Annotated in this window: 24 protein-coding genes (1 of these 24 running past the window's edge); 7 read left to right on the top strand and 17 right to left on the bottom strand. The window is 72.8% G+C overall.

The features are described 5' to 3' along the window. Both ACFXGA_RS11570 and ACFXGA_RS11565 read left to right on the top strand, forming a co-directional pair. Nucleotides 1-867, top strand: partial view of a hypothetical protein gene (locus ACFXGA_RS11570; RefSeq protein WP_378086764.1) — the 3' portion only. Its footprint begins 159 nt before the window's first position; 867 of the gene's 1,026 nt are visible here — the last part of the coding sequence; its start codon lies off the left edge, out of view; its stop codon occupies nucleotides 865-867. A 59-nt stretch (nucleotides 868-926) separates the two neighbouring features. Further along, a complete protein-coding gene (locus ACFXGA_RS11565) occupies nucleotides 927-1,940 on the top strand; it encodes a HEAT repeat domain-containing protein (RefSeq protein WP_378086762.1) in 1,014 nt (337 codons plus the stop codon). Nucleotides 1,941-1,964: 24 nt separating this feature from the next. Here ACFXGA_RS11565 and ACFXGA_RS11560 read toward each other — a convergent pair whose 3' ends face one another. The 14 genes from ACFXGA_RS11560 to ACFXGA_RS11495 all read right to left on the bottom strand — a co-directional run bounded on the left by ACFXGA_RS11560 (nucleotide 1,965) and on the right by ACFXGA_RS11495 (nucleotide 44,394). Beyond that, a complete protein-coding gene (locus tag ACFXGA_RS11560) occupies nucleotides 1,965-2,690 on the bottom strand; it encodes a thioesterase II family protein (RefSeq protein ID WP_378086760.1) in 726 nt (241 codons plus the stop codon). 124 nt (nucleotides 2,691-2,814) lie between these two features. Further along, nucleotides 2,815-3,546, bottom strand: coding sequence for an ABC transporter permease (locus tag ACFXGA_RS11555; protein WP_378086758.1), 732 nt, complete (start codon nucleotides 3,544-3,546; stop codon nucleotides 2,815-2,817). After that, nucleotides 3,533-4,486: an ABC transporter ATP-binding protein gene (locus ACFXGA_RS11550; RefSeq protein ID WP_378086756.1), complete on the bottom strand. Its 954-nt coding sequence runs from the start codon at nucleotides 4,484-4,486 to the stop codon at nucleotides 3,533-3,535. Before ACFXGA_RS11550 ends, ACFXGA_RS11555 begins: the two co-directional genes overlap by 14 nt. 19 nt (nucleotides 4,487-4,505) lie before the next feature. Further along, entirely contained in the window at nucleotides 4,506-10,421 is a 5,916-nt protein-coding gene (locus ACFXGA_RS11545; RefSeq protein ID WP_378086754.1) for a beta-ketoacyl synthase N-terminal-like domain-containing protein, read from the bottom strand. 2 nt (nucleotides 10,422-10,423) lie between these two features. Next, complete coding sequence (locus tag ACFXGA_RS11540; protein WP_378086752.1) at nucleotides 10,424-13,687, bottom strand: amino acid adenylation domain-containing protein; 3,264 nt, start codon at nucleotides 13,685-13,687, stop codon at nucleotides 10,424-10,426. An 85-nt stretch (nucleotides 13,688-13,772) separates the two neighbouring features. Continuing rightward, nucleotides 13,773-20,549, bottom strand: coding sequence for an amino acid adenylation domain-containing protein (locus tag ACFXGA_RS11535; RefSeq protein ID WP_378086750.1), 6,777 nt, complete (start codon nucleotides 20,547-20,549; stop codon nucleotides 13,773-13,775). Then, a complete protein-coding gene (locus tag ACFXGA_RS11530; protein WP_378086748.1) occupies nucleotides 20,546-25,213 on the bottom strand; it encodes an SDR family NAD(P)-dependent oxidoreductase in 4,668 nt (1,555 codons plus the stop codon). Before ACFXGA_RS11530 ends, ACFXGA_RS11535 begins: the two co-directional genes overlap by 4 nt. Beyond that, a complete protein-coding gene (locus ACFXGA_RS11525) occupies nucleotides 25,210-29,760 on the bottom strand; it encodes an SDR family NAD(P)-dependent oxidoreductase (protein ID WP_378086746.1) in 4,551 nt (1,516 codons plus the stop codon). The genes ACFXGA_RS11530 and ACFXGA_RS11525 overlap by 4 nt, the downstream gene beginning before the upstream one ends. Next, entirely contained in the window at nucleotides 29,757-31,004 is a 1,248-nt protein-coding gene (gene fabD, locus ACFXGA_RS11520) for an ACP S-malonyltransferase (protein ID WP_378086743.1), read from the bottom strand. Before fabD ends, ACFXGA_RS11525 begins: the two co-directional genes overlap by 4 nt. Continuing rightward, nucleotides 31,001-40,957 (bottom strand): amino acid adenylation domain-containing protein, encoded by a 9,957-nt coding sequence (locus ACFXGA_RS11515; protein ID WP_378086741.1) that lies wholly within the window; start codon nucleotides 40,955-40,957, stop codon nucleotides 31,001-31,003. The genes fabD and ACFXGA_RS11515 overlap by 4 nt, the downstream gene beginning before the upstream one ends. A gap of 89 nt (nucleotides 40,958-41,046) precedes the next feature. Beyond that, complete coding sequence (locus tag ACFXGA_RS11510) at nucleotides 41,047-42,186, bottom strand: acyl-CoA dehydrogenase family protein (RefSeq protein WP_378086739.1); 1,140 nt, start codon at nucleotides 42,184-42,186, stop codon at nucleotides 41,047-41,049. After that, the gene (locus ACFXGA_RS11505) at nucleotides 42,179-42,475 is read right to left on the bottom strand and encodes a phosphopantetheine-binding protein (RefSeq protein WP_378086737.1); all 297 of its coding nucleotides are present in this window, start codon (nucleotides 42,473-42,475) and stop codon (nucleotides 42,179-42,181) included. Before ACFXGA_RS11505 ends, ACFXGA_RS11510 begins: the two co-directional genes overlap by 8 nt. Then, on the bottom strand, nucleotides 42,468-43,493 hold the full coding sequence (locus tag ACFXGA_RS11500) for an HAD-IIIC family phosphatase (RefSeq protein WP_378086735.1): 1,026 nt from the start codon (nucleotides 43,491-43,493) through the stop codon (nucleotides 42,468-42,470). Before ACFXGA_RS11500 ends, ACFXGA_RS11505 begins: the two co-directional genes overlap by 8 nt. Nucleotides 43,494-43,539: 46 nt before the next feature. Further along, nucleotides 43,540-44,394: a 3-hydroxyacyl-CoA dehydrogenase family protein gene (locus tag ACFXGA_RS11495; RefSeq protein WP_378086733.1), complete on the bottom strand. Its 855-nt coding sequence runs from the start codon at nucleotides 44,392-44,394 to the stop codon at nucleotides 43,540-43,542. Nucleotides 44,395-45,566: 1,172 nt separating this feature from the next. On the opposite strand from ACFXGA_RS11495, the gene ACFXGA_RS11490 reads away from it, so the two are divergent. Continuing rightward, nucleotides 45,567-46,307: a methyltransferase gene (locus ACFXGA_RS11490; protein WP_378086732.1), complete on the top strand. Its 741-nt coding sequence runs from the start codon at nucleotides 45,567-45,569 to the stop codon at nucleotides 46,305-46,307. Nucleotides 46,308-46,664: 357 nt separating this feature from the next. Here the strand turns inward: ACFXGA_RS11490 and ACFXGA_RS11485 are convergent, their stop codons facing one another. From ACFXGA_RS11485 to ACFXGA_RS11475, 3 genes are all read right to left on the bottom strand, one after another. Continuing rightward, the gene (locus tag ACFXGA_RS11485; RefSeq protein ID WP_378086730.1) at nucleotides 46,665-47,198 is read right to left on the bottom strand and encodes an EF-hand domain-containing protein; all 534 of its coding nucleotides are present in this window, start codon (nucleotides 47,196-47,198) and stop codon (nucleotides 46,665-46,667) included. 165 nt (nucleotides 47,199-47,363) lie between these two features. Continuing rightward, the gene (locus tag ACFXGA_RS11480) at nucleotides 47,364-48,335 is read right to left on the bottom strand and encodes a TIGR03618 family F420-dependent PPOX class oxidoreductase (protein ID WP_378086728.1); all 972 of its coding nucleotides are present in this window, start codon (nucleotides 48,333-48,335) and stop codon (nucleotides 47,364-47,366) included. Next, complete coding sequence (locus tag ACFXGA_RS11475) at nucleotides 48,332-49,171, bottom strand: SAM-dependent methyltransferase (RefSeq protein ID WP_378086726.1); 840 nt, start codon at nucleotides 49,169-49,171, stop codon at nucleotides 48,332-48,334. The genes ACFXGA_RS11480 and ACFXGA_RS11475 overlap by 4 nt, the downstream gene beginning before the upstream one ends. 314 nt (nucleotides 49,172-49,485) lie before the next feature. Between ACFXGA_RS11475 and ACFXGA_RS11470 the strand changes: the two genes are divergently transcribed. The 4 genes from ACFXGA_RS11470 to ACFXGA_RS11455 form a co-directional block, all read left to right on the top strand. Next, nucleotides 49,486-50,310 (top strand): methyltransferase domain-containing protein, encoded by an 825-nt coding sequence (locus ACFXGA_RS11470; RefSeq protein ID WP_378086724.1) that lies wholly within the window; start codon nucleotides 49,486-49,488, stop codon nucleotides 50,308-50,310. 37 nt (nucleotides 50,311-50,347) lie between these two features. Then, nucleotides 50,348-51,178, top strand: a complete 831-nt coding sequence (locus ACFXGA_RS11465) for an SAM-dependent methyltransferase (RefSeq protein WP_378086722.1) — start codon at nucleotides 50,348-50,350, stop codon at nucleotides 51,176-51,178. 222 nt (nucleotides 51,179-51,400) lie between these two features. Beyond that, nucleotides 51,401-53,020, top strand: a complete 1,620-nt coding sequence (locus tag ACFXGA_RS11460) for a cation:proton antiporter (RefSeq protein ID WP_378086720.1) — start codon at nucleotides 51,401-51,403, stop codon at nucleotides 53,018-53,020. Between the two features lie 67 nt (nucleotides 53,021-53,087). Further along, a partial coding sequence (locus ACFXGA_RS11455; protein WP_378086718.1) for a hypothetical protein occupies nucleotides 53,088-57,671 on the top strand: 4,584 nt, incomplete at its 3' end.

Below are 57,671 nucleotides of genomic sequence, written 5' to 3'. Positions count from 1 at the left end.
GTCCGGGACATGCTGTCCTGGGCGCTGACCCGCCTGCCGCCGGAGCTGGTGCTGCCCCGGCTGCGGCGTGAGCTGGACGCCGAGGGGGCGCGGGCACGCGGCCAGGCGCTGCACACGTTGTCCAAGATCGGTGATCGGCGGGCGTGGGCGTGGATCACGCGCGGGATGCTGCGGGACGCGGACGACGACGTGGCGCGGACCGCGTGGCGCGTCGCGGTGGCGCTCGTGCCGGAGGAGGGACGGTCGGCCCTGGCCGACGAGCTGGTCACGCAACTCGGCCGCGGTGGGCACGACGTGCGGCTGAGCCTGAGCCGGGCGCTGGTCGACCTGGGGGACGTGGTCGAGCCGGTGCTGGCGCGGGCGGCGGCGAGCCGTGACGCGGAGGTGGCGGCGCACGCGCGGGCCACCGAGTTGCTGCGGCGGGATCCGGAGACCGGCTTCGACGCGGCTATCGCCGAGGCGCAGCGGATCGTCGCCCTCGGCCCGTCCGCCGCCGGCGGGTCGGGCGATGACGCCGGCGCGGCCGAGGGCAGCCCGGCCGAGGGCAGCCCGGCCGAGGCCAGCCCCGCGGAGGCCAACCCCGCGGAGGGCGGCGCAGCAGAAGGCAGCGCGGCGACCGAGTTCGGTCAGGCGGCGGAGGGCGGCCGGCCGGCGGAGGCCGGTCGGGCGGCCGAGAGCGCCGGGACGGCACACAACACCGGGTCGGCGCAGAACACCGGATCGGGCGAGGACGAATCGGCGGCCGGGAGCGGCCGGCCCGAGGTCGGTCGGGCGGCCGAGGGCGGTGTGGCGGAGGCCGGTCGGGCGGCCGGGAGCGGCCCGGTCGGAGAGGATGGCCGGGCGGCGGAGGGTGGCCGGGGCGCGTAGGCGGCCGGGGCGCGACGGCGTGGGCGTGGTGGCGGGGCTGTGGAGGGCGGTGACCGAGGGTGCTGATCGGCGAGGTGGCCCGTCGCTCGGGCGTGAGCACGCGGATGCTGCGGCACTACGACGCGCTCGGGCTGGTGCGGCCGACCGGGCGGACCGTCGGCGGTTACCGCGAGTACTCCCCCGAGGACATCCGCCGGATCTTCCACGTGGAGAGCCTGCGGTCGCTCGGCCTCTCGCTCAAGCAGGTCGGCCGCGCCCTCGAAGATCCGGGGTTCACGCCGTCCGCCCTGGTCGGCGACCTCATCCGGTGGGTGGAGGAGCGCTTGGCGCGGGACCGGGAGCTGCTCGAACGGCTCCGCGCGATCGACGCGTCCGCGCCCACCGGGTGGCCGGACGTGCTGCGCACCGTCGAACTGCTCCAGGGCTTGACCTCGACCAGCGCCGCGCGGCGCCAGCAGGCGGCCCTCGCCCGACCGGAGGGCGGCGCGGTGCCCGCGGAGGTGCTGGCCGAGGCGGTCCTGGCCGAGGAGGACCCCAACGTCGCGGGCGCGCTGCGCTGGGCGCTCGCCCGGTCGGGCGGTGACGGCGGGCCGGCGTTGGCCGCCGGGCTGCGCTCGGCGGACGTGGACGTCCGGCGGCGGGCGGTGGTGGCGATCGCCGGGATGGCCGAGGGGCCGGCGGGGACCGCGGTGCTCGTGGAGGCGCTGGCCGACCCGGACCCGGCGGTGCGCGGGCACGCGGCCCTGGCGCTGGGCGGACGTGGGGTGACCGCGGCCGTGCCGGCCCTCGTCGACATGGTCGTGCGCGGGAGGAACGACGTCGACGCGGCGGAGGCCCTGGCCGCGCTGTGCCGGGACCGCGGGTGCGCGGACCGGGTCACGGCCGCGCTGGTGGACGCGCTCGCCGCGCACGCCGAGCCCGCGGTGCGGATCCGCCTCATCCAGGCGTTGGTCGAGCTGCCGGGGACCGCCGCGCGCGAGGCCGTGCGCCGGCTGGCCGACGACGCCGACCCGGCGGTGGCCCTGGTCGCCTCGGCCCTCGCGGACCGGCGCGCAGGGGACGACGACGCCTGACGCGCACCGCCGCCCCGGACCGCGTCACCTGGCCGAGGCCGCCTTCCGCTGCCAGAGCAGCTGGATCTTCGACTCCATCAGCGCGGCCATCTCCGGCCTGCGCTCCTCCACGAAGAAGTGCCCCCCGTCGAACTCGGTGGTCGTGACGGGGTGCTCGGTGTAGCGCTGCCACTGGTCCGTGACGACCCGGTCGTCCCGGCCCTCCATCAGCACGATCGGGCACCGCAGCGGCTCGAAGGCCGTGTCCCGGTAGCCGCCCAGCAGCCGCAGGTCCGCCGCGATGATCGGGGCGAAGTAGCTCATGAAGTCCGCGTCGGCCAAGTTCTCCTCGCTCAACCCGCCGTAGTCGCGCAGCACCTGCTTCAACCCCTCCGGCGTGTCGAGGTCGGCCACCGCCTTGAACGTGCTGTCGCACGGCGCGGCCGACCCGGAACTGAAGAACACCAGCGGCGGGTTGTCCAGGCGCTCCTGGCAGAGCTTGGCGACCTCGTAGCCGATCACGCTGCCCATGCTGTGGCCCCAGATGGCGAACGTGCCCCGGAACGAGTCGACCATCTCGGTGAAGATGTCGCGGGCGAGCAGGGGCAGCGACGCCGGCATGGGCGTGGTGGTCCGCTGCTCCCGCAACGGGTACCGGGCGATCCGCACGTCGATGCCGTCGCCGAACGCGAACTTCCACTTGCTGTAGTACAGCATCCCCGCGCCCGCGTGCGGGAAGCACACGAGCGGGAGCTTTTCCACGACGCTCACGAACAACCTCTCCTGTCCAGTCTCCGGCGGTGGACCGGATCACCCGGGTCGCCCTGACGACGACACGGCCACGTCCGCCGTCCGCGTGGCCGTGCCGCCGACCAACACCCGGTCCGGGCGCGGGTCACGCCCGTTCGAGGAACCGCACGGCCCCGAAGAACCCGACGACCGTCCACGCGCCGAGGATGATGTAGCTGATGGGCTGCGCCTCGAACGTCGTGTGCGCCAACGACGCCCGCATCACCTCGGCCATGTGGTAGATCGGCAGCACCTCGTGCACCGCCTGCACCCAGCCGGGCAGCCGGTCGATCGGGAAGTTGATCGGCGAGAACATCAGCGACACGAACGCGATGAGCTGCGACAGCGCCATCGCGGGCTCGGCCGGGATGACGAACGAGTAGCCGTACCCGATGGCGAAGCAGGACAGCACCATGAGCACGAACGCGGGGATGATCGTCCACGAGATCGCGTAGCCGGGCTCGAAGATCAGGTGCGCGACGAAGACCGAGATCGCGATGGCCGGGACGGTCACCATGGCCCAGATGCCGACGTCGGCGATCAGGAACAGCTTGCGGCTCACCGGCAGCGACTTCACGAAGTCGAGGTAGCCGGTCATCTTCGCGCCCGCGTTCTGCATCGGCACGGTCACCAGCGCGGTCATGATCAGCACGATCGTCGGCGCGCCGGTGGCGAGGTACAGCATGCCGCCGCCCTCCGGCGACGACATCAGGTACGAGAAGCCGATCGCCACGCCGAGCGCGATGACGACCATGATGATCGAGAAGACGACCAGGTAGCTGCCCTGCTTGCGGGCCTGGAGTTCGATCACGTACTTGAGCTTGCTACCGCTGGACACCTTCGACCGCTCCCCTGTTGCCGACGAGTTCGATGTACATGTCTTCGAGGGTGATTTCGGTGAGGGAGTACTCCGCGAGCAGGCCGCGGTCGCGCTGCTCGGCGGCCCACTTCAAAGCCTCGGAGGCGAGTTCGCGCTCGAACGTGAGGGTCAGCTCCGCGTTGGCGACCTTGAGGTCCTCGCCCCACGCCGGCTTGTCGAACCGGTCCTCGGTCGCCTTGGCGACGGCCTCCAGCTTCATCCGGTTGCCGGCCGCCTCCGCCCTGATCTGGCGCGCGTTGCCCTGCTTGACGACCTTGCCCTCGTTGAGCACGGCCATGGTGTCGACCGTGTTCTCCGCCTCGCGGATGCTGTGAGTGACCACGACGACGGCGGTGCCGTCGTGCGTGAGGTCGCGGATCGCGCTCCACAGGTAGCGCCGCCGGACCGGGTCCACGTCGTTGGTCGGCTCGTCCAGGATCACCGCGCGGCCGGGGGCGACCGCGGCCATGCAGAACCCGGTGAGGCGCAGGACGCCGCCGGAGAGCTTGGTGCCCTGCACGTCCGCCCACTGCATGATGTCGAGCTTCTCGAACAGCTCGGTGGTGCGCCGGTCCACCTCCTCGGGGCCGACCCCGCGGAGCTGGCCCATGACGCGGGTGACCGACCGCGGCGTCAGCTCGCCGAGCGGCGTCTTGGACTGGGGCTGCACCGAGCACAGGTAGCGCCCCAGGTTCCGGTTCTTCACGACGTCCTGGCCGTCGATGACGATCGAACCCGAGTCGGGCTTCAGCAGCCCCAGCAACTGGTTCACGATCGTCGTCTTGCCCGCGCCGTTGTGGCCGAACAGGCCGAACACCTCGCCCTCCGCGACGTGCAGGCTCACGTCGTCGTTGGCGAGCGTCCGACGACCCCTCGATTTATACGATTTCGTGACGTGGTCCAGCTCGATCACAGCCATGGTCAACCTCCTCCGATAATCAGTGCCCGGCGTCCACGCGCCCGGTCAGATACGCGACTTCGTCATCCAGAATTCGGACGAGGTCGTCCGGGTCCTCGACCCACTTGCTCAGGATGAGCAGGTCCAGCCGCCCGTTGCCGACTTTCGACACACCGTAGCAGTCCGCGTAGTCCAACTTGCTCTGGTCGTCGGTCAGTTGAGCGAGCGTCATGTCCCAGATCGCGTCGTATTCGTCCTCGACATTTCCGACGAAGTTCAACAGGCACGTCGGCCGGAGCGTCTTGCCCATCACCGAGAGGACTTTCCGGTGCTTGACGATCGACCGGACGTTCTGGACCAGGTTCAGGAAGCTGACGTTGTTCTTGTTCATCATGCGGACCTTGTCCGGGATGATCCCGTCCAACTCCCGCACCGTGTCCCGCTCCCCCGGCACGAGCACCGGGAGGCTGCCGAGGACCATCCCCATCACCTCGGAGTAGTCCTTGTCCTCGAACACCCGCGACTGGAACAGCATGATCAGCGCGACCTTGTCGATGCCGAGCAGGCGCGCGACGACCCGGGCGTAGAGGTGCACGACCAGGTAGAACAAGTCGACCTCCTGGCCGTCGGCGCCCCGGAGCCGGTCCAGGTCGACGGAGTAGCGGACGTCCCGGATCCGGCTGTTCGCGAACCGGGCGGATTTCTCCTGGATGATCTTCGCATACCGGACGTACTCGACGAGGTCGAACTTCTCGATCAACTCGTCCGAGGTGATGCCGACCGGGCCCTTGGCGATCTGGTCCTGCAGGTGCCGGTAGCTCTTGGCGATCGGCATCGCCCGGCTGGTGCCGGCCGCCAGCTCCTCGTAGCGCTTGAGCAGGTCGCCCCGGAACAGCTGGCCGGACGCCGCGTCGAAGATCGAGTGGTCGAACTGGAAGAGCAGGTCGTGCGAGCGGTCGTTGTACTTGATCAGGACGACCTGGTACATCGGCTTGTCGACGACCTTGAAGTCCATGTTCCACTCGCGCTTGACCAGCTCCGCCCGCAGCTCCTCCTGCTCGTGCGGTTCCAGGCCCGACATGTCGAGCCGCGGCAGGGCGATGGTCTCGGGCGCCTCGAACTCCTTCCACCGCAGGCGGCCGAGCGACCGGGTCAGGAAGCTGCGCATGAGCCCGTGCCGCCCGATCACGTCGCACAGCGCCTGCCGGAGCAGGTCGACGTCGACCAGCTCGCGGAACTGGATCAGGTAGAGCTGCAGGCGCGACTCGGTCTCGAAGTGCTGCTTCTGCATCGCGCTGATCGGGTACGTCCACTTCACCGGCCGCGCCCCGATGGACCGGCGCAGCTCCTCCTGCCGGCGGTCGATCTCCTCGAAGACCGCCGAATAGCCGCCGGCGTAGGAGGGCAGGCCCGCGGCGGTCTTCAGCGCCGCGAAGTCCAACGCCATCCCGAGTTCCTCCCCACCGCCCGGGACAACGTAGTGCGGCAGGAATTCGGCGGGCACCCGGAGTTCGTTGAACTCCCGGACAACTCTTTTCCTCAGCGCGTCGTCCAGACCCTCCACGAAAAGCACGACGAGGGTGTCCTCGTCCCGCCCCGACTTCACCTCGCGGAACGCGCACGGCGTGCCGAGGCGTTGTTCCAGCAGGGCCGCGAGGCTGTCGAAGGACAGGTCGTCCGACACCCCCCGTCGCACGGTCCGCTCGATGTGCGCGGCGAGCCCGGCGACCGTCGGGTGGTTGTAGACCTCGTTCGCGAGGACCTTGTAGCCGTTCTTCTCCAGGGCGTTGGTGAACTGCACCAGCTTCACCGAGTCCAGGCCGATGTCGAAGATGTCGGCCCGGTCGCTGATCTCGCTGAAGCCGAGCAGGGTGCGGATCTCGCGCTCGATCACGGCGGCGATCGCCTGCCGCTCGTCGCCCCGCTCGGCGTCGGCCTCGGCGTCGACCACCTTGGCGGCCGCCTGCGCCCGCAGCGGGTCGAGCCCGTGGTAGGCCGTGGCGATGCCGGCCTCGCGCAGCCGGGGCAGCAGGTCCAGCACCGACCGGTCGCCCTCGTGCACGGCCCCGAACGCGTAGAGCCGGGTGAGGCCCGCGTGCCCGCGCTCGTTGTCGGCGAACCAGGCCGTGACGGCGCTGTCCCACCCGCCCCGGTCCAGCCCCGGCCGGGACAGCACGTGGCACGGGATGCGCCGCTCGCGGCCCAGGTCGGCGAGCAGGCGCAGGAGCCCGCGCCGGTCGAGCCCGCCGTCCTCGCCGTCCCGGGCGGGCGTGTCCCACAGCACGACCTCGTCCGCGCCGCGCGGGACGTGCAGCCCGGTCGACAGCTTGGCCGCCAACCCCTCCCACGTCGACCCGGTGACCGCGGGCAGCACGGTGACGCGCTCGTCCACCGCGCCGACCCGCGGTGCGGGGCCGTCCGCGCCCACGTCGAACGGCAGCACGTCGAACGACCGGGCGGGGTGCGCGCCCGCCAGGTCGCGCACCACGTCCTCGACGTCGCGCCGGCGGCTCAGCACCACCGTCCGCACGGCCCGGCCCGCGGCCGGGTCGCCGCCGTCCAGCGGCACCATCCTCGGCACGAGCCGCGCGCCCTGCTCGTAGCGGACCGCCACGTCGTCGGGCCGGTGCGCCTCCAGCTCGGTGCGCAGGCACTCGCGCCACACCGCGCCGCCGCGCCGGTCGCCGAGCGCCGAGTCGCACCGGACGGCCCGCACCCGGAACGCCGGGTGCTCGTGGTTGAGACCCACGAGCAGCGGCAGGAAGTCGCCGCGCTTGCCCAGGAAGCCCCCGTTGTCCAGCACCACGACGTCGGTCACGCACCGCTCCCGCATGGCGGGGACGGCCGCGCAGAGGCCGCGCAGGGTCGCCACCGCCGACGCGTAGTCCGCGCGGTCCACCACCAGCGTGTCGCCCGCGAGCGCGTGCCGCTCCAGGTCGTCCAGCAGCCGCCGGAGGTCGCCCGCGTGGTCCGGGCGGACGACCGCGCCGGACTGCCGGTCGAACCGGTACTCCGGGCCGGACGTGACGTAGAGCGTCCGCCAGTGCGGCACCTCGTCCAGCACGCGCTTGAGCGCGTGGCGGTCGTCGGTGAGCGCGATCAGGACCTTCGGCTGCTCCTTGCCGGTCGAGGACGGGCGCATGGACGGCGACCAGGTCAGCCGGGAGGCGCCCGCCGGCGTCGCGGCGACGGGGGCCGCGACGACCTGCCGGGCGGGCCGGGCGGCGACGACGCGCGTGCCGCCGTCGGCCGGGCCGTCCAGCAGCCGCTGGAACTCCTCGATGTCGACCGGGTACTCGACCTTCTCGAACGGGTACAGCGGCAGCTTGACCTTGCGCGGCTCGCGGCCCCGGTGGAACGCCTTCCAGTCCAGCGCGACGCCGTTCTCCCACAGCTTGCGGATCGCGCGCGCCAGGTGCTCGTCGTCGCCGATCTCCTCCATCCGGTGCCGCAGCACGTTCACCGTGGTCACGTCGGCGTCGCGGCCGATGGCGCGCACGAACGACGACAGCGACTTGCCCGGCCCGACCTCCACGAACAGGGTGCCGCCGCGCTCCAGGATCGCCTCGACGCCGTCCTTGAACCGGACCGTCTCGCGCGCGTGCGAGCAGTAGTAGTCCCGGTCGGTGGCCTGCGCGGCGGTGATCCACGTGCCGGTCACGTTCGACAGGTACGGGATCTTCGGCTGGTGCAGCTCCACCCGGTCCAGCACCTCGCGGAACCGGCCGAGCATGGAGTCCATGTACTGCGAGTGGTAGGCGTGGTCGGCCTCGATGTGCGCGAACTTCAGCTCCCGCTCGGCGCACTGCCGCTCCAGCTCGGCGATGGCCGCCGGGGTGCCGGAGACCGTGCAGTCCTCCGGGCCGTTCACGGCGGCGATGGCCAGCTCGTCGTTCAGCAGGGAGCGCACCACGTCCTCCGGCGCGCGCACGGAGGTCAACGCGCCCTCGACGGTGGTGTCCATCAGGCTGCCGCGCGCCTGGACGAGGCGGATGCCGTCCTCCAGCGAGAACACGCCCGCCACGCACGCCGCGGCCAGCTCGCCGGTGCTGTGCCCGACCATGCCCTTCGGCTTGAGGCCCCACCCGATCAGCGTGCGCGCCATCGAGGTCTCCAGCATGAACAGCAGGACCTGCGTGGTCTCGATGTTGTTCAGCTGCTTCTCGGCCTCCGCGGAGTCGCCGAAGAAGACCTCGCGGGGCACCTCGCTGCCCAGCGCGGTGGCGATGGTGAAGCACTCGTCCAGGTGCGCCCGGAACGCCGGTTCCTTCTCGTAGAGGTCGCGGGCCATGCGCAGGTGCTGCGCGCCCAGGCCGCTGAACAGGAAGTAGACGTCGCCGCGCGTGTTCTTCGGCACGCGGGCGACCGGCTCGTCGGCGTCCAGGGACTCCTGGAGCCGCTCGCGGAGCTGCGCGGCGTCGGCGAACTCGACCGCGTAGCGGTAGGCCAGGCGGCGTTGCCGGTTCTGCAGCGTCCAGGCCAGGTCCGAGCCGTCCACGTCCGGGTACGCGGCCAGGTGGTCCACGAAGTTCCGCTTGATGCGGCGGATCGCGTCCTCGGACGTGGCCGACACGACGAACGTGTTGTACGCCCGGCCCTTGGTCGAGGCGGGCCGGGCCGGGGGCGCTTCCTCCAGCACCACGTGGGCGTTGCTGCCGCCGATGCCGAACGAGCTGACGCCCGCGCGCAGCGGCAGCACCTCGTCGGCCTCCGACCGCTTGGGCCGCAGCTCCTGCTTCTCGGCCACGACGTAGAACGGGCTGCCGTCGAGGTCGATGTTCGGGTTCAGCTCCGCGAAGTGCAGGCTCTGCGGCACGGTCCGCTGTTCCAGGATCTTGCACGTCTTGATCAGCGAGGCGACGCCCGCGCCGGTGTCGAGGTGGCCGATGCTCGCCTTGAGCGAGCCGAGGCCGGTCGAGCCGGGCCGCCCCGCGCCGAACGCCTTGCGCAGCGCCTCGATCTCGATCGGGTCGCCGAGCGCGGTGCCGGTGCCGTGGGTCTCCACGTAGGACACCTCGGCGGTGGGCACGTTGGCGACGCGGTACGCCTTGCGGATGACCTCGGCCTGGCCCTCGATGCTCGGCGCGGTGTAGCCGACCTTGCGGTTGCCGTCGTTGTTGACCGCCGAGCCCTTGATCACCGCGTAGACGTGGTCGCCGTCGCGCAGCGCGGTCTCCAGCCGCTTGAGCACCACCACGCCGACGCCGTTGCCCTCGACCGTGCCGCCCGCGTCCCGGTCGAACGGGCGGCAGGTGCCGTCCGGCGAGTGGATCATGTTCTCCTGGTAGCGGTACCCGTTCTTGTGCGGCAGCGTGAGCCCGCTGCCGCCCGCCAGCGCGATCTGGCACGCGCCGGTCCACAGGTTGCGGCACGCCATGTCGATGGCGACCAGCGACGTCGAGCACGCGGTGTGCAGGGTGAGCGCCGGGCCCTTGAGGTCGAGGGCGTAGGCGATCCGGGTGGCGGCGAAGTCCTTGTCGTTGAGCTGCATGCCGGTGAACGTCAGCCCGGACTCCAGGATGTGCCTGGTCAGGGTGTGCGTCTCCCAGGCCAGGTTGTTCGTCGCGCCGAGGAAGAGGCCGATGGCCTCGGGCCGGCCCTCCGCCGAGTAGCCCGCGTCCTCCAGCGCGTGGAAGACCTCCTCGTGCAGGGCGCGGACCTGGGGGTCGAGCAGCGTCGCGTCGGCCGGGGCGTAGTTGAAGAACTCCGCGTCGAAGTACTCGAGGTTCGGGAACACGCCCTTGGCCCGGACGTACTTCTCGTCCTCCAGCGTCGCCTTGGCCACCCCCATGTCGAGCAGCTCGTCGTCGGTGAAGCGGGAGATGGCGTCCACGCCCTCGACCAGGTTGGCCCAGAACCGGTCGATGTCCTCGGCCTGCGGGAACCGGCCGGCCATGCCGATGACGGCGATCTCCAGCCCGGTCTCCCGGCGCTTGACGGCCTTGTTGTCCGGCATGGTCAGAGCTCCTCTTCCAGCTCGGCGGCGAGTTCCTCGGCGATCTCGTCCGCGATCTCCCGCAGCAGCGCGGTCGCGCTGAAGGCGCGCTCCTCCTCCTGCTCGTCGAACGAGTCCCCGGGTTCGGTCTCGTCGGCGTCGACCGCGGTGTCCTCGGCGTCGGTCGTGCCGTCGAGGTAGGCGGCGAGCGAGGCGATGGACGTGTGCTGGAACAGCTGCACCAGCGGCACGTTCCGGTCCAGCACCTTGCGCAGCCGGTTGTTGATCGTCAGCAGGTTGAGCGAGTTGATGCCGAGGTCGAAGAAGTTGCGGTTGACGTCGATGGCCTCGACGGGGACGAGGTCGGCCACGATGTCGAAGATGACGCGCGCGACGTCGGACACGGGGCCGAGGTCGGGCGCCTCGCGGCGGGCCTCCGGCTCGGGCCGGATCCCCGCGAGCCGGGTCCGGTCCACCTTGCCGCTCTTGTTCAGCGGGATCCGGTCGAGCTGCACGAGCCCCGCGGGCACCATGTACGGCGCGACCTTCTTCGCCATGGCCTGGCGGACGACGTCGGGCGCGATCCGCTCGGCGGCCACGTAGTAACCGCGCAGGCTCTTCTCGCCGTCCACGTCGACGCAGATCACGGCCGCGTCCTCGACCCGGTCGAGCGACCGCAGCACGCTCTCGACCTCGCCCAGCTCGACCCGGAAGCCGCTGATCTTGACCTGGTCGTCGGCGCGGCCGAGGTAGTCCAGCGTGCCGTCGGGCAGCTCGCGGACCAGGTCGCCGGTGCGGTAGAGCCGCCGGCCGGGCAGCGCGGGCACCGTGACGAAGCTGGTCAGGTCGAGGTCCGGCCGGTTGTGGTAGCCGGTCGACACGCCGTCGCCGCCCACGCACAGCTCGCCGATCGCGCCGGGCGGCACGAGGTTCAGGCCCCGGTCCAGGACGTGGGCCGACGAGTGCGCCAGCGGGCGCCCGATCGGGATCCGCTCGCGGCGCAGGTCCTCGGGGCGGATCTCGTGCGTCGTGGAGAACGTCGTGTTCTCGGTGGGGCCGTAGCCGTTGGTGATCCTCAGGTCCGGGCACGCCGCGCGGACCTTGACCAGGTGCTGGACCGAGAGCGCGCTGCCGCCCACCAGCAGGTGCTCCAGCCGGTCGAAGATCGCCGGGTCGTAGGCGCAGAGCTGGTTGAACAGCGGCGACGTGAGCCACATCGCCGTCACCTGGTTGCGCTTGACCGTGTCGCGCATGAGGTCGCCGTCGAGCACGTCCAGCTCGTCGGCCAGCACCAGGGTCGCGCCGAACAGCATCGTCCCCCAGATCTCGAACGTGCTGGCGTCGAACGCGGGCGAGCCGGTGAACATGACGACGTGGCGCTCGCCGAAGTCGAAGAACTTCTGGTCGGCCACCAGGCGCAGGATGTTGCGGTGGGTGATCCGGCAGCCCTTGGGGTTCCCGGTGGACCCCGACGTGTACATGAGGTACGCGGTGGCGCCGTTCAGGTTGCGCAGGCGCGGGAACGGCGGCACGTCGCCCGAGGGCTTCGACACCAGCAGCACCCTGGCCGACGCCGGGGCCTTGTCGGCGTGCTCCGCGACCGTGCACAGGTGCTCCACGCCCGCGTCGGCGACGACGTACCCGACCCGGGGCTTGGCGTCCTTGGTGTCGATCGGCACGTAGAAGTTGCCGTTCTTCAGCAGCCCGAGGATCGCCGCGATCAGCTCCGGGCGGCGGTCCACCAGCACGCCGACCGCCGTGCCCGGCACGACGCCGCGCTCCTTGAGCTGCCAGGCGACGGCGTCGGACCAGCGGTCGAGTTCCGCGTAGCTGTACTCGTGGCCCCGCCACACCAACGCGGTCTTGTCGCCGTGGGCCGCCACGACGTCGGCGAACACGTCCACCACGGACGAGTCCAACAGGGACGACGGGGACGCCTGCGCCGCCGGGGCGTCCTCCTCGGCGTCCCACAGCGCGATGTCGCCGACCCGGACCTGCCCGTCGGCGACCGCCGCCGCGAAGACCCGCACGAGGCAGGTCTCCAGCGCCCGGACCAGGTCCGGCGCGTAGTGGTTCTCGTTGTAGGCGAACGTGATCGCGAAGTCGCGGCCGGGGTTGACCACGATGTGCAGGTCGTAGCTCGTCCGCTCGAAGACCTCGACGCCCTCGAACGCGAGCCCGTCGCCCTCGTCGCCGCCGAAGTCGCGCAGCTGCTCGGACAGCGGGTAGTTCTCGAACGCGACGACGTGGTTGAGGAGCTTGTTCTTCAGCGCGGTGACGGCCTGGATCTCGTGCAGCGCGTAGTGCTCGAAGGCGCTGGAGCGCAGGTACGAGTCCCGCACGTCGCGGCACAGGTCGGCGAACGTCCGGTCCGGCCCGGTCGTCACGCGGACCGGCTGGGTGTTCGCGAACAGCCCGACCGCCTCGCCGATGCCGCCCAGCTCGGTGCCGCGCCCGGACACCACGCTGCCGAAGACCACGTCGTCGGCGTAGTTGAACTTCTGCAGCACGACGCCCCAGGCGGCCTGGAAGACGGCGCTCTGCGTCACCCCGGCGTCCCGCGCGAACCGCTTCAGGCCCTCGTGCAGCTCGTCCGGCAGGGTGAACCGGTGGGTGGCGCCGCGGTAGCCGCCGGGGCGGGGGTCGGAGGGGAGCACGGCCTCGGTCTCGTAGCCGTCCAGCACCTCCTCCCAGTACCGCCGGGCGTCCTCGCCGCGCTGCCGCTCGTACCAGGCGATGTAGTCCCGGTACGGCAGCGCCTCGTGCCGCGGCTGGAAGGTCCCGGTCCGGGTCAGCTCGTCGTAGTAGCCCATCATCGTCGCGAACAGCGGGCCGAGCGACCAGCCGTCCAGGATGATGTGGTGGAAGGTGAACACGAGCCGCCAGCGCCGGTCCGCGACCCGGATCAGGGTGGCCCGCAGCAGCACGTCCGCGCTGAGGTCGAACCCCTTGGCGCGGTCGGCGACCTTGAACTCCTCCACGTCGCGGTCGAGGTCGGGCCGGTCGCGGTAGTCGCGGACGTCCAGCGACGGCGCCCACTCCTTGAGCACGATCTGGTACGGCTCGTCGGTGTTGCGGTAGGAGAAGATCGTGCGCAGCACGCTGTAGGTCCGGGACGCGCCCGCGAGCGCCGCGCGCAGGTGCCCGGCGTCCACCTCGCCCGTGATCACGAAGTCGAACTGCTCCACGTACGCGTCCGAGCCGGTGTCCACGGCATGGCTGAGGAGCATGCCCTTCTGCATCGCGGCCAGACCGGAGATGGACTCGATGTTGTCTTTGTCAACCATGAACCAGGCTCTCTGCTTCGCCCTGACGCGGTGATCGGGTCTTGGTGGCCGTCGGCCGGTGCCGGGGTGGGGTCGTCATGCGCGCTCAGCTCCCGCCCGCGACGTCCAGCAGGATGTCGGCGAGCACGTCCTGGCGGATCGGCGACGACACCCGGATGCCCAGCGGTTCGCCCGCCTTGAGGGCGTCGCGGACCTCCTGGAACGACCGGTCCAAAGCCGCGGTGATCCGCCGGGCCAGGCCGTTCGACTCCCAGGCGCGCGGGTGCCGCACCTCGACCACGAGGTCGCGCCCGCTGCGGGACGCGATGATGTCGAGGACGTGCGGCGAGCGCAGCTCCGCGTCGGTGGTGATGTCCGCCGGGAGGTGGGTGATCGCGACGCCGCCGGCGCCGTCCTGGTCGCCCAGGTAGTTGAAGGACACCCGCGGCCGCACCGCGGCCAGCGCGTCCCGGTCCCCGCCCAGGCCCGCGTCGAACCGGAGCAGGGGGCCGAAGCCCGCGCCCTTGTCCGGCAGCCGCTCGAACGAGCGCCGCACCGCGTCGAGGGTGTCCGCGACGTCCCGCCCGACCTCCACCAGGTGCGGGAACGTGCTGGTGAACCAGCCCACCGTCCGGCTGAGGTCGTGGTCGCCCGCGATCGGCTCGCGGCCGTGCCCTTCGAGGGTGAACAGCACGCGGTCGCGGCCGGTGGCCGACGCCAGGGCCCGCGCCACCACGGCCAGGACGGTCTCGGCGGCGCTCGCGCCGTGCGCCTCCCGCGCGGCGTCGAGGACGGAGAAGTCGTCGGCCTCCGACAGCCGCACGACCGTCGCGGTGGTCTCGGACCGCTTCGGGTCGGCGTCGTCGAACACCTCGCCCACCTCGGCCGCGGCCCGCGCGACGTCGAGCCAGTAGGGCAGCTGGGCGCGGAACGCGCCGTCCCGCGCGCGCTGCCGCACCTCGGCCGTCCACGCCGGGAACGGCATGGTCTTGGCGGGCAGCTCGGCGTCCGGGTCCGCCAGGCACGTGAGCAGGTCCTCCAGCAGGACGCCCCACGACACGACGTCCACGGCCAGGTGGTGGATCGCGACGGCGAACTGGTCGCGCCCCTCCCCCAGCCCGGCGGCCAGGCTGACGACCGGGCCGCCCCGCACGTCCACCCGTGCCTGCACCGCCCGGAGGTAGTCCGCGAGGGCTTCCCCGGACAGGCCGGCCGGTGCCTGTTCGGCGTGGACGAGCGCCGGCGCGTCGACGTCCCGCAAACTCAGCCCGCCCCGGTCGTCCACCTCGACCCGCAGCAGGTCGTGGTGGCGGACGAGCCGTTCGGCGGCGTGCGCCAGGCGGTCCAGCGGGGCCGGTTCGGAGGGCGTGACGAGCAGGGACTGGGTGAACACCCGGGCCAGGTCGTCCGGGTGGTCGAGGAACGCGTGCTGGATCGGGCTCGGCGTGATCGGGCCCGACAGCGGGGTCGGGTCGTACACGCGCGGTCCGGAACCCGCGGTGACCGCCAGCTTCTCCTCCAGCGTCCGCAACGTCGCGTTGCCGAGCAGGTCGGCGACCCGCACCTCGACGTCGTGCTCCTTGAGCCGGGCCACGATCTGGATCGCCTTGATCGAGTCGCCGCCCAGCGCGAAGAAGTTCGCGTCGATGTCGTCCACCGGGACGCCCAGCACGTGCTGCCAGGCGTCGGCGAGCACGCGCAGCGAGTCGGTCTCCGGCGCCGCGGCCGTCGTGGACGCGGTGAACTCCGGCTTCGGCAGCGCCGCCACGTCCACCTTGCCGCTGGCGTTCAGCGGCACGTCGTCCGCCCGGACGATGAAGGGCGGCACCATGTAGTCGGGCAGCCGGCGGGCCAGCGCCGCGCGCAGCAGCGGCTCGTCGTGCTCCCGCCCCGGTTCGTAGCCGACCCACAGGCACAGGCTCCGGCTGCCCTCGGCGGTCTCGTGCAGGCCCGCGTGGGCCCAGCGGACGTACGGCTCGTCCAGGGCCACCTGGATGATCTCCGCCAGCTCGATCCGGTAGCCGCGCAGCTTGATCTGCTGGTCGACGCGGCCGGTGTAGTAGAGCAGGCCGTTGGTCTTGAACGTGACGATGTCGCCGGTCTTGTAGAGCCGCTCGCCCGGCACGGCGGGCACCCGCACGAACCGCTCGGCGGTCAGCTCCGGCTGGTTGAGGTACCCGTCGGCCACCCCGGACCCGCCGATGTACAGCTCGCCGTTGACGCCGACCGGCACCGGCTCCAGCCGCTCGTCGAGCACCCACAGCGAGGTGTCGTTGATGGCGCGGCCGATCGGGACCGCGTCGTCGGGGTCCAGCGCGTCGAGCGTGTGCACGGTCGCGAAGACGGTGGTCTCCGTGGGGCCGTAGGCGTGGCCGATCCGGCCGGGTCCGAGCAGGTCGAACGCCCGCCTCACGTGCGCCGGCGACGCGATCTCGCCGCCGAAGATCACCTTGCGGACGCTGCCGAGCGCGTCCGGCACGTGGTCGACCATCGCGTTGAACATGGCCGTGGTGATGAAGAAGCTGGTGACGCCGTGCCGCCGGATCGCCGCGCCGAGCCGGTCGAGGTCCAGCACGGACGGCTTGTCCAGCAGCACGAGCGACGCGCCGTTGGTCAGCGCGCCGAACATGTCGTAGACGGAGCCGTCGAACGAGTAGTCCGACACCATGAGGAAGACGTCGCTCGGGTCGGCGGCGTAGAACACCGACCGGTGGACCACGCGCAGCACGTTCCGCTGCCGGATCACCGAGCCCTTCGGCACGCCGGTCGTCCCCGAGGTGTACATGACGTAGACCTCGTCGGCGCTGCTGCCCGGCAGGTCCGGGTTCCCGGTCCCGGCCGAGGACTCCGCGAGCGCCCGGACGTCCGCGATCCGCAGCCGCTCGGACACCAGCTCCGCGGCCTGGTGCATGCGCGCGGCGGTGGTGAGCAGGGTGCCCGCGCCGACGTCCTCGACCATCACGCGCAGCCGCTCGACCGGGAAGTCGGTGTTCAGCGGCACGTAGTAGCACCGCGCCTTCAGCACGCCGAGGATGGCGACGACCATGTCGAACGAGCGGTCCACGAGCAGCGCCACCGGCGAGCCGGGCGTCACGCCGAGCCGGAGCAGGCCGTGCGCGACGCGGTTCGCCCGCTCGTTCAGCTCCCCGTACGACAGGCGGTCGTCGCCCGCGATGAGCGCCGTCCGGTCCGGGTCCGCCGCGACGTGCTCCTCGAACAGCCGGGCGATGCTCCGGGTGTCCGGCGCCGCGGCGGGCACGGTCGCGAAGCGCCGGATCAGCTCCAGCTCGCGGGCCGGCATCAGGTCGAGCGTGCCCACCGGGTCGTCGTCCGCGGCGGTGACGAACGACTTGAGCAGCGTGGCGTAGCGCTCCGCGTAGAGCGCCACGGTCTCCTCGCGGAACAGGGCGGTGGAGTACTCCCACTCCAGCAGCAGGCCGCCGTCGGCTTCCCTGGTGCTGAGCGTGATGTCGTACTTGGCGCTGCCGTCGTCGAACGGGATGACCCGCTCGTCGTCGGGCTCCAGCCCCATGTCGGTGTTCTGGTGCACGAAGCAGACGTCGAACAGCGGCCTCCTGCCCGGCACGCGCGGCAGGTCCAGCTCCTCGACCAGCGACTCCAGCGGGTACGCCTGGTGCTCGAACGCCTCCAGCACGGTCGTCCGCAGGCCGGCCAGGAAGTCGCCGACACCGGTGGTGGGCGCGGCGGCGACGCGGACGGGCAGCGTGGTGACGAACATGCCCACCAGGTCCTGGTAGGTCAGGTCGGGCCGCCCCAGCACCGGCGCGCCGATCACGACATCGGCCTGCCCGCTCAGCCGGGACAGCAACTGCTGGAACACACCCAGCAGCACCATGTAGAGCGTGACGTTGTGCTCGCGCGCGTAGCGCTTGGCGGCCTCCAGCGTCCCGGCGTCGACCGACGCGAAGAGCGTCGCGCCCGCCGCGGTGACCGAGTCCGACCGCTGCCGGTCGGTGGTGAGCTGGAGCGTGGGCGCGCCGTCGGCGAACCGGGAGACCCAGTAGTCGCGGTGCGGGAGCATGTCCGGACCGGCCTGGCGCTCCAGCAGCCCGCGGATCGCCGAGCGGTAGTCGCGGGGCAGCGGCGGCAGGGCCGCGCCCTCCGCGATGACCCCGAGGTCGCGGAACAGGATGCCCATCGAGGTGCCGTCGGTGATGATGTGGTGGATGTCGATCGCCACGCACGACACGCCGTCGTCGAACTCGAAGTAGCCGACGCGGAACAGCGGCGCGGTGTCCAGCACGAACGGGCGGACGAAGCGCGCCATCTCCCGGCGGGCCGCGGCCTCGTGGGTCTCGCCCTCCGCGAGCGGGCCGAGCCGCCGGTGCTCGACCGCGACCGGCACCTCCGCGCGCACGCGCTGGAACGGCTCGCCGTCCCGCAGGTGGAACGTCGAGCGCAGGCTGTCGTGCCGTCGCACCAGCACGCGCAGCGACTCCTCCAGCGCGGCCACGTCCAGCGTGCCGGGGCGGATGGTGATGCCGCTGACGTTGTACGCGACCGAGCCCTCGTCCACCTGGCCGGAGACGAACATGCCGCGCTGCGCGGCGGTCAGCGGCAGCTCGTAGTCCTCCAGGACCTGGTCGGCGCGCACGGCCCGGCGGGACGGCCCGCTCAGCCGCGAGCGGACCAGCTCCTCGTCCACGCCGAAGTCCCGGATCACCGCGTCGGCGAACTCGTCGAACGTCGGCTTCGCGAGCAGGGTGGTCGGCGGCAGGTCGAGGTCGAGCACCGCGTTGAGCAGCTGGGTGATCTTCACCGACGAGATGGAGTCGCCGCCGAGGGCGAAGAAGTCGTCCCCGCCGCGGATCGCCGGGTAGCCGAGGATCTCCGACCAGACGCCGGCGACCACCTTGCGCGGCAGGGCGTCCACCGCGGACTCGTCGAAGTCGGCGAGGCGCGCGGGCGCGGCGAGGACCGCGCGGAGCCGGTCGACCGGGTCGGCCGACGCCTGCTCCTCGACCCCGGGCCGGATCGCCCGCACGGTCTCGTCCCACAGCCGCACGTGCCGGAACAGCTGGGGCGGCAACGGCACCCGCCGCACGTCCGGGTCCCGGTCGAGGCCCGCGAACGGCCGCGCGCGGCCGGCGAGGAAGGCCGTGACCGCGTCGCCGAGGCGTCCGAGGTCGCCGGGCAGGACCGACGGGTCCTCGCGCAGCACGACGCCGCCGTCCACCAGGCGCCCGCCGTCCGCCGACCCCGGCTCCAGCAGCCGCCGCAGGCCGTCGAGCAGGCCCTCGCGGGTCTCGCACACGACCACCGCCCGCGCGGGCTGGTGCTCGCGGCCCGCCTGCAGGGTGAAGCACACGTCCGCCAGGGACAGCTCGGGGTGGCGGTCGAGGTGGTCGAGGTGCCGCGCGGCGGTCCGGGCCAGCAGCTCCTCGTCGCGCCCCGAGATCGGGAACACCAGCGGCCGGAGCGCGCGGTCGGCCGCGGCGCCATGGGGGGCCGCCGCGCGGCGGGGCGTCGTCGCGCGGTCGGGCGCCTCCTCCAGCACCACGTGGCAGTTCGTCCCGCTCAGGCTGAAGCTGCTCACGCCCGCCCGGCGCGGCGTGTCGGCCGCCTCCCACTCGGTGAGCCGGTCGGCCACGTAGACCGGCGCGGTGGCCAGGTCGAGCAGCGGGTTGGGCACGTCGAAGTGGATCGACGGCGGGATGGTCCGGCGTTCCAGGCACAGCAGGGTCTTGATCAGCGACGCCAGGCCGGCCGCGCCGACGGTGTGGCCGATGTTCGACTTGACCGAGCCGAGCGCGCAGAACTGCCTGCGGTCGGTGAACTCGGCGAACGCGCTGGTGAGGCCCTTGATCTCGATGGGGTCGCCCAGCGTCGTGCCGGTGCCGTGCGCCTCGATGTAGGACACCGACTCCGGCGCGATGCCGGCCCGCTTCCACGCGCTGACCAGGAGGTTCTTCTGCGCCTGCGCGTTGGGCGCGGTGAGGCCGTTGCTGCGGCCGTCGTTGTTGACCGCGCTGCCCAGGAGCACGCCGTAGACGTGGTCGCCGTCGGCGAGGGCGCGCGACAGCGGCTTGAGGTAGACCCCGGCCACGCCCTCGCTCCACACCGTGCCGTCGGCGGCGGCGTCGAACGCCCGCACCCGGTGGTCGGCGGACTCGGTCTCGTTGCCGAGGCTGGACGGCGACAGGAACAGGTTGATCGCGGCGACGAACGCGGTGTCGCAGTCGCCGTTGCGCAGCGCCTTGACCGCCGCGTCCACCGCGACCAGGCCGGACGAGCACCCGGTGTCGATGACGGTGGCCGGGCCGCGGAAGTCGAGCAGGTAGGACAGCCGGCTCGCCAGGATGCCCGACCACGACCCGGTGATCGCCGAGAAGTCCAGTTCGGACAGGAACGGCAGGTAGGACGTGATCAGCCGGTGCGTGTGGTCGTTGCCGACGAAGATGCCGGTGTTCGACCCGTACAGCTCGCTCTTGGCGTACCCGGCGTCCTCCATCGTCTCCACCAGCACCTCCAGGAGGTTGCGGTGGTACGGGTCGAGCTGGGTCGCCACGTGCGGCGGGATGCCGAAGTACTCCGCGTCGAACAGGTCGACCCGGTCGAGGTAGCCGCCCTTGCGCACGGCCGAGGCGTCGCCCTCGACCCGCCGCAGGTCGTCCAGCCGCAGCGGCGGGAAGTCGCCGATCGACTCGCGCCCGTCGACCAGGTTGCGCCAGAACTGCTCCTTGTCCGACGCGCCGGGGAACCGGCAGGCCATGCCGACGACGGCGACGCGGTCGTCGTCCCGGCCGCCGTCGCCGATCGCCCGGATGAACTCCTTCGCCCGGTCGACGTCGAGCGCCTCCTGCTTGACCTGCATGAGCAGGTACCGCAGCAGGTCCTTCCTCAGCTCCGCGTTCGACCTCATGCCTGGTTCCTCCCGGCGCCGTCGGCGAACATGCTCGTCAGCTCGGCGTCGCCGATCTCCTCCAGCACGTCCTGGAGCGACTGGTCCGCTCCCCCGAAGTCGTCCCGGTCCGGCGCGGCCGCCCTGGACTCGGCCGCGACCCGCTCGTCGATGTAGCCGGCGAGGCTCGTGACGGTCGCGTAGGAGTACAGGTCGGCGATGTCGATCCGACCGGGGTAGACGTCCTCGACCTTCTGCAGCAGCTGCGCCGTCATCAGCGAGTTGCCGCCCAGGTCCTGGAAGCTCGCGTGGGCGTCGACCTCGGTGAGGCCGAGGACCGCGCCGTAGACCGCGCCGATCGTCAACTCCGTCCGGCTGGGCTCGGGCAGGCCGACGAGGCGGACCTCGACGGCCTCGCCCGCGGGCGCGCCGTCCCGACCGGCCCGCGCGACGGCGGCGGCGACGTCGTCCTCCAGCAGGAAGGGCATCTCGTCGAGGCGTTCGCGCAGCACGCCCAGGTCGAACCGGGACGGGATGACGCCGTCGGCCGGGTCCCGCAGGAAGTGGTCCAGCCAGGCCAGGCCGTCCTTCACGGTGAGCGCGCGGAACGGCGAGTCGCCGTCGCCGACGCCGTACCGCACGGCCATGCCGACCTCGGACCAGGTCGGCCAGTTCACCGACAGCGCCCGGACGCCCTCGGCCCGCGCCCGCGCGGCCAGCGAGTCCATGAACGCGTTCGCCGCGCAGTAGTCGCCCTGCCCCTGGCCGCCGGTGACCGCCGTGATGGAGGAGAAGAACACCAGGAACGCGCCGGGGTGCTCCTTCGCCAGCTCCACCAGGGCCAGGCTGCCGTCGACCTTCGGCGCCAGCACGGCGTCGAAGACCGGGCGCGGCTTGTTGGCCAGGAACCCGTCGCCCGCCACGCCGGCGGCGTGGACGATGCCGCCGAGGGTGACGGCCTCCTCCCGCAGCCGGTCGCCCAGCGCGCGCACGTCGGCCTCCCGCGCCACGTCGCACACGACGTACTCGGCCCCGGCGACCTCCGCGACGCGTCGCGCGGTGAGGTCGTCCAGGGGCCGGCGGCCCAGCAGGAGGATCCGTGCCGCGCCCTGGCGCGCCATCTCCCCGGCCACGGCGAGGCCGAGGCCGCCCGCGCCGCCGGTGACCACGAACGTCCCGCCCGCGTACCGCGGCTCCGCCGCCTCCTCCACGTCGGCCTCCGCGTACCGCAGGCGGCGCAGGTGGGTGTCCGTGCCGCGGACGGCCCGCAGCGCGCCGCCCGCGTCGCCCAGCGCCTCCCGCAGCACGAAGTCCAGGTCGGCGTCCGCGCGGGCGTCCACCACGTCCACCCGCAGGTGCCGGTGCTCCTGCCCGACGACCTGCGCGAGCGCCTCGGTGGCGGCCGAGTGCGGGTCGGTGGGGCCGTCGCCCGGCACGACCTGCCAGGCGTCGCGGCCCAGGACCTTCAGGCCGTGCGCGAGCTTCACCCGGTGCGCCACGAACGCGCGGTACAGCTCGAACAACGCGTCCACGCCGACCGCCCGCCGGTGGGCGTGCCCGTCCGGCGCGGTGAAGTCGGTCGCGAACAGCACGCCCTCGACGCCCTCCCGCCGCAGCCGCTCGGCCAGCAGCGCCGCGCCGTCCTCGTCCGGCGCGAAGACGCCCCGGTCGGCGTCGGTCCGCTCGCCCACGTAGCAGGGGACGACCCGGTGCCCGAGCGCCTCGACGGCGGCGACCAGCCGCCGGCCGCCGGCGTTGTCCAGCACGACCGGGGCCCACACGGCGGACCCCTCGACCTCGGCGGGGACCCGCGGCACCGCCTGCCACTCCACTTGGAGGTACCGGCGCGGCCCGCCCAGGCTGAACCGCCGCCAGTCGACCTTCTTCACGGTGTAGTCGGTGATCCGCCCGAACGGCACGCCGTCGGCGTCGAGGAGGTCCACGTCGTAGGTGATCGTCTCGCCGTCGCGGCTGTCGTCGCGGACCGTGCGGATCAGCGAGTAGCACGTCTCCGGCATGGGCCGGTGCAGGACGATGCCCTTGTAGAGGTAGGGCAGGAACGTCTCGCCGCTGTTCTGCGAGATGAGGTTCACCGCGTTGTCCAGCTTGGCCGGGTGCAGGCCGAAGCCGTCGCCCGGCACGCCCTCCGGCAGCCGCAGCAGGGCCAGCGCGCCGGTCTCCTGCTTCCACACCGCGCGGACGTTGTCCCAGCGCGGGCCGAACTGGAACACGCCCGTGTCGGTCTCGGTGGGGTACGGGTCGGTCACCTCCAGCGCGGCGGCCTTGAGCGCTTCGACGTCCACGGCCTCGGCCGGGGGCTCGTCGCGCAGCGGGCTGATCCGGCCCTCGACGTGCGTGACCCACTCCCCGCCCTGGGCGCTGGCGACCCGGAACGAGTACCCGCGCCCGACCCGGTCCAGCGTGGTGCGCACGGTCGCCTCCTCGCCCTCCTCGACGGCGAGGGGCACCAGGAAGAACACGTTCTCGAACCGCATGCCGGCGGTGTTCTCCACCGCCGCGAGCGCGGCCCGCGCCATCTCCAGGTACGTCGTGCCCGGCACCACGGGCTTGTGGTCGATCCGGTGGTCGGACAGCACCCAGTGCCGGTCCACCGACAGCGTGTTCTCGAACACGACGCCGGCGTCCGAGCGGCCGACCTCCGTGCCCAGCAGGGGGTTCGCCTCGGCGGTGGCGAAACCGCGCACGCTCGTCCGCATGGGCTTGGCCCAGTGGCGGATCCGCTCGAACGGGTAGGTGGGCAGCGGCACCCGGCGGCGCGGCTCGTCGGCGTAGAACTCCGCGAAGTCGACCCGCGCGCCGCGGACGTAGGCGTCGGCCAGCCCGGTCAGCGCCTCCTGCCCGCCCCGCGCGCGGTACTCGGCGAGCTTCGCGTTGGCGGAGTCGGAGAGCCGCTTGGCGATCTGGGCGGTGATGTCGCCGGGGCGCAGGTCGCCCCGCTTGTCGCTGACGACGGCGTGCACGCCGTGGAAGATGCCGCGCTGCGCGTCGGTGCCCAGGCCGCGCTGCCGCAGCCGGTCGACCGACTCGGCGAGCTGCTCCTTGGTCGCCGCGACGACCATGACGCGGTGCTCGTGGTGGCCGCGCCCGATGTTGGAGGTGTAGCAGATGTCGGCGAGCGACCACGGGCTGTCCGCCAGCACGGTCGCGTACGCGTCCAGCAGCCCGGTCAGGGCCGCCTCGGTCTTGGCGGTGACGGTGAAGCAGTAGCGCTCGCGCAGCTGCGGCTCGGCGCGGTAGCGCGGCGCCTCCTCCAGCACCATGTGGCAGTTCGTGCGGATGAAGCCGAACGAGCTGATCCCGGCCCGTCGCGGCTCGCCGCCGGTCTCCCACGGCACCAGGCGGTCGTTGACGTACAGCGGGCTGTCGGCGAAGTCGATGTACGGGTTGGGCACCTCGAAGTTCACCGAGGGCGCGAGCAGGCCGGACTCCAGCGACTTCACGACCTTGGCCAGCGAGGCGGAGCCGGACGCGGCCACCATGTGGCCCATCGTGGTCTTGAGGGAGCCGATGCCGCAGAACTGCCTGCGGTCGGTGTGCCGGCGGAACGCGTTGGACAGGCCCTTGACCTCGATCGGGTCGCCGAGCACGGTCCCCGTGCCGTGCGCCTCCACGTAGGTGATCGTCTCGGGCGGGACGTCGGCCTTGGCCCAGGCGTCGAGGATGACCCGCTCCTGCATCAGCGCGTTGGGCGCGGTGATGCTGTTGGACGTGCCGTCGTTGTTGATGGCGGACGCCTTGATGACGGCGCGGACGTGGTCGCGGTCGGCCAGCGCCTTCTTCAGCGGCTTGAGCAGCACGATGCCCGCGCCCTCGCCCCACAGCGTGCCGTTCGCGCGGGCGTCGAAGGTGCGCACGCTGTCGTCGCCGGAGACGACGCTGTCCATCGTCGCGCCGGACAGGAAGCTGGTCTTCGGCTCGCCGCCGGAGGACAGGTTGATGCCGCCCGCGAGCGCCATGTCGCACTCGCCCAGCAGCAGCGACTGGATGGCCTGGTGCACGCTGACGCTGCCCGCGGAGCAGGCGGTGTCGGTCATGAGGCACGGGCCCTTGAGGTCGAGCACGTAGGAGATGCGGCTGGCGACCATGCCCTCCCACGAACCGGAGAGCTGCATCGGGTGCCGCTCGGAGAACATCCGGTAGTAGGAGTAGTTCGACTGGTCGCGGCCCAGGAACACGCCGGTCCGGGACCCGACCGCGCTGTCGCCGCCGTAGCCCGCGTTCTCCAGCGCCTCGTACGCCACTTCGAGCGCGATCCGCTGGTTCGGGTCCATGTAGTCCGCTTCCAGCGGCGGGATGCCGAAGAAGCGGGAGTCGAAGTGGTCGATCCGGTCCAGGTAGCCGCTCACGGAGTAGAGCCGGTCGAGGTCGGCCTCGTCGACCGGGCGGCCCAGCATGACCTCCGCGTAGTACGGGTTGCGGAGGATGTCGTACATGTCCTCCTTGCGCGACTGCGGGTAGTCGCGGATGCAGTCCCGGCCGACCTTGAGGAACTCCCAGAACTGGTCGACGTTCTTGGCCTCGGCGAAGCGCCCGGCCAGGCCGATGACCGCGATGTCCTCGTGGAGGTTCGCCTCCGACAGTTCCAGCAGCAGCCTCTTGGCGCGGTCGCGGTCGATCTGCTTGTTGACGAATTGCTCGAGGATGAAATCCTTCACGCTGCTCATCTGGTGTCCGTTTCCTCGAGAAGACCCCGCCCGTCTTCGACCGTGATCGCGCCCTGCTCCAGCAGGTCCAGCAGCTTGTCGATGTCGCCCTCGTCGGCCTTGGCCGCGGGCGGCGGTCCCGCGGCGGCCGGCTCGTCCGCCCGCAGCCTGGCCTTGAGGCAGGCCGCCTGGGCGGCGACGGTGGTGCACCGGAAGAGGTCCGTGATGTCCATCAGACCGGGGTAGCGCTCGTCGTAGAGCTTGAGCACCTGCGCGGTCAGCAGCGAGTTGCCGCCGAGGTCGCCGAATTCCTCGTGCGCGTCCAGCACGTCGAGGTCGAGCGCCTCCGCCCAGATCTCCGCGACGCCGCGTTCGAGGTCCCCGACGTCGTCCAGGCCGTGCAGCTCGACGGCCCGGCCGGCCGCGCCCCGCCCGGCCTCCCGCGGCGCCGGTCGGGCCGGCTTGCGCATCCGGCCCGGCATGAGCACCGGGACGGGGTCGGCGGAGGTCAGCAGGGCGTCGAGCAGGTCCACCGCCTCGGCGGTGTCCAGCGGCGGGAACAGCTCGTCCTCGTCGGCCGCGCCCATGCGCTCGGCGATGCCGGTCTCGCGCCACGCGGGCCACTGCACGCTCAGGCCGGGCAGCCGCTCGCGGTCGCGGCGCTGGGCCAGGCTGTCCAGCACCAGGTTCGCCGCGGTGTAGTCGGTCTGGCCCTGGTCGAGCAGGAGCCCGGCGATGCTGGAGAACGCGACGAAGTAGTCGGGCCGGTCGGTCAGCGTGGCCTCGTGCAGGTGCACCGCGCCCAGCGCCTTCGGCCGGTACACCGCCATGAACTCGTCGAACGCCTTGGTGAACAGGAACCCGATCCCCGGCCGGCCGGCGAGGTGCAGCACGCCGGAGATCCGGCCGTGCCGCTCCCGCACGTCCCGCACGGTGCGCTCGACGGCCTCGCGGTCGCCCAGGTCGAGCCGCAGCACCTCGAACACGTCCAGGTCGCGCTCGAACTCCGCCCAGTCGGGCCGCGTCGCGTCCGCCCGGTCGGAGCCCAGCAGCACGAGCCTGCGCACGCCGCGCCGCACCAGGTGCCGCGCCACGGCGGTGCCGAGGTCGCCCGTGCCGCCGGACACGAGGGTCACCCCGTCGCCGGGCAGGGGCGGCCGCTCGCCGTCGCGGGGCGGGATCGGCCGCCGCTTCACGTGCGGCTCGTGCGGCCGGCCGTCCCGGTACAGCACGAACGGCGGCCGGTCGGCGGCCGTCGCCTCGGCCAGCAGCGCGGCCGGGCCGGTGCGCTCGTCGCTGTCCACGCAGCGGATGCCCAGCGCCTTGTACTCCAGCGCCGCGACGCGCATCAGGCCGAGCACGCCGGCCTGGCCGGGGTGGAGCGCGGACTCGTCGCCGGTGACGGCGAGCGCGTTGTGGGTGAGGACGAGCAGGCCGCCGGCGAACGCGAGCTGCCGGTCCGAGACGAGCTTGAGCAGGCCCAGCGCGCGTTCGACCGGCTCGCCGGTGGCCTGCGCGAGCGACGCGCCCGCGGCGGGCAGGCAGGCCAGCACGCCGAACGCGAACTCGCGCCGCTCGGCCACCCGCTCGGCCGCCGCCGCGTCCGGCACGGGGACGCAGTCGTAGCCGGACCTCTCCAGTTCGTCGCGCAGGCCGGCGAAGGCGTCGCCGAAGTCGCCGCACAGCAGCACGGAGCCGCTGCCCGGCCGCGCCGGCGCGGGCGGGGTGACGCGCCGGTACGCCTGGACGTACCCGTACTCGCCGGACCCGCGCACGTCGACGTCGGCCGCCGACTTGATGCGGTAGTTGTCCACCGTCAGCAGCACCCGGCCGGTCGGGTCGACCACGGTCACGTCGAACGCGTACAGCGCGCCGTCCACGGACTCCGGCCGCTTGCGGAAGTGCGCGAGCACGCGGGCGGGCAGCGAGTCGCGCACGGTCAGCACGCCGTACGAGAACGGCAGGTACAGCAGCTCCTGGTCGTGGGCGTTGCTGGGCGCGTTGACCACCGTGTCGAACAGCGCGGGGTGCAGCGCGTAGTCGGCCAGCTCGGACCGGTACCGCGCGGGCAGCTCGAACTCGTACAGCAGCTCGGTCGCCCCGGCGTCGGCGTACCCGTCGCCGAGCGTCCCGGTCCAGCGGTCGCTGACGTCGAGCCCCTTGGCGTGGTCGGAGCCCGCGGGCTCGCGGAGCGGGTGGTCCAGCCGCCGCCGCAGGGCCTCGACGTCGAGCGGCGCGACCGCGTCCGGCACGGCGTCGCGGACCAGCTCGGCCCGCGCGTTCTCCACCCAGTCGCCGTCGGCGCCCCGGCTGGCGATGGTGACGGCGGTGACGTCGCCCCTGGCCTCGAAGAGGACGTGGACCTCCTTGTCCTCGCCGTCGGCGACCGCGAGCGGGGCGGCGAAGAGGACGTCGCGCAGCGTCACGTCCGACCCGGCCAGGCCGAGCCGCCGGGCCGAGGACACGACCAGCTCGACCAGACCCGTGCCGGGCAGCACGGCGACCCCGTGGATGCGGTGCTCGCCCAGCTCCCAGAAGCGCTCGGGCGCGAGCCGGCACACGACGATGTCGCGGTGCAGCGAGCGCACGACCTCCGCGCCGTCGGCCAGGCCGCGGCGGCCCTGGTCGACGGGCTCGACCCAGCACCGGGACCGCTCGAACGGGTAGGTGGGCAGGGAGATCCGCCGGGCGTCGCGGGGCGCGAGCCGCCGCCAGTCGACGTCGGCGCCGCGGGTGTAGAGGGAGGCGAGCAGGCGCAGCGCGGCGCGGTCGGCGCCGGGGGCGACCGCGGCCGCGGCCCGCCGGTCCAGCTCGTCGCGCTCGGCGTGGGTGAGGTCGTGCGGCTCGCGCTTGTCGCCGCCGTCGAGCACCAGGCGGAACGAACCCCGGCTCACGTCCGGGTCCGCGACCTCGCCGTCCTCGACGAACCGCGCGAGCAGCGCGTCGAGTTCCGCGCGGGTCTCGAAGACGAACGCGGCGCGCACGCCGTGGTGCAGCCGGCCGACCGACGCGGTGAACGCCAGGTCGGCCGGGTCGACCTCGTGGCGGGCCAGGAACTCGCGGTAGCGCTCGGCGAGCCTGGTCAGCCCCTTGGCGTCGCGGGCGCTGAGCGGCAGCAGGCGGCAGGCGGGCGCGCGGTCGCGGGCCGGGACCGGGTCGGCGCTGCGCAGCACGAGATGGCAGTTCGTCCCGCTCAGCCCGAAGCTGTTGATCCCCGCGTACAACGTCTCGCGCTCGTCGTCCGACCACGGCACGGTCCGGTCGTTGACGAACACGGGCGTCTGCGCGAACGCGATGTTCCGGTTGGGCTCCTCGAAGTTGAGGCTCGCCGGCAGGACGCGGTGCTTGAGCGACAGCACGAGCTTGGCCAGCCCGGCCAGGCCGGACGCGTTGTCCATGTGGCCGATGTTGGTCTTGACCGTGCCGATGCCGCAGAACTGCTTGCGCGCGGTCTGCCGGGCGAACGCCCGCTCGATGCCGCTGACCTCGACCGGGTCGCCGAGCCGGGTGGCGGTGCCGTGCGCCTCGATGTAGCCGATCTGCTCGGCCCTGACCCCGGCGTCGGCGAGGGCTTCGGTGATGAGGTCGGCCTGCGCGTCGGCGTTGGGCGCGGTGATGCCGTTGGACGCGCCGTCCTGGTTGACCGCGCCGCCCATGATCACCGCGTGCACGTTGTCGCCGTCGCGGCGGGCGCGTTCCAGCGACTTCAGCACGAACACCACGCAGCCCTCGGCGGTGGTCGTGCCGTCGCCGCGGCGGTCGAACGTCCGGGTGCGGTGGTCGCCGGACAGCGTGTCCTGGATGTCCTTGATGCCGATGCCGGACTCGTCGTCGGCGTCCACCGGGACGAGGTCGGTCTTCACCGCGCCGACGATCGCCATCGAGCACTCGCCGTGCTGGATCGCCCGGTACGCCGTGTAGGCGGCCACCAGGCCGGACGAGCAGGCGGTGTCGACCAGCAGCGACGGGCCGCGCAGGTTCAGCAGGTAGGCGATCCGGCTCGCGATCATCGAGCGGATGTTGCCCGCGACCGCGATCTCCGGCGCGCCGGGGTCGACCGCCTGGACCACCGCCCGGTAGTCCTCGCCGAAGTCGGCCGACATGCCCGCGTAGACGCCGACCTTCGCGCCGCCGAGGTCCTTGTTCAGGTAGCCGGCGTCCTCGAGCGCGGCCCAGGCGGTCTCCAGGAAGATCCGCTGGTTCGGGTCGATGGCCTTGGCCTCCTGCCGCGACAGCGAGAAGAAGCGGTAGTCGAACTCGGACACGCTGGGCAGGCGGGCGCCGCCGGAGTAGCGCTCGGCCGCGATCGGCAGCCGCACGCCGCGCGCGGCGAGGTAGGCGTCCACGTCGGCGCGCCGCTCGTCCGACAGGTCGCGGTACCCCTCTTCGCCGCGCAGCAGGCTCGCCCAGAACCGGTCGAGGTCCTCCGCCGCGCCGACCCGGCCGCTCATCCCGATGATGGCGACGGGTTCGGCCTTGCGGCGCGGGCTGGAGTGCGTGACGCGGACGTCGGTGTCGTCCGGCAGCCGCGTCAGGTCGAGGTCGTCGAGACCGGGCAGGGAGGTCATGTGGCGAGCGCCCCCGCGATCGTCCGGAGGCCGGTCTCGCCGGTGCGCCGCAGGATCGACCCGACGCGGTCGCGCTGCTCGTCCTCGGGCACCTGCTTGGTCCTCATGATGGTGAGCAGCAGGTCCAGCGCCGTCTGCTTCTGCTCGTCGGAGAGCGTGTCCTGGTCGAGCTTGGCGAGGTCCTGGAGCTTGCGGTACGGCACGACGACGCCGTTGTGGTACTCGTCGGAGTCGAAGTTCCGGTTCCGGGTGGCCGCCGCGGCGCCCAGGCACAGCCCGACCAGCCCCGGCTCGCTCTTCTTCAGCTCGACGAGCCGGTCGAGCACCGCGCGGACCCGCTCGGGCTCCTCGTCCAGGCTGTGCACCTCGCCCGTGCCGACGGCGCCGGTGAGCATCTTCTTCAGCACCTGCTTGGGGCCGACCTCGATCCACACCGCCGCCTTGCGCGCCACCAGGGACGCCACGATGGCGCTCCAGCGGACGGGGCTGGTGAGCTGGACGGCCAGCGCCTGCCGGATGTCCTGCGGGCTCCCGTGCACCTCGCCGGTGACGTTGCTGTAGACCGGCACGGCGGGTTCGGCGAACTCGACCTCGTCCAGCGCCTTGGTGAACGCGGGCAGCGCGTCGGCCATGAAGGTGCTGTGGAACGCGCCGGCCACGTTGAGCTTGACCACCTTCGCGCCGCGGTCCTCCAGGTGCGCGGTCACGCCCTTGAGGTCGTCCAGCGTGCCCGACAGCACGGTCTGCGCGTCCGCGTTGTAGTTGGCGACCTGCACGTCGTGCCCGGCGGAGTTGAAGTCCTCGACGCACTTCTCCACGTCGGCGACCGGCATCCGCACCGCGGCGACCATGCCGGTGCCGCTGTCCGCGACGCAGCTCTCCATCGCCTCGCCGCGCACCTTGACCAGCCGCACGGCGTCCTCGAAGGTCAGCGCGCCCGCCGCGGCCAGCGCCGTGATCTCGCCGAGGCTGTGCCCGGTCATGTACGAGACCGGGATCCGGCGGCCCTCGGTCATCACCTCGTACATCGCGTAGCTGAGCACCAGCAGCGACACCTGGGCGAACCGGGTCCTGGTCACCTCGGCGGGCGGCGCGGTGAAGCACAGGTCCGCCAGCGAGTAGCCGACGATGTCGGACGCCTGCTCGAAGCGGTCCCGCACGACGCGGTTCTCGTCGAACCACTTCTTGCCCATGCCCGCGAACTGGGAACCCTGCCCCGGGAACACGATCACGAGATCCTTCATGACTGCACCTTCTCCTTCGACGCGGGCGGGGCCAGGGCTCCGAGGACCTTCACGTGGCCGCCCAGCAGCTGTTCCACCCGCGCGGGGTCCACCTCGCGGGCGTAGTCGATCCGGACCGCGACGGGGTCGGACGCGACGTCGACGGCGAGCACGAGGTCGAAGTGGCCGAGCAGGTCGGCCTCCGCGACCAGCCGGGCGCCGCCGCACGCGACGGACACGGTGCGGTCGACGCCGCGGCAGGCGACGAACCGCTCGAGGTCGAGCCGGTCGTTGCGGTCGCGCTGCCGCCGGTAGTCGGCCAGCACCTCGGCGAGGTCCGCCTTGCCGGCGAAGTCGAACCGCACCACGACCACGCGGCGGTCGTCGTCCACGACGCACAGCGAGACCTGGTCCTCGCCGAGGATCTTGTTGAGCGTGACCGCGAGCGCGACGTGCGCCAGGTCCTCCGGCCCGTGCGCGCCGTCGCCCAGCCGTGCCAGGGCCTGCGCGGTGCGCGCGGGCAGCGCGGCCTCCACCCGGCCGTCGGCCTCGGCGCCGCCGGCGAACCACGACTCGGGCAGCCGCACGCCGAACCCGGTCAGCAGCGCGTCGCCGTCGTCCCGGCCGAGCCGCGACTCCAGGTGCTTGCGCAGCTTGTCGATCGTCGGGTTCGCGAACAGGTCGCTCACGTCGAGCAGGCCGGGGAACTGCCGGTGCAGCTCCTCCAGCAGCAGGACCAGGCTGAACGAGTTGCCGCCGAGGTCGAAGAAGCTCTCGTCGGAGCCGATCGGGATGTCGCCGAGGACCTTGCGCCACGCCGCGACCAGCTGCTGCGCCACGCCCGTGCGCGGCTCGTCGGCGCGCTCGACCTCCGGCGCCGGCTGGTCGGCCCGCGCCTCCAGCGCCCGGCGGTCCACCTTGCCGCTCGTGGTCATCGGGATGTCCGCCACCGGGGCCAGGGTCGCGGGGACCATGTAGTCGGTCAGGCGCTCGGCCAGCCAGTCCCGCAACACCTCCGGCGCGAGGTAGGCGCCCTCGCGCACCTGGTAGAAGCCCCGGATGACCTGGCCGCCGCCGGGCAGCTCCCGCACGATCACCGCCGCGCCGGTCACCAGGTCGTGCCCGGTGATCGCCAGCTCGATCTCGCCCAGCTCGACCCGGTAGCCGCGGATCTTCACCTGGTCGTCCACCCGGCCCAGGCAGTGCACCTCGCCGTCGCGCCACAGCGCGCGGTCGCCGCTGAGGTAGATCCGGCCGTCCCCGAACGGGTTCGCGCGGAACCGCTCGCGGGTCAGCTCGGGCCGGTGGAGGTAGCCGGGCGACACGCCGAGCCCGCCGATCCACAGGTTCCCCGCCACGCCCTCGGGCACCAGCCGGAGGTTGTCGTCCAGCACGTAGAACGTGGTGTTGGCGATCGGCGTGCCGATGGTGACGGCGTCGGCGCCGCCGGTGAGGTCCTTGGCGCTGGACCAGATGCAGGTCTCGGTCGGGCCGTAGACGTTGTGGACCTCCAACGACTCGTGCTCGGCCAGCCGCGGCAGCAGGTCCTCCGGGAACGCCTCGCCGCCGACGATGAGCTTGTCCAGCCGGGCGAGGGCGCGGTGGGCGGCGGCGGGGTCGGCGAACAGCAGGCGCAGCCGGGTCGGCGTCATCTGGAGGTACTGGACGCCGTTGGCGACGACGAACTCGGCGATGTCCGCGGGCGTGCGGACCTCCGCCTCGCCCGCCACCACGACCGTGCCGCCCTTGGCGAGGGTCAGCAGCGTCTCCAGCAGGAAGATGTCGAACGACGGGGTGGTGAGGCAGCCCACCGCCCTGTGCTCGGCCCACCCCAGCGCCTCGGGCATCCCGACCAGGAAGTTCGCCAGCGACCCGTTCGTCACCGTGACGCCCTTGGGCGTGCCGGTCGAGCCCGACGTGAAGATGACGTACGCCAGGTCGTCCGGGCCGGTCCGCGCCGCGGCGGGCACGCCGCCGTCGAGCGGGCCGCCCTCCCCCGGCACCAGCGCGCGGTCGCCGAGGTCCACCGCGGCGGCCAGGTCCGCGCCGCACACGACCTTCTTCGGCTCGGCGGTGTCGATCACCAGCCGCAGCCGCTTCGCCGGGTCCTTCACGTCCATCGGCAGCCACGCCGCGCCGATGCGGTTGACCGCGAGCATCAGCGTGACCAGCTCGGGCGACGGCGGCAGCAGGAGCCCGACCAGGTCCCGCTCCCCCACGCCGTGCGCGCGCAGCCAGCCGGCGGACCGGTCCACCCGCTCGGCCAGCTCGGCGTAGGTGACCTCTTGGCCGCCGAACCGGATCGCGGGCCGTCCGGCGTGGTCGCGCAGCGCCGCGTCGAACACCTCGGCGAGGGTCGGCACGTCCGCGACGACCGGCCCGGCGCCCCACGCCAGCAGCCGCTCCCGGGTCTCGTCGGCCAACCGGGACAGCTCGTCCACGGTCTGGTCCGGCTCGCGCACGACCCGCGCGACGAGGTCCACGAACTGCTCGGCCAGCCCGGTCATCCGCCGCTCGCCGTACACGCCGGAGAAGTTCAGGTCGCCGAACAGGCCGCCGTCGCGCTCGGTCAGCTCCAGCGACAGCGCGAACATCGAGCGCGGCACGCCGAAGTCCTCCGACGTGCCCTCGACGTCGCCGAACCGGCGCACCCGCTCGCGGGCGTTGGTGAAGGTGAACATGACGTCGAACAGCGCGTTGCGCCCGAAGTCGCGGTCCAGGTCCAGCTCCTGGACCAGCACGTCGTAGGAGTACGACGAGTGGTCCACCGCCGCGAGGCTGGTGTCGCGCACCGCGTGCAGCAGGTCCGGCACGCGGGTGTCCGCGGTCGGCCGGATCCGCAGCGGCAGGGACTGGGCGAACATGCCGACGGTGCCGTCGAACGAGCCGATGATGCGCTGGTCCAGCGGCACGCCGACGCACAGGTCGTCCGAGCCCGTGGCGTGGGCGAGCAGCACCGACCACAGCGACAGGTAGAAGATGAACGGCGTGGTGCGGTGCCGCTCGATCACCGCCTTGGCCGCCCGGTGCAGCTCGTCGTCGATCCGGAAGTAGTGGTGCGTGCCGGTGAAGTCGTTCACCAGCGGGTACGGCGAGTCGGTCGGCAGGTTCAGCGGCGGCGGCACGGTCTCGAACTCGCGCAGCCACCACCGGCGGTGCTCCTGGTACGCGGGCGAGGCGGCGGACCGGGCCTGCTGCCGCACGAACGCCGCGTAGCCGTCGGACCGCACGTCGGCCAGCGCGCCGCGGGCGAGGTGGTCGGCGAGGTCGCCGAGGATGATGTCGATGGACGCGCCGTCGGCCACGATGTGGTGCAGCGACAGCACCAGGTGGTGCGTGCCGTCCGCGTCGATGACGATCCCGCAGCGCCACAGCGGCGGCCGGGCCAGGTCGAACGGCCGGTTCATCGCCGCGACGACGTCCTCGGTGCGCAGCGCGGGGTCGCGCCGGTGGTCGAAGACGTGGAACTCGGGCGTGACCTCGGCCGAGACGCGCGCCTTGATGTCGGTCGCGTCGATCTCGTAGTACGCGCGCAGCTTCTCGTGCTTGCGGGCGATCGCCGCGAACGCCTCGGCCAGCCGCCCCGGGTCGACCGGGCCGTCGAAGCGCAGGCCGGTCACGATCTGGTACGCCTCGTTGCCGCCGCGCATCCGCGACAGCACGTAGACCCGCTTCTCCTGCTCGGACACGGCGGTGGCGTCGAGCGGTTCGAGGCCCGCGCCCCGACGCGCGCCGGACGGCAGGCCGCGCGGCGCGGTCGAGGTCGCCCGCCGGAAGTCGAACCCGCCGGCGCGCAGCGCCTCGACGCTGGTGCGGATGACCTCGAAGATGCGGTCCTGGTGCTCCCGCGTGTGCGCCAGGGAGAAGTACGCGGTCCGGCGCTCCCACACGTAGACGCCGTGGAACACCATGAGCTTGAAGAACAGGTTGAGCGTCAACGACATGTCGGTCATGTCGCGCGGCACGACCGTCTCGTACTTGTAGAGCGACGCGAAGTGCGACACCTTCAGCGGCACTTCCTCCGCCTCGAAGTAGTCGTTCACGCGACGCGCGAAGTCGGCCGTGAGCCGGTTGACGGCGGCCAGCTCCTCCTCGCCGTGGTCGCGCAGGTAGGTCAGCGCGGCCTTGCAGGCGGCCATCGTCAGCGGGTGCTTGCAGAACGTCCCGGCGAAGAACGTGGTGGGCACGGCCGGCTTGGAGTCGTCCACGTCCGACCACGCGCCGCCGTCCACGGCGTCGAGGTACTTGCTCTTGCCGGCGATGATGCCGATCGGCATCCCGCCGCCGACGAGCTTGCCGTACAGCGACATGTCGGACTCGACGCCGAAGTGCTCCTGCGCGCCGCCCAGCGCGATCCGGAAGCCCACGATCATCTCGTCGAAGATCAGCGCGATGCCGTGCTCGGTGCAGATCCGACGCAGCTCCCGCAGGAACTCCGTCGGCTGGAGCGTCGGGTTGCGCGACTGGACCGGCTCGACCAGCACGGCGGCCAGCTCGGAGCCGTGCCGGCGGATGCGGTCCAGCGACTCGGCGCTGCCGTAGGTGAGCACCATCGTGTCGTCCACCGCCGACTGCGGGATGCCGATCGAGGTGGGGATGCTGTCCTCGCCGTCGGCCTCGGCCAGCACGGCGTCGTAGCTGCCGTGGAAGGAGGTGAGGAACCTCGCGATCTTGTCGCGGCCGCTGACCGCGCGGGCCAGCCGCACGGACACCATCACGGCCTCGGTGCCGGTGTTGCAGAACGCGACCCGCTCCGCGCCGGTCATCTCGTGCACCAGCTCCGCGACCTCGCCCGCCACCCGGTTCTGCGGACCCAGCTCGTAGCCGCGGTCGAGCTGGTCGCGCACGGCGTCGACGATGAAGTCCGGCTGGTGGCCGAAGAAGTGGACGCCGTAGCCCATCGCGGTGTCGATGTACTCGTTGCCGTCCACGTCCCAGAAGGTCGCGCCGCGCGAGCGGGCCGACACGACGGGGTAGACCGTCTCCTTGATGCTGGGGTTGAAGTTGAGCGAGGCGATCCAGTCGGCCAGCACCTCGCGGTGCTCCCCCGCGTACTGCTTGGACGTCGGGGTCTTCGCGGTGAACCGCGCCACGAAGTCGCGGATGAACCCGGCCTGCTCGTCGGTGAGCCGGTCGTCGGTCAGCTCGATGTTGTTGGTGTAGGTGCCCACCTTGCGCGCCGGGGCCGCCGGGCGGCGCTTCTCCGCCTTCGGGGCCGCGGCCGGGTTCGGGGCCGGGGTCGGGTTGAGGGCCGGGGCCGGGGTCGGGGTCGGGGCTCCGGTCGCCGTGCCCGCGAGCACGTCCAACTGCTGCTGCATGATCTCGAGCTGCGACCGGATGATGCCCTCGATGCCGGGCGCCGGCGCGGCGGCCCCGACCTCGGCCCGGACCGGCGACGCCACGGCGACCGGCGGCGGGGTCGCGGCGGCGACGGGCTCGGCGGGGAGCGCCGCCGGGACCGCCTCGGCGGGGCGGTGCTCCAGCACGAAGTCGGCCAGCAGCCCCGGCGTGTAGAGGGACTCGAAGAACGCCTTGATCGGGATGTCGAGCGCGTACTCGGCCTCGACGCGCTTGCCGAGCTGGACGAGCATCAGCGAGTCGATGCCCAGGGCGAACAGCTGGACGGACTCCTCGATCGCGTCCACGGCCACGCCGGTGACCTGGCTGATGACCTGCTTGACGAACACGACGACTGCTTCCCGCTCGGCCATGCGCCGCACACCGGTCCTCTCCGCCTCGACGACGACGGGTCGCGCCGCCTCACCGCCCTGCTGCCCGGACCGGTCGGAGTACCAGGTCCGACGCCGGTCGAACGGGGTGTGCGGCAGGTCGCGGACGAGGGCGCCGGAACCGCCGCCGGGCAGCCTGGTCCACTCCAGCGAGCGGCCCTGCTCCCACAGCACCGCCGCGCTCTCCAGCAGCTGCCGCGTGTCCGAACGCCCCTTGCGCAGGCTCGGCACGACGATCGCGTCCGGGTGCTCCTGCGCGATGAGGCCGCCGACCGTGGCGGTGGCGCCGATCTCGAGGAAGACGCGTGCGCCGCCCGCGACCGCGCCGGCCACCGCCGCCCGGAACAGGACGGGCTCGATCAGGTGCTCGCTCCAGTACCGCGCGTCGATCGGCGCGTCGGCGGCGACGGGCCCGCCGGTCCGCGCGGAGAACCACGGGACGGCGGGCGGGTCGAACGCGTGGTGCCGGATCTGCTCGTGCAGGTCCCGCGCGGCCTGGGCCATGCGCGCGGAGTGGTACGGGTGCGAGACGTCCAGGCGCTCGGTGAAGACCCGCTGCCTCCGGGCGGCCTTGAGCACCGCCGCCAGGCTGTCGGCCGGGCCCGCCACCGTGGTGTTCTCGGCCGCGTTGACCGCGGCGACGGAGACGTCCGGGAAGTCGGCGAGCAACCGCTCGGCCTGCTCCCGCGAGCACAGCAGCGTGGCCATGGAGCCGTCCACCCCGGACGCCTCCACGACCCGCGCCCGGCGCGTGACCAGGTCGACCGCCTGGGTGAGGCTCATGACCGACGCGAAGCAGGCGGCCGCGTACTCGCCGATGCTGTGGCCGATCACGGCCGACGGCGTGACGCCGAGCGCCTGCCAGTACCGCGCGAGGGCCAGCTCGACCGCGAAGATCATCGGCTGGGTGTGGCGCGGCGACCGGAACGGCTCCTCGTCGTCGCCGAACATGGCCTCGACCGGCGACACGTCGCCGATCCGGCGGAACGCCCGGTCGATCTCGTCCAGCTCGTCGCGGAACAGCGTGGCGTGCTCGTACAGCTCCCGCGCCATGCCCGGGTACTGCGTGCCCTGGCCGGCGAAGACGAACACCTGGCCCGCGCCCGCCTGGTCACGGGTCTCCAGCGCGCCCAGCGCGGCCTCGGCCGCGGCCGGGATGCCGGCCACCGAGTCGCAGACCAGCGCCGCCCGGTGCCGCAGGGCGGCCCGCCGCTCGCCCAGCGTGTGCGCGATGTCGGCGAGGTCGGCGGTCGTGCCCGCGCTCCACTCGGCCAGGTTCCGCAGCGCGGTGCGCAGCGCGGCGTCCGACTTCGCGGAGACGGGCAGCAGGCGGGCCAGGCCGGGCGTCGGCCGCGTGGCGCGCGGCTTCGGCCGGTACTCCTCCACGATCATGTGGGCGTTGCTGCCGTTGATGCCGAAGGAGCTGATGCCGGCGCGGCGGACGCCGCCGACCGGCTCCCACGGCACCTCGTCGGTCACGACCTCGATCGGGATGGCGTCCCAGTCGATGAGGCGGTTGCCCTCGCGGAAGTGCAGCGTGGCCGGGAGCCTGCCGTGCCGCAGGGACACGACCACCTTGCACAGCGCGGCCATGCCCGCGGCGGACTCCAGGTGGCCGAGGTTGGACTTGACGCTGCCGACGCGCAGCTTGTCCCGCCGGCCCGCGAACACCCGGGCCAGGGCGTTGACCTCCTGCGGGTCGCCGATCGGCGTGCCGGAGCCGTGCGCCTCGACGTAGGAGACGTCCTCGATCCCGACGCCCGCCTCGGCCATCGCGGCCTCGACCACGCGCTGCTGCGCGGTGCCGCTCGGCACGGTGAACCCGCCGCCCCCGCCGTTGTGGTTGACGGCGGAGCCGCTGATGACGGCGAGGACGTCGTCGCCGTCGCGCTCCGCGTCGGACAGCCGCTTGAGGATGACGACCGTGCCGCCCTCGCTGCGGATGTAGCCGTCGGCGCCGTCGTCGAAGCTGCGGCACCGACCGGTCGGGGACAACGCCTGCAGGCGCGACCACGACACGTGGCCCTCCGGGCTGAGGATCAGGTTCACCGCCGCGGCCACGACCACGTCGCAGCCGCCCTGCTTCAGCTCGCGGCCCGCCTGGTGCAGCGCGTACAGCGAGGACGCGCAGGCGGCGTCGATCGCCTGGCTGGGGCCCTCGAAGCCGTAGGTGTAGGAGATCCGGCCGGCCGCCGAGTTCGCCATGTTGCCGGTGTAGCTGTAGCGCTCGGCCGGGTGGCCGAGGTTCTTGCCGACCTGGACGTAGTCGTTGGTGTAGATGCCGACGAACACGCCGACGCGGCGGTCGCGCCCGGCGGTGGTCGGGTCCATCCCGGCGTCTTCGAGCGCTTCCCACGTCAGCTCCAGCAGCAGCCGCTGCTGGGGGTCGATCGACTCGGCCTCGGCGGGCGAGATGTTGAAGAACAGCGGGTCGAACTGGTCCACCTGGTCGAGGTAGCCGCCCTGGGTGGTGGTGACCTCGCCGGTGTCGAGGTCGCTGTGCGCCCACCGGTCGGCGGGCACCTCGCGCACCACGTCGACCTTGCCGCTCAACGTCTCCCAGAGCTGGTCGCGGGTCTCGATGCCGCCGGGCAGCCGGAACGCCATGCCGACCACCGCGAGCGGCTCGGCGGCGAACGCGGCCGCGGGCGTCGGCTCGGCGCGGGACGCGGCCGGCGCGCGGACCTCGCCGACGCGGCGGCCCAGCTCGTCGGTGAGCGCGTTCGCGGTGGGGTGGTCGATGATGAAGGTGCTCTCCAGCGAGACGCCCAGCTCGCGCGCGAGCCCGCTCTGGAGCTTGATGAGCTGCATCGACGTGCAGCCCAGTTCGAACAGGCTCTTCTCGTAGTCGTCCTGGCGCAGGTCACCGGCGATGCCCAGCACGTCCGCGACGTGCCGCGACACCAGGCCCGCCAGCGACCCCCGGTCGGCGGCCGGGACCGGCTCGGCGGCGCGGGAGCCGGCCGCGCCCGGCGCGTCCAGGTCGGGCAGGTCGATCGCCCGGCCGCCGGCGAGCAGCGGCTCCCAGTCGACCGGCAGGCCGCTCACGTACGCCTCGGCCAGCGAGGTCAGGAAGTGCTCCAGGCCCTGCTCGTCCCGCCGCAGCGAGGTGAGCACCGGCACCTCCACGCCGACGTCCTCGGCGGTCTGGCGCAGCGCCAGCGTCAGCACGGGGTGCGCGGTGACCTCGACGAACGCCTGGTAGCCGTCGGCCAGCATGGCCCTGGTCGCGCTCTCGAAGAGCATCGGCTGGCGCAGGTTGCGGTACCAGTACTCGGCGTCCAGCCCGGTGGTGTCCACCACCGCGCCCGCCTTGCCGGAGTAGAACGGGATGTCGGACGCCCGCGGGGTGATCGACGCCAGCGAGGCCAGCACGGTGTCCCGCACCTCCTCGACCCGCGGCGAGTGGGCGGCCAGCGGCACGGAGGTCACGTGGGCGTAGACGCCCGAGGCGCGCAACCGCTCGGCGGCGAGCGCGAGCACGTCGCGGTCGCCGGAGACCACCACCGTGCGCGGCGCCATGATGCCCGAGACGTCCACGTCGTGGCCGTGCTCGGCGAACCACGCGACCACGTCGTCCACCGGCAGCGCCACCACGGCCATGCCGCCCCGGCCGGCCAGCGCGGACTGCGCGCGGCTCCACAGCACGGCGGTCTTGGCCGCGTCGTCCAAGGACAGCGCGCCGGAGACGAAGGCCGCGGCGGCCTCGCCGATGCTGTGCCCCACGACCGCGTCCGGCCGGACGCCGTGGGACCGCCACAGCTCGGCCAGCGACACCATGATCGAGAACAGCACGGGCTGCACGACGTCGGTCTGCTCGTACAGGTCCGCCGCGTCCGACCGCAGCACGTCGACCAGCGACCAGTCCACGTGCGGCGCGAGGGCGTCGGCGCAGTCCCCGATCCGCCGCGCGAACACCGGCGCGGAGTCGAGCAGCTCGGCCGCCATGCCCGGCCAGATCGCGCCCTGGCCCGGGAACACGAACGCGGTGCGGGTCACGGCGGCGGCCGTGCCCTCGACCACGTCCGGGCTCGGCCGGCCCTGGGCGAGCAGGTCCAGCGGCCCGGCGAAGTCGTCGCCGCGGCCCAGCAGCACCGCGCGGCGCGCATGCGGCGGTCGGGCCGCCAGCGCGCGGCCGACGTCCCGGGGGTCCGCGGCCGTGCCGCCGACGAAGTCGCGCAACCGGCCGGCCGCCTCGCGCAGCGCCCGCTCGTCCGGCGCGCCCAGGATCCAGGGGATCGTCATCGCCGCCTCACCACCCGGCCACGCGGGGTGCTTGCCATGACGGCCTCCGGGGTGCTCGCGACGCGCGGGATCTGACAAGGTTCATGGGCCTAGTTCTTCCTGGCGAACTTCTTGTAGCCGAAGTCGGCGATCATGATCTGCTGCAACTGCGACGTGCCCTCGATGACCTCGAGGATCTTCGCCTCCCGGAACAGGCGTTCCGCCGGGTAGCCCGACCAGCACCCGTTCCCGCCGAGCACCTGGACCGCGTCCGCCGTCGCGCGTTGCGCGATCGTGGACGAGAAGTACTTGGCGACGTTGGTCTCCATGGCCGCGTCGGCGCTGCGCCGGGCCAGGAACCCGCCGGCGCGGCGGCACAGCTCGCGCGCGGCGGCGACGTTCGTGACCGCGTCCGCGACCATCTTCTGCACGAGCTGCTGCGTGCCGATCTTGACGCCGAACTGCTCGCGTTGCGTCGCGTAGGAGCACATCTCCTCCAGCGCCGCCTGCGCCAGCGCGACGCCGGCCCACGCGATGCTGTACCGGCCGTGCAGCAGGGCCGTGTTCACCACGAAGCCGAAGCCCGCGCCGATGCCCGCGACCAGGTTCTCCGCCGGCACCTCGACGTCGGCGAAGGCGACCTCCGCGATGTGCGTGGCGCGGTTGCCCAGGAACCCCGACATGGGGCGGGTTTCCACGCCGGGCGTGTCGCGGTCCACGACGAACGCGCTCGTGACGCCGTCGTCGGAGGCGATCACCAGGAACAGGTCGGCGATCCCGGCGAAGGAGATCCACTTCTTCCGTCCGTTGAGGACGAACGTGTCGCCCTTCCTGGTGTAGGTCGTGGCGACCGCGGCGGCGTCGGAGCCCGCGTTCTCCTCGGACAGCGCGAAGCAGCCGATCCTCTCGCCGCGCGCCAGGGCCGGCAGGTACTTCTCCTTGAGCCGCTTGGACCCCAGTTCCAGCAGCGTCCCGGCCACGATCGAGGTGTGGACGGTCAGCAGCGCCCGCGTGGAGGCGCACGCCTTGCCGATCACCTCGGTCAGCTCGCCGTACGCCAACGGGTCCAGGCCGAGGCCGCCCCACTTCTCGGGGACCGACGCGCCGAGGAACCCCTCCTCCGCCATCCTGCGCACGACGTCGCGCGGCAGCCGCTCGTCGCGGTCGAACTCCGCGGCCCGCGGCGCCAGCTCGGTCTCGGCGAAGGACCGGGCTCTGGCGATGACGTCGGACCGGTCCGCGTCACTCACCCGACGCGCTCTTCAGTTCGCCGACCATGTCCGCGAGGCGGCGGACCGAGCTGAAGTTCCGCAGCACGATGTAGTCGTCCGGCACCTCGACGTCGAACGTGGACTCGACGTAGTGCAGGAGCTGCATGGCGAACAGCGACGTGAAGAAGCCCCGCTCGAAGATGTTGTCCTCGTCGTCCAGCTCGACGTCCTTGAACGCGGTCATGTTGTCCCGCAGGTAGGCCCGGATCCGGGTCGCGGCGTCCGCCACCGTGACGTCTGCCATGTTCACCACCGCCTCGTCATGCATCGATCTCGACCTTGATGTACTCGGGGTATTCCTGGCGGACCGCGAGGTCGTGCTCGTACAGGTAGTCGCTGCCCTCCTGCCACACCACGCGGAAGTTGGCGAGCTGGTAGGTCAGCAGCATCTGGCGGTTGCGGTCCGTGCGGCGGAAGCGGGCGAACAGGCGCTTGCCGTGCTCGGCGGCGCGCTTCAGCAGGAACGACAGCAGGACCGTGCCCACGCCCTTGGACACCGTTCGGCAGGACATCAGCAGGAGGTTGATCGTCCAGCGGTCGTCCTGCTTCTCCACCAGGGCCATGCCGATCTTGCCGTACGAGCCGTAGCGGTCGGTCAGCTCGCACACCCACAGGTCGTGGTCCGGGCTGCGCATCAGCTCGTCCAACTGCTCGTACGAGTACTGGATGCCGGTCGAGTTGAGCTGGTTGGTGCGCTCGGTCAGCTCCTCCAGGCGCAGCAGGTCGTCGTCCTTGGCGCGGGAGATCGAGAAGATCATGCCGAGGCTGCCCAGGAACTCGTCCGCCGCGCCCTGGTAGTCCAGCTCGGCCTCGTTGCGCGCCTGGTCCTCCAGGTACATGAGGCGGCGGCGGCTCGCGTCCGCGGTCACGACCTTGGGGCTCAGCCGGGGCATCGACAGCAGGCCGCCCAGCTCGGCGGAGTCGACCGTCTCAACCTCGGGGTGGGCGAAGGCGACCTCGTCGCGCTCGAACGGCTGGTCGTCCACGAACAGGATCGTGTCGATGCCGATGTTGAGCTTCTCGCGGATCGCGGCGACGGAGCTGGACTTGCTGTTCCAGTTGATCTGCGGGTACAGGAAGTACTCGGCGAGGCCCAGCTCCTCCAGCTTGCGCATCGCGTCGTCGTGGTTGTTCTTGCTGGCGACCGACTGGAGGATGCCGCGGGCGTCCAGCGCCTTGACCAGGTCCACCACCCCGTCGCGCAGGACGAGGTCGTCGCCCGCGGAGAGGGTGCCGTGCCACAGCGTGTCGTCGAGGTCCCACACGACGCACTTGACCATCTTCATGTTTCGACGTCCCCCAACATGATCACTGCCCCGGCGTCCGCGCGGGTCAGTGCTTCGAGTACGTGTAGAACCCCTGGCCGCTCTTGCGGCCGAGCAGGCCGGCGGCGACCATCTTCTTGAGCGTCGGGCAGCACCGGAACTTGCTGTCCTGGAACTCCTCGTAGAGCACGTTCAGGGAGTTGACGACGGTGTCGAGGCCGATCAGGTCGGCGGTCTCCAGCGGACCCATCTTGTGCCCGTAGCCGAGCTTGAAGATGGCGTCCACCTGCTCGGGCTCGGCGACGCCGTCGTGCACCAGGAACGCCGCCTCGTTCATGAACAGGTGTGACAGCCGGTTGGAGACGAAGCCGGGCATGTCGTTGACCACGACGGCGCGCTTGCCGAGCGACCCGACGAACTCCTCGGCTTGCTTGATCGTGTCGTCGGAGGTGTGGAAGCCGCGCACGACCTCCGCGCACTCCAGCAGCGGCACCGGGTTCATGAAGTGGATGCCGACGACGTTGTCGGGGTGGGCGGTGGCGGCGGCGAGCTTGGTGATGGAGATGCAGCTCGTGTTCGCGGCGATCTTGACGTCCGGGCCGCAGACGTCGCGCAGGCGCAGGTACAGCCGCTCCTTCGCGGCCAGGTCCTCGACGATGTTCTCGACGACCCAGTCCACCCGGGCCAGGTCGGCGAGGTCGGCGGTGAAGCGGATGCGGCCGAGGACGTCGTCGGTCTTCCAGGAGGCCGTGGCCGGGGACATCATCCGGAACTCGCGGACGAGCCGGCGGACGTCCCGGGGCGCCGCGGCCAGCACGTCGGGATCGTGATCGGACAGCACCACGTCGTACCCGTTGGCGGCGCACGTGATGGCCACGTCCTTGCCCATCACGCCCGCCCCGATGACCCCTACTGTCGCCATTCCCCAACTACCCCTGTAATGAAGGAAGGGTGCGCCCGGGCGCCCCCGAACGTCCCCGCACGTACATTCTTTTTTCGCGCGCGCCGCCCATCGACGTGATGCCAATGGCTGACAAGACGCCGACGCGTGCTTCGCGCCCGATTACACCGTCCTTCGGACCCACCCAATCCGAAATATGCGGACGCAGCCTGCCCGAACCATGCGAGATCAACCCCTTCCCGGACCTCTCGCCCGTTGGGAGGCTTTCACTACGCCGTTTGCACGCTACGTCCGATTCGTACGTTCCGTGCCAGGGAGAATACACAGAACGCCGCAGGCACGTAAAGGTTTCACCGAAGCTACCGCAGGTAGTCGCACGATTGCGGCCTGTGCGTGCGGGACATTCACCGGACCGACCGAGAAGTCATGCCGTGAAGGAGGCCGGCGGGGTCGATCGGCGCTGTTGATCTTGGTTCTCGCCACGCCACATTGCCGACAGGGGCGACAAGTTGATCTTGATCTGCGTTAGGCCGACCCGTCTGGACTGGCCAAACACCGGCACCGGCGCCACATTCCTCGCACCGGTGAAAATCCGGAAAAGTCTCACATTCGGGCGGGTGCCGGCCGCGGGCCCGGACGATCACGGCCTGCGGGAACGAGCGCGGCCGACCTGCGATCCGACTGCCTGACAGGGGCTCTGACCTGCGACGATGACACCCGAGCCGGAGACCCGGACACGCACCGTCACCTCAGGACCGGCGTGAAGGCGGTTGCGGGAGCGTTCCCGAGACTCGCTCACGACCGTGCGCGACGGGCTTTTACAGCGGATTTGACCGGGATTTTGGGCGAAGTTAAGAGGCGGTCAATGCCCGTGCCGCACGACCGCCGCGCGGTGCCACAGGAAGTGGCGGTGACTACGTGGTCCCGCAACGGGACGAGCACCGTCTCATTTCGCCGGGATTCACGGACGGGCGCGCCGGCGACACCTCAAGCCGGCTTCACCTCTCGTTCACGTTAACCGAAGACGTGTCGGTCGAATGCACCCTTGTCGGCCCTCTGGGCAAGGTCTAGCATGCGTCGGAACCGAAGGGGGCAATGCGGGCTTCTTCGCGCGATTCGGCGCGCCCGGGCCCCGCCGGCCGACTCTCGCCGAATCGCTCCGGCGACACTTCCGAACCCGTTGGGGGACAACCGTGGACAGAACGTTCGCCGAAGATGTGGGCGACTGGTTGGTCGCCCAGGCCGACGACCTCCTCAAGGTGGGCGGCACGAAACAGCTCATGGGATTGGACTGGACCGTGCTGCCCGAGGTGTGGCCGCCGGATCCCGCGACCGAGTCGTTCACCTCCGCTTTGCCGTTCGGTCCCGGGACGCGTTTCCTGGAAATCGGGTGCGGCGCGGGCGTGACGAGCGTGGTGGCCGCCCGGAGCGGGTGCGCGCGCGTCGTCGCCGCCGACATCAACCCGGCGGCCGTGGCCAACACCGAGCTGAACGCCAAGGCGCACGACGTCGCGGGCGCGGTCGAGGCCCGGACGAGCGACCTGTTCGGCGACCTCGGTCCGGCGGACGTGTTCGACCTGGTCGTCTCCAACCCGCCCCTCGTGCGGGCGCGGGAGAACCGGACCTACGACCGGCCGATCGAGCGCTCGGTGTTCGACCCGGGCTACGCGCTGCACCAGCGGTTCTTTCACGAGGTGAAGCCGCACCTCGCGGACGGCGCGCGCGTCTACATGAACACCAGCGACACGATGGGCGACCCGAAGTCGATCGTCGCGCTCGCCGGGCGGATGGGCTTCGCCGTGCGCAAGCACCGCTCGAACCGGATCGAGATCCCCGGCGCGCTGATCGGGTGGACCCCGGCCATCGCCGACGCCGCGGACGCGTACGGCATGGTCCACATCGACTCGTCCATCTACGAGTTCCAGCTGATCTGATCGTGGACGTCACGGGGAGGCCGGTCTTGCGCGGCGCGGCCCGCCGGTTACCGCGCGGCGCGGCCCGCCGATTGCCGAGTCGGCTTGCCGCGGCAGCGCGGCCATGCCATTGCGCCCGGTCGGGCGTCGTCCCAGCCGAGGGCCGCCACCGCGTCGGCGTGACGCGCGCCCCGGACGGGCGCTCGGCGGTGGCGCGGTAGCGGACCTCGGCCGGGTCGTGGTCGAAGTGGCGTGTCACCCGGCGCGTCGCCCCGCGGCAGCGCGATCGTCCCCGGTCGCACTCCGGTCAGGACGTCGAGGGTGATCGTCGTGCGCGTCCCGGCCCGGTGGACCGGGGCACCGGCACCCCACCGCGAATCACAGGGTGCCCGCCAGCTGGTTGCCCTTGGCGTTCGGGTCGTCGCTGAGGTAGAACTCCCGCACCGCCTTGGAGAACTCCTCCCGGCTCACGTAGCCGTCGTGGTCGACGTCCAGCCTGTCGAACGCCTCCCGCGACTCGCCATCCGACATGCCGGCCTCGGTCTGCGCCTTGGCCATCTCCTCCCGGCTGATCCGGCCGTCGCCGTCCGAGTCGGCCGCGTCGAAGGCCGCCAGCGCGAACGGCACGGCGACGTCGTCCACGAACCTCGGGTCCTGGGCGGCCGAGGCCCACTCGTCCTTGCTGATCGCCAGGTCGGTGTCCAGGTCGGTGTGCTGCCGGATCTGCGTCCACATGTCGGAGGCGAGCTTGCTGAGCCTGCTCGCCTCGGCCGAACCCGGCGTCGCGCCGAGCGCCTGGCACCACTTCTCGACCATCGCGTCGATGTCGCTCTGGTCGATCCGACCGTTGTGGTCGGTGTCGTACCGCTCGAACGCCTTGTCGTACTTGCGTTGCTTGAGATCGCTGGTCATCAGTTGTCTCCTTCACTCGACACCATCGCCGGCCGCCGCGCGACTCCGCGACGCCGACCGGGCACCCGGCCCCCGTGGGCGGCACGGCCGCGGTTCGGCCTCCGCCGCACCGGGGACCGGACGTCTCGTGCGCCCCTCGCGCCGGGGCGGCGGGTGGCGATCACGTCACACCGGCTGGTCCGCCGCGGACACCGACCGGTCGCGGCCCGCGTCCGTGCGGTCCTCGACCACCCCCTGCTGCCGCAACCCCTCCAGCCCGCCACCCCGGCCGGCCGCGTGGCTCGTCCGCCCCGGCTCGTCGGGGACGTCGAAGCCGCTCTCCACCGCACCGGCCGATGAGCCGATCGGCCCGCCGGGTCGCACGCCGGTCGCCGCGCCGAGCGACGTTCCGGGCAGCACGCCGGGCGTTGAGCCGTGCGCCGCGCCGGGCGACGTCCCGGCCGCGGTGCCGGACAGCGCGCCGGGCGGAGAGCCGGATCCCGCGCCGGTCGCAGTGCCGGACAGTGCGCCAGGTGGAGCGACGGCCGGCGCGCCGGGCTGTGAACCGGGTCGCGCGTCGGTCGCCGTGTCGGGCTGAGGGCCGGGTCGCGTGCCGGTCGCCGCGTCGGGCTGAGGGCCGGGTCGCGTGCCGGTCGCCGCGCCGGGCGGAGAGCCGGGTGGCGTCCCGGTCGCAGTGTCGGGCGGGGAGCCGGGTGAGGTGCCGGGTGGTGAGCCGGTGCGGGCGACGACCTTGGTGATGCGGCCGCGCACCAGCACCTCGCCCAGTTCCTCGGTGCGCCGGGCGATCGCGTCGGCGTGCTCGGCACCGAGGTAGCGCGTCGCGATGCGCGCGGCCCAGGTGCGGACCTGCTCGCTCGTCCGGTCGACCTGCGCCTCGCCTTCGAGCAGGACGAACGCGAACGGCGGGCGCTCGTCGTCCACGCACAGGGCGAAGCGCGGCTCGTGCCGCAACGCCCGGCCCTTGACCGTGTCCGGCCCCGTGAAGAACAGCACCTCGGAGCCCTGCACCACGAACGAGACCGGCACGACGTGGGGCCTGCCGTCGGCGCGGACGGTGGCCAGCTTGCCGGTGCGCGTCCCGTGGCCGACGAACGCCCGCCACTCCGGGTCGGACATCTCGCGCAGGCCCCCGCTCACGCCCGTGCCCCCGCCGCCGGCAGGTGCGCGGTGATCAGGAGGTACTCCATCCCCGTCGTCACGGCCTCGTCGTAGACGTCCAGGACGCGCAACAGGTGCTCGACCGTCTCCGCGCCGTACCGCAGCGACAACCCGTCCCGGTCGCCCTCCAGCGCCTGCCTGGTCAGGTCCGTGGTGCGCAGGGTGCTGCGGGTGATGTCCAGGACCTCCTCGACCTCGAAGCCGGCCGCCTCGACCAACCCCAGCAGCTCCGGCCGCGGCAGCGCGGTGATCAGCATCCGCTCGCGCAGGTCCCGGTGCTGCCGCTCCTCCAGCGGCCCGCACTGGGCCACGTCGGTCATCGCCAGCCGGGAGCCCGGCCGCAGCACGCGGGCCACTTCGCGCAGCACCGCCGCGCGGTCCTCCATGTGCGGCATGCTCTCCAGCGCCCACGCGCCGTCGAAGCCGCGGTCCGGGAACGGCAGGGCGGCGGCGTCGGCCAGGTCGAAGGCGACGCGGTCGGCCAGCCCCTCGGCACGGGCGGCGGCGGTGGCGGCGGCCACCTGGTTGGGCGCGATCGTCACGCCGACGACGTCCGCGCCCGTCCGCCGGGCGAACCGCAGCGCCGGGTGGCCGACCCCGCACCCCACGTCCAGCAGGCGCTGCCCCGGGACGAGCGGGACGCGCTCGGTCATCAGGTCGGTCAGCCGGTCCTGCGCCTCGGCCTTCCCGCTCGCGTCGTGCGGGCCGGTCCAGTAGCCGAAGTGCAGGTTCGGACCCCAGATCAGCTCGACGAGAGCGGTGGTCCGTTCGTACATCTGCGCGACTTCCGCGCCCAACGCGCTGGTGTCGGTCATGCCGGGCTCCCAGTGGGGGCTGTGGGTCACACGAACCCCCACAAGCTATCAGTTTCTCAACTGATCCGGACCCGGTCCGCGGCCCGCTCGACCGGGCCGGACGGCGATTTCACCCGCCCGAGGGACCGATCGAAGTCGCTTGCACCTCAAAGCGCCTGACGAGCCCGGATGTCCACCATGGACACGAAGAGTGGACGGCACGGAACGCGTTCACCCGTCCGGCTACAAGCGCCGCCGGCACCGGGGAGATACATGATGTTGTAGTTCAATGTGGTGCGAGGACCACCCGTCGTGAACCGAAAGGGGTTGGGTCGGTGTCCAGCCCGGTCAGGCAGCAGGCCGACGAGATCGGCGAGATCTACGACGAGATGAGCGACCTGGTCGACATCTACCACGGCAACGTCCACCTCGGTTACTGGACCTCCGACGACGACCCGACCCCGTTCGCCGAGGCCCTGGAGCGCACGACCGACCTCGTCGCCGAGGCGCTGGCGCTCACGCCCGGCCAACACCTGCTCGACCTGGGCTGCGGCGTGGGCGAGCCCGCGATCCGGATCGCGGGCCGGCTCGGCGTGCGGGTCACCGGCGTCACCAACAGCACCTGGCAGGCCCGGGAGACCACGCGCCGCGCGGCGGCCGCCGGGGTGGACGACCGGGTGACCGCGCGCCACGCCGACGCCGCCGACCTGCCGTTCCCGGACGCCGCCTTCGACGCCGTGCTCGCGTTCGACTCCCTGCCCAACGCGCTGGACAAGGGGCGGTGGTTGCGGGAGCTGAGCCGGGTGCTGCGACCCGGCGGCCGGTTCGCCGTCACCGAGTACACGGCCGAGGCCGTGTTGACGCCCGCCGACCGGGAAGCCCTTGCCACGCACGCGATCCTCGACCCGCCGACGTCGTCGGCGTTGTGCGGGCTCGTGGCGGACGCCGGCCTCGTGGTCGAGCAGCGCCAGGAGTGGGGCGCGAGGGTCCTGCGCACCTACGACGAGATGACCGCGCTGTTCCGCCTGCGCGGCGAAGCCCTCGCCGAGGCGTACGGCCCGGAGCGGCTGCGGGCGTTCGAGCAGAGCCTGGAGCCGGTGTTCGACGTGTGCCGCGGCAAGCTCGGCTACGTGCTGGTGGCCGGGCACAAGCCGGCATGACCGACCGCGTTCGCCGCACGGACCGGAAAGGCGTCCGATGACCACCCAGTACGTCCCCAGCAGCACCGACGTGATCGCGTTCTACGACAACGCGTTGCCCCTGATCAGCCGGCTGGCCGGGGACAACGTCCACTACGGGTACTGGCACTCCCGCGAGGACGCCAGCACCCTGCACCAGGCCATGGACAACCTGACCGACGTGATGATCGAGCGGCTGGGCGTCACGGCCGGCCTGCGGGTGCTCGACGTCGGGTGCGGGCTCGGTGCGCCGGCCATGCGGCTGGCCCGCAAGACCGGCGCGGAGGTCGTGGGCATCTCGACCAGCACCGCGATGGTCGAGGAGGCCGCGGCGCGGGCGCGGGCCGCCGGGCTGGACGGGCAGGTGCGGTTCCGGGTCGCCGACGCGGGCGACCTGCCGTTCGAGGACGCGTCGTTCGACGCGGCGTGGGCCATCGAGTCCCTGGTGCACATGCCGGACCGGCCGCGGGTCTTCCGCGAGGTCGGCCGGGTGCTGCGGTCCGGTGGGCGGTTGGCGTTGACGGACTTCTACGAGCGGACCCCGTTCACCGGCGAGCGGCTGCGGATGATCGAGGAGTACCGGCGGGCCGCGCTGAACGCGCCGTTCCACCGGTTGGAGGAGTACCCGCCGATGCTGCGGGACGCGGGGCTGTACCTGACCGAGTACCTCGACATCAGCGAGCAGACCGAGCGGCACTACCCCCTGCTGCTGGAACGGCTGCGGGCGCACCGGGACGAGCTGGCCGCCGAGTACGGGGACGAGGCGATCGCGGCGCTGGACTCGGTGTTCGCCAACTGCATCCGGACCGGGGAACCGCACTACATGCTGATGACGGCTCGCCGGAACTGACCGGGGGACGCCGGCCGCGGGTGCGCCGACCGCCGGGCCCCGGGGGTCGGGGTGTTCGGGGCGCAGGACGCGGGCTCGGCGGCCGGGTGGGCTGCGATCGCCGGTGCACGCCGGTGGCCGAGAACCGGTGGCCGGTGGTTCGACGGGTTGGTTCGCGGCCGGTGGCCGGCGGTGCGCGGACGGCCGGTGGGCGGCGGTGCGCGGACGGCGGAGGAGGTGTCGGTGATCGCGGACGTGGCGGTCGCGGTCCTGGCATTGTTGGTCATCGCCGCCGCGGCGGTGTTCGCGCCCAAGGTCGGGGTGGCGGCACCGCTCGTGCTCGTCCTGGTCGGCATCGGCGTGAGCCTGGCCCCGGTGCTGGAGGAGTTCCGGGTCGATCCGGAGTGGATCCTGCAGGGGCTCCTGCCCCCGCTGCTGTACGCGGCCGCGGTGTCGATGCCCGCGATGAACTTCCGGCGCGAGTTCGGGGCCATCAGCGGGTTGTCCGTCCTGCTGGTCGTGGCGAGCGCGCTGGTCCTCGGGCTGCTCCTGGTCGGGCTGGTCCCCGGGCTCGGGTTCGTCTGGGGCGTGGCGCTCGGCGCGATCATCAGCCCGACCGACGCCGTCGCGACCTCGATCATCAAGAAGACCGGGGTGCCGCGCCGGGTCGTGGTCATCCTGGAGGGCGAGTCCCTGCTCAACGACGCCACCGCGCTGGTGCTGCTGCGCACCGCGGTCGTGGCCACGGCCGTGGGCTTCTCGTTCTGGGACGCCCTGGGCACGTTCGCGTACGCGGTCGTGGTGGCCGTCGCGGTCGGCGCGGTGGTCGGCTGGGCGAACCTCGCGGTGCGCAGCCGGGTGAACGACTCGACGGTCAACACCACCCTGTCGTTCACCGTCCCCTTCCTGGCCTCGGTGCCGGCCGAGCTGGTCGGCAGCTCCGGCCTCGTCGCGGCGGTCGTGGCGGGGCTGGTCACGGGGATCCGCGCGCCGCGCCGGCTGCCGCCCCGGCACCGGCTGTCGGACTCGCAGAACTGGGCGAGCGTCGAACTGGTCCTGGAAGGGCTGGTGTTCCTCATGATGGGCCTGGAGCTGGCCACCGTCCTGGCCGAGGTGGACCGCGAGCACACCGGGCTCGGCGCGGCGATCGGCATCGCGGCGGCGGCGCTGCTGGTGACGTTGGCGGTGCGGGCGGCCTTCGTGACGCCGCTGCTGTGGGCGTTGCGGCGGCGTGCCCGGCGGAGCGAGGCGCTCCAGCCGCGCATCGCGGCCGTGCACCGGCGCCTCCAGTCGGGCGACCTGCCGGCGCGGGCGGGGCGCGACCTGGACCGCCTGACGACCAGGGTTCGCCGGGTGTTGGCCGACATCGACTACCTGGTGCGCCAACCGCTCGGCGTCCGGGAGGGCGCGGTGGTGGTGTGGGCGGGCATGCGCGGCGCGGTGACCGTGGCCGCCGCCCAGACGCTGCCGGAGGACGCGCCGCACCGGCCGCTGCTGGTCTTCGTCGCGTTCGCCGTGGCCACCCTGTCCCTGCTGGCCCAGGGCGGCACGATCGGACCGCTGGTCGCGGTCCTGTTCCCGGTCCGCGCGGACGCCGACGCGCCCGAGCAGGACGCCGAGCGCAAGCGGGTGCTGTCGCTGCTGCGGGGCGTCGCCGAACGGATCCCGCGCGAGGAGGGCGAGTCGGAGCGGCGGCACCGCCTCTCGGTGCTCTCCGCCCAGCGCGACGCCCTCCTGGACGCCCGCGACGACGGCACGTTCGACGCCGAGGTCCTGGCCGTCGCGCTGCGCAACGTGGACGCCACGCAGATCGCGCTGGAGCTGCGCGGCGACGCGGGCACGCCGACCGGCCGGCCGCAGTAGTGCGGGCGCCGCGCGGGAAATCCCGTGTCGTGGTCGCGCGAGGCGGTTCGCGTTGGATTATGGGCGGGTGGTGGTGGGTGAACGGCCGGACGGTGTCGCGCAGTCGGCGGACGCGTCCTCGTCGGGGACCGTGGTGCAGGCGGGGCGCGACGCCGCGGTGGACGCGCGGCGGTACAGCAACAGCGGTGTGCACATCGGTGACGTCAACCTGCACACGGCCGTGCCGGTGCGCACCCGCTACCGGCACCAGGTGGCGCGGATCGCCCCGCCCGCGCTCGTCGGCCGGGACGCGGAGCTGGCCGAGCTGGCCGCGTTCTGCTCCGGGGACGCGGACGGCTACCGCTGGTGGCGGGCAGGGCCGTGGGCGGGCAAGTCGGCGCTGCTGTCGTGGTTCGTGCTCCACCCGCCGCCGGGCGTCCGGATCGTGTCCTTCTTCGTCACGGCGCGGTGGGCCGGGCAGAACAACCGCCTGGCGTTCCTCGACAACGTGCTGGAGCAGCTGCTCACGATCCTCGGGCAGGCGCAGCCGCCGTTCCTGACCGAGTTCACCCGCGAGAGCCACCTGCTCGGCCTGCTCGCCGAAGCCGCCGAGGCGTGCCGGGAGCGCGGCGAGCGGTTCGTGCTGCTGGTGGACGGGCTGGACGAGGACCGGGGCGTGACCACGGGTTCCGACGCGCACAGCATCGCGCAACTGCTGCCGGCGACCCTGCCGGCCGGCATGCGCGTGGTCGTCGCCGGGCGACCCGACCCGCCGATCCCGACCGACGTGCCGGATCACCACCCGCTGCGCGACCCCGCGATCGTGCGCGTGCTCGCGCCGTCGCCGAAGGCCCAGGCGGTCCGCGCGGACATGGAGCGGGAACTGAAGGACCTCCTGGGCGGGTCCGTCGCCGAACAGGACCTGCTCGGCCTGGTCACCGCGGCCGGCGGCGGTCTGACGGCCGCCGACCTGTCCGAGCTGACCGGGTGGTCGACCTGGCAGGTGGCCGACCACCTGGGCGCGGTGACGGGCCGCAGCTTCACCCGGCGCGACAGCCACTACTCCCCCGGCTCGTCGCCGGAGTCCTACGTCCTGGGCCATGAGGAACTCGAGGTCCGGGCGCGCGAGATGCTGGGCGGCACCCGACTGGCCGCCTACCGGGAACGCCTGCACACGTGGGCCGACCAGTACGCCGCGCGCGGGTGGCCCCGCGGGACCCCGGAGTACCTGCTGCGCGGCTACCACAACGTGCTCGCCTCCGAGCAGGACACCGCGCGCATGGTCGCCTGCGCGACGAGCCGCGAGCGGCAGGACCGCCTGCTGGACGTGTCGGGCGGCGACTCCGCCGCGCTGACCGAGATCACCGCCGCCCAGGCCGCGCTGCTCGCCCACCCGTCCCCGGACCTCGCCGCCCTGGCCCGCCTGGCCTTCCACCGCGACCGCCTCACCACCCGCAACACCACGATCCCGGTCACCCTGCCCGCGATGTGGGCGCTCCTGGGTCACCCGGCCAGGGCGGAGACGCTGGCGCGGTCCATCCCGGACCGGGCGAGGCGGGACGAGGCACTGACGCACGTGGCCACCGCCCTGGCGGGGCGGGTGGCCGAGGCGGCGGCGATCGTGGCGACCGTCACGACGCGCACGTCGTGGGAAGCGGGCTTCCGTACCCTCGTCGCGGCGGCCACCACGCCCGACGATGTCGCACGGGTGCTCGCCCTGCTCCGGGACGACGTTGAGGGTGCGCGCGTGACCAACTCGTCCCGGGATGCCTGCGTGACCCTCGCCGGGAAGGCACTCGACGCGGGGGTGGCGGACGGGTTGGTCGCCGCCGTGCCGGACCCGGCGGAGCGGAACGCCCTGCTCGCCGCGGCCTCGTTGGCGAAGCTGCGGGACGCCGTCGAGGCGGACGGGTCGACCGGCGACGCGGCGGACCTGGTGACGAGGGCGACCGACGACGCCGAGGCCGTCATCGACCCGGAGCGCCGCCTCACCGCGTTGCTCGACGTCCTCGCGGTGGTGTCGGCCCACCCGGCCGGGTTCGCCGGGACGGCTCCGGCGGTACGGCTGGTCCAGCGCTGCGTCGAGGCGGCACGGGCGCGGCAGGACCACCGGGACTCCTCGTCGGTGCTCGCGCGGATCGCGCTGACCGGGGCCACCGTGTGCGGCGAAGCGTTCGCGGTGGGGCTCCTGGACGAAGCGGTGGACCACGCCGGTGGCCCGGCCGACCCCGACGTGCGCCGACGCCGGGCGCTCAGCCTCGTGGCCACCCTCACCGCCCAGGACGACGCCTTGCTCGAAACGCAGGTCGAGCTCGTGTTCCCGGCGGAGCGCCCGGTCGGGCCGTCGCTGCCGATCGTGCGGCCCGTCGAGCCGTTCGTGCTGGATGCCGCGATCCGCGCCGCCCGGCACGTGCCGGCGCAGGCGCGCGACAGGGCGCTGCTCTCGATAGCGAGGGCGGCCAAGGGATCCGGCCGGCCCGCGTTGGCCGAGTCGGTGCTCGGCCTGATCGCCTCGCCCGCGCGCAAGCTCGACGCCGTGGCGTCCGGGGTGGCGACGCCGTCCGGGACCGAGGTGGACGCGCTGCTCGGCGAGTGGACCGCTTGGGCACGGAGCATCCGGCAGGTCGCCGGACGAGCCGAGGCGTTGACGAGGATCGCCGAGGTCGCCGACCGGCTCGGCCGGGCCGATCGCGCCGGAACCCTTTTCCGCAGGGCGGCGAATGCCCTGCCGACTCCCCTTCGCCGCAACGCGCGGGTGATCGCGACCGCGGTGCGCGCCGCCCGCTCGGGTCAGGTGGCGGTGGCGAAGGGCATCGCCCACGGGATAGCGGATCCCGCCCTGCGCGCGGAAGCCCTGGGGTCGGTCCTCGCCGCCACCGCCGTGCACGCCGCCCGGGCCGGCCGTGCCGCTCGGGCGGACGAGTTCGCGCGGGAGGCGGTGGAGGTCGCCGTCGCGGTCGAGGACGCCGGGCAGCGGTCGGACGTGGTCGAGGCCGTGCTGACGCACCTGGTGAACCTCGAGTCGTACCCGACGGACCCCCGGCTCGGGGGAGCCTTCGACGAGTGGAGCACCTTCAGCGCGCGGGCCGGCCTGTTCGCGCGGCCCGGCCAGGGCACGCCGGAGTTGATCCCGCACGCGGTCGAGGCGGCTCGCGCGCTGCCGGCAGGCCCGCACCGGGACCTGGCACACGTGGGGCTGGCCGCGGTGGCGGCCGCTGCGGGCCGACCGGACCTCGTCGGCGAGGTGGTGCTCCGCATCACCGACCCGTCGATGCGGAGCACGGCCCTGGCGTTGGTCGCGCAGCGCGGCGACCACGAGTGGTTCGCCGGCTTCTTCCGCGAGGCGGTCGACACCGCCGAGGACGTCCCCGACGACGACCTGCGCGACAAGCTCCTGGTCCGGATCGCGGGCAGCCCCGGACCGGACCTGCCGGACCTGCGCGCCGAGGCGGCCCGCGCCGTCTCCGACCCCGACCTGCGGTCCCGGTCGTTGGCCGACGTGCTGGGGAAGGCCGGGGCGAGCGGCGACCTCGACCTCGCCGTCCGGCTGTTCATCGAGGTCACGGACGCGGCCCGGGACATCGCCGACGACGAACGCCGGTCCGCGGCGCTGCGGTGGCCGATCACCCGCGTGCTCACCGGTTTCGACCCGCACGAGTACGTCGAGCACCTCAGGCCGTTGGCCGATGAGGGTTTGACCGAGCAGGCGGCACTGCGCGGCGGCACCGCGGCGGCCGCGCTGGTCGACGCCGTGGGCGCGGACGGCGCGGACCGGTTGCTGACCCTGTGCGAGCAGGCGGCGCAGACCATCCCGGACCGGTACCAGCGGAGTCGGGTGCTGGTGGCCGTGGCGCGGGCGTGGTTCGAGCTGGGCGTCCCGGACCGGGCGGCCCGGCTCACCACCGCGGCGGAGAGCACGGCCCGGTTCACGCCCGACCCCTACCGCGAGGGGCTGGAGCTGGTGGCGACCGCCGCCGCGACCGACCCGCCGCGGGCGGCGGAGTTGATCGTCCGCGCCGAGGCGGCGGCACGGGCGATCCCGCGGCGCCAACACCGGAACGAGGTGTTGTGCTCGCTGGCGGTGGTGGTGGCGCGCGGTGGTGACGCGGACTCGGCCGGGGCGCTGCTCGAAGAGGCGACCGCCGCGGCGCGGCAGGAGTCGGATGCCGCCGAGCGGCAGGGGGCGCTGGAGGACGTCGTGACCGCGGCCGTCCGGGTCTGCGATTCCGTGCGCGCCGCGCGCCCGGTCGACGTGGCCGAGGTGGCCGCCCGGTCGGTGGCCGACCCGAAGACCCGCGGTGTGCTGCTGGTGCGGCTCGCGGCGGCCGCGGCACGGCTGGGGGACACAAGGCGCGCGGCGCGGTTGACCTCCCGGGCGGTGGCGGTGGCGCGCCGCGCGAACCTGGCCGACCCCGGCGCGGACGTCCCCGGGCCGGTGGCACGGGCGATGACCACCACCCTGTTCGACCGCCTGCGCGAGGTCGGGGAGCACGGGCGGGCCGCCGAAGTCCTCGCCCGGGCGCACGGCTTGGCCGGGCTGACCACGGACCCGGTCGTCGCGAGCGACGGGGGGCGGGCCGGGGCGGGCGGGGGGGCGGGCCGGGGCGGGCGGGGCCCCCGCCGGCGGGGTCGGCTCCATCGCCGTGCAGCTGGCCCGCAAGTGGGGCGCGGG

Source organism: Actinosynnema sp. NPDC059335, assembly GCF_042752395.1.
Classification (GTDB): Bacteria; Actinomycetota; Actinomycetes; order Mycobacteriales; family Pseudonocardiaceae; genus Actinosynnema.
This window is presented reverse-complemented; position numbering and strand designations above follow the sequence as displayed.

Bases quoted from the DNA above. Each gene is read 5' to 3' on its own strand.
- ACFXGA_RS11550 (WP_378086756.1), bottom strand. From the start codon at position 4,486: ATGGCTGTGATCGAGCTGGACCACGTCACGAAATCGTATAAATCGAGG.
- ACFXGA_RS11545 (WP_378086754.1), bottom strand. From the start codon at position 10,421: ATGCCGGACAACAAGGCCGTCAAGCGCCGGGAGACCGGGCTGGAGATC.
- ACFXGA_RS11540 (WP_378086752.1), bottom strand. From the start codon at position 13,687: ATGGTTGACAAAGACAACATCGAGTCCATCTCCGGTCTGGCCGCGATG.
- ACFXGA_RS11535 (WP_378086750.1), bottom strand. From the start codon at position 20,549: ATGAGGTCGAACGCGGAGCTGAGGAAGGACCTGCTGCGGTACCTGCTC.
- ACFXGA_RS11530 (WP_378086748.1), bottom strand. From the start codon at position 25,213: ATGAGCAGCGTGAAGGATTTCATCCTCGAGCAATTCGTCAACAAGCAG.
- ACFXGA_RS11525 (WP_378086746.1), bottom strand. From the start codon at position 29,760: ATGACCTCCCTGCCCGGTCTCGACGACCTCGACCTGACGCGGCTGCCG.
- fabD (WP_378086743.1), bottom strand. From the start codon at position 31,004: ATGAAGGATCTCGTGATCGTGTTCCCGGGGCAGGGTTCCCAGTTCGCG.
- ACFXGA_RS11515 (WP_378086741.1), bottom strand. From the start codon at position 40,957: ATGACGATCCCCTGGATCCTGGGCGCGCCGGACGAGCGGGCGCTGCGC.
- ACFXGA_RS11505 (WP_378086737.1), bottom strand. From the start codon at position 42,475: ATGCATGACGAGGCGGTGGTGAACATGGCAGACGTCACGGTGGCGGAC.
- ACFXGA_RS11500 (WP_378086735.1), bottom strand. From the start codon at position 43,493: ATGAAGATGGTCAAGTGCGTCGTGTGGGACCTCGACGACACGCTGTGG.
- ACFXGA_RS11495 (WP_378086733.1), bottom strand. From the start codon at position 44,394: ATGGCGACAGTAGGGGTCATCGGGGCGGGCGTGATGGGCAAGGACGTG.
- ACFXGA_RS11485 (WP_378086730.1), bottom strand. From the start codon at position 47,198: ATGACCAGCGATCTCAAGCAACGCAAGTACGACAAGGCGTTCGAGCGG.
- ACFXGA_RS11475 (WP_378086726.1), bottom strand. From the start codon at position 49,171: ATGACCGACACCAGCGCGTTGGGCGCGGAAGTCGCGCAGATGTACGAA.
- ACFXGA_RS11465 (WP_378086722.1), top strand. From the start codon at position 50,348: ATGACCACCCAGTACGTCCCCAGCAGCACCGACGTGATCGCGTTCTAC.